Genomic DNA, 57,671 nt, shown 5'->3' on the forward strand with positions numbered 1-57,671 from the left:
AAATATGTTATTGTTTCTTAGATCTACCCATCCGTCTTTATTTGCATAAGTATCAAAGAACTTTTTAGTATCTGATCTATCTATCTTTTGGTATCTGGATTGGGCTGAAAAGGTTGTGTAGGGGTTTGCACTGTAATATAATATGCGATTATCAAGTCCCTCAAGTCTCTTTGAGTCCTCTACTGTTTTTTTATGATAATCCTCGATCCAATCTCCTTGGGTATAGCTGTTTATCTCTTTTTTAATAAACTGAGCTAAATCTATACCTTTAGTAACATCGCTTAAATTTGCTATCTTTTCATTTCCATCTTTATCATATCCTCTTACCTTAAGCTTACTAAACAGCTTATCGCTTGAATTTAGTATTCCGTCTCCGTTACTGTCAAAGTTAAAAAGTAAAGCATTGCTAGTAAGCTTTCCTATACCTAGCTTATCGTTATCTCCGTATAAATCTAAAAATACCTCTACGTCACCGTATTGGGTTTTTAATGTGTTTTCTCTAGCATAGTTAGTTAAATTTGCCCCTCCTTGAGTTAAGATAGTGTTTGATCTATCTCCTTTGAAGTATCCTTTGTTATCAGAGGGCATTAAAAGATTATAATGATCCAGCGAGAATGTTCCGGGTATTTCGCCATTATCTTTATGCATCATCATAGGTCTTCTTGCATCTTCTAAATTACGCTGATTATTTACTTGAGCCCAAAAGGGGTTTGTATCAGATGAGCCTGCTAAACCCCAGTGACCTACTATTAAATTACCCTCGACCCCTATTCCGCCTTTATATAAATACGCTTGAGAATTTTGCATTAATATATCGGTAGCAGATTTTAAAAGATCGTTTTGTCTGCTTATATATTCATCTTTGCTTAGTGTTTCGTTACTTACTTTTATAAGTTCATTATTAGTAAGTTTAGAAGTTGAAATTTGTTTTTGACTGCTTTGTAGTGACCATAAGTTGTTATAGTAGATGTTTTCTGATTGAATATCCATTTAAATCCTTTTAAAAGACATTCAGGATATATCGACAAAATTTAAGATTTGTTTATGATGATTTCATGCTTAATAGATATTTTAAATCAATACTAATGGTTATTACATCTTAAAAGACTTAAGAAAATTTAACATTAACCGATATAAATACAGATGTTTTATAAATTTCAAAGGATTTTTTAAATAAACCTTTTATTCTTTGAAGCAATTTTTAATGTTTAAAGGTCACATGATGCAAATATCTAACCAAATGTCTACAATACCAATTGATATTAAAAAATATAGCAGAGAAAACATAGCAAAAGAGTTAGGATTTAAAGGCGAACTAAAAGATGTCTTTATAAAAGAAGTAAACGGTATGAGTTCGGGTGACTTCTTAAGGCTAAGCGATAAGGATAGGGCAAAGCTACATGATAGACTTGTATATCCGCTTACCGGATATACAAGAGTAGAGGAAGCTAAAGTTAGCATCTTTGGCAAGCTTATGGGATACGATCCTAATTTTAGTAGTGAAGAGATTAGGGATTTAAAAGATTTTATAGACGAGAGTAAATCTTTAGGTATAGAAAAAATACCTACGATGGCATTAAGAGATACTGTCTTTACTGTAGATGAGTTAATACAAACCTACGCCAGTCATCATCTTTTAGCTTTGGTTGATTTTAAAGGAACTAAGACTGCGGATTTGCTTGATTCTGATCTTAGCATAGATGAGTTTAAAACTCAGTGGGCTAAACACACCTTGCAAGAGAGATTTAACGTAATGTTATCCGATGAAGATGCTAAAAATTCGATAGAAATACTAAAAAAGCTTCAAAGCGAACAAGATAATGAGCCTAAAGTAAAAGAAAAAGAGAAGAAATTTAAACCTATGCAAGTAGTTAGTAAGATGGAAACCTACAAAGATGAAGCTACAAGCGAACTAAGAGAGCTATATGAATTTATAAAGCATGAATTCGATAACGGAAAAAGCATATTTGGCATACTAGAAGCCGTTGCTAAAAGCAGAAAGGATATGCTGGTATAAACACTTACCTCAAAGGAATATTTTTGCTTAAATCTTTTTAAGCTAATTAGAAAGGTTTAAGCTATGATATCTTCAAATTTAAATCACTCCTATCAAAATTTAACTACTCAAAAGACAGATAAACGATATTAAAGAAAAAGTTAAAGCAGAAGTTTTTATAAATAAAATCTTAAATTTAAAGAATTATAGCGTTTGATACTGTTTTGTGCATTTGCTACATAATAGCGCTTTATGCTTTTTACTAAAAGTTTTATTAGGTTTATCCTGCCTTTTAAACACCATCAAACTCACCATCATAAGCATCGCTTCTGTTTCTAACACCAAGTACAAGTACTATAAGCTCATGATCTTTTATCTTGCATATTATTCTATATCCTCCGACTCTATATCTCCAAAGACCGGATAGATTTCCTATAAGTGGTTTACCTTCATCGCGAGGATTATCTAAGCCTTCTATCTCTTTTAGCTTTTTAAGTATTTTAATGCTAATACTATTATCTAACTTCTTAAGCTCTTTTAACGCATTCTTACTAAAATTTACCTTCATATTTTTACGCCAAGCTCTTTAGCTACTTCATCAAGAGTATAAAACTGAGGATTAGGATTACTCTCTATCTTTTTTAACTCTTCCATGGCATCTATATAATCATTCATATCTTCTAAGAATCTTTTTATGGCTTCTTGAACGTAAAAGCTTTTTGTTCTTTTAGTATCCTTTGCTAATCTCTCAAGCTTAGTTCCTATGTCTTTATCTAGTCTCACTGAAATTTGCATATTTAATCCTTTGTATTATTTGCATTACAAGTATTATATCATATTTTATAAAGCAATTAAAGTCGATGTGTTAAGATATGAAGTATAGATTAATTATATTGCCTAATAACCATAAGCCTTAAATTCACTCTTTTATTTTTTATTTAGTATCACCAATTCATACCCTTACATCCACTCTCTTATAGAATCTATCCTTTTCTTGTATCTGTTTATCATTGCTATTTAGAGTATGGTTAAGATATGAGATATTGTATAGCTCATTTGAGCTTATTATGTTGTTATCAGCTAGATGTATTAAAAATCTTAATTCATTGTTTTTAATTATTTTACTTATCGCTGTTGCTCCAAGCTCTTTTAGACTTACGAATTTATCATCTTGTTTAATAGCCGTAAGAAAGCTTAAAACTTTATCAAAACATACAAAAACTAAAATTAAAACAAACAAAAGCCCATGCTAAAAGCAGTAGTATATCGACATAAGCTCTTATTAAAAAACTAAGCCACTAAATTTACTGCATACTTTTTGCTTTGATATTTAAGTGAAAATAAATTATACTTTTTATATATCAATATAAGGAAAATAGTGGATATAAAGAGTTTGCAAGGACAAGTAGACAAAGCCTACAAATCTTCTATAGCTCAAGCTTTTAAAGAGTTCGAAGAGAATAAAGACAGTATTTTATCGACAACAACAAGACTTCAAGAAAAACAAATAAAAGAACTTGAACGGGCATTAGGCAATAACTATTTTGAAAATATGTTTAAGACAAAACAAGACTATGATAAATTTGTAAAACCTATACTTGGAGCAATTGGAGAATATGATTTAGAAAAGATTAAGCAGTCGATATCGAAAAGCTATAAAGATTTATTAAAACCATCAATATCAGAATCTTTAGAGTATATATCTAAACTACAAAATGATATCAGTTCAAAAATGGGTATTGTTGATCTTAAAAATTTAACCCCAAACAAGATAGAAGAGCTTAAATCATTAAATTCAAAAATAGGACAAGTACATACAGATTTATATAATAACGCTATCAATGCCTTAGATAAAAACAGAAAGCTAATAACAACAGATCCGATAATTCCACAAATAAAAAACAAAGATTCGACTTTTAAAATAGATACAATAATAAAGCATTTTGAAAATCAAGGTGAGTTCCTAAAACAGATAGCAGAAAAATTATCATTTCAAAGCGATAAACTGGAAATACAAAATAACTTAACAGATGAGCAAATAAAACAGGTTAAGATATCTTCAAAGCAAGCAGTTAAGATTGCTTTTATGAGCATATTAATTGCAATAATATCATTGATTGTTAACTCCTGTACAAGCTACAAAAGTTTTAAATAAACAGAAAAGTCAAGCAATATACAGCATCAAAATCTAATAGATAAACTAGATAAAACAAACGAAATTCTTAATGAAAGTCTAGATCAAAAACAAATTTTAATAGAGCTTTTGCAAGAGATTAAGATACAAAATAAATTATTATCAGAACAAATGAACTATCAAAAATCAAAAAAAGAAATTCAGCCCTAATAACTCAATTTGTAAATGACATCTAAACTTCTTTTGTTGTGTATTATGAAAGAAATTGGTTTATACAATATACAACTTGAAATTAATGCTTATCAAATTTAAGAAAAGTAGATTATCATGCCTTTTCTTTGTAATAAATTATTTTCTGCTTCCTGTAGGATCCTTTTCGATTTGTAAATGGCAATAGATTTGACATTAATATCATGTGTTTTGATTATATATCTTATCTAGTTAGTTATTTATTTTTGTAAAATTTTGTAATAAAGTAATAATACATTCTATCAAAAACACCAAACCTTAATAGACAACTATGACTTTACTAAAACATTTAAAAGAAAAGCTAAAGTAGAGTTTCCTATAGGCAGAAGCTTAAATTTAAAAGCTTAAAGCTTTTGATGTTGGTTTGTGCATTTGCTATATAATAGCGGAAATTTTTAAGCAAGATGCACTTCTTTTATTTTTGATTTAGAATTTTTTAAGACGAGCTATAGTGCTATATTTTACTATTGCTTTTTTAGAAAAAAATAGAAAATTAATTAAGTCTCAAATAAAGTCTCAAATAACTATGTGTTCCATTCAAAATAGCGTATTTATCGGTGTTTGAAAGGCATAGTTCGGATACCCTCGCTTCCACCAAATTTTATTCCCCAATTTATTTCTTATATTTAATAAATTTTAAAGATAATTGCTAGATTTTATTATACAAATGTTACAAATTTACACTGATTATAAATATTTTCATTTTTAACATTTTAGTTTTTGTTTCTACTTTTGTTTTAAAAAGTTAGTATAAAGTTTTATATCTTAATGATTTTAAGATGTCTTTTTAAACTATAAATAATAATATAAATCACTATCTAAGTTAATTAAACAAAACTAAATAATAAATTAATTGATTTTAATCAATTTAAACTCAGCTTTTGTAAGCTAATATCTAAAATATAAAATAAAATTTTAAGAAAAAACTTAAAAAATTTAAGGAGAAAAGATGGATCGACGAGATTTTATTAAGAGTGCCGCTGCAAGTGCCGCTTGTGCTAGTGCCGGTATAGCGATGCCTGCTAATCTAATGGCAAATTCAAATGCCGAAAAAGGTTGGCGCTGGGATAAGGCTGCATGTCGTTTTTGCGGAACAGGATGCGGTATTATGGTTGCAACCAAGGACGGCAAAATAGTAGCCGTTAAAGGAGATCCGGCTGCTCCTGTAAACAGAGGTTTAAACTGTATCAAGGGATACTTTAACGCCAAGATCATGTATGGAGAGGATCGTATCACACATCCGCTTCTTCGCGTAAATGAAAAGGGCGAATTTGATAAAAAGGGCAAATTTAAGCAAGTAAGCTGGCAAAAAGCGTTTGACGTAATGACCGAGCAGTTTAAAAAAGCTTACAACGAGCTTGGACCTCACGGCATAGGCGTATTTGGTTCGGGTCAATATACCGTAATGGAAGGCGTTGCTGCAGTTAAGCTTATAAAAGCCGGTTTTAGAAGTAACGCTATCGATCCAAACGCTCGCCACTGTATGGCATCTGCGGTTGTTGCGTTTATGCAGACATTTGGTATAGATGAGCCTTCTGGCTGTTTTGACGATATCGAGCTAACCGACACGGTAGTGTGCTGGGGCGCAAATATGGCGGAGATGCACCCTGTGCTTTGGGCGAGAGTTAGCGATAGAAAGCTAGCCGATCCTGAAAGAGTAAAAGTAGTAAATTTAAGTACGTATTCTACTAGAACTTCGCACTTAGCCGATATCGAGATCATATTTACTCCATCAACCGACCTTGCGATATTTAACTACATCGCTCGCGAGATAGTTTATAACCACCCTGAGATGATAGATGAAGAATTTGTTAAAAAACACTGCATATTCACGACAGGTCCTGCCGACATCGGATATGGCTTAAGAAATAACCCTAACCACCCGAAATACGCAAATGAAAAAGATATATTAGAAACTGAGCTTAAGAAAAAACTAAGTGATAATGAGGGCGTAACTCTTGCTTATCTTGGACTAAAAGCCGGCGATGTTATGGAAAATAAAAACAACGCCAAAGCCGGAAATCACTGGGAGATAAGCTTTGAGGAGTTTAAAAAGGCTCTTGCTCCTTATACTCTTGACTTCGTTGCTAAACTTGCAAAAGGCGATCCGAACGAGGATTTAGAGGAATTTAAAGCGAAGTTAAAAACTCTAGCCGAGCTATATATAGAAAAACAAAGAAAGGTCGTAAGCTTCTGGACTATGGGTATGAACCAACACCAAAGAGGCACATGGGTAAACGAGCAAGCTTACATGATCCACTTCTTGCTTGGCAAGCAAGCGCTTCCAGGTTCTGGAGCATTCTCGCTAACAGGACAGCCTTCAGCTTGCGGAACGGCAAGAGAGGTTGGAACTTTTGCTCACCGCTTGCCTGCGGATATGGTTGTAGCAAATCCTAAACACCGCGAAATTTCAGAAAAAATTTGGAAGCTTCCAAAAGGCACGATAAATCCTAAGCCGGGTCCTCACTACATGCAAATCATGCGTGATCTGGAAGACGGCAAGATCAAGTGGGCTTGGGTTCACGTAAATAACCCTTGGCACAACACTGCAAACGCAAACCACTGGATAAAAGCGGCTCGCGAGATGGATAACTTTATCGTCGTTTCAGACCCGTATCCGGGAATTTCGGCTAAAGTAGCCGATCTTATCCTTCCAACTGCGATGATATATGAAAAATGGGGCGCATACGGTAACGCAGAGCGTAGAACTCAGCACTGGAGACAGCAAGTTCTTCCTGTGGGCGAAGCTATGACTGACACATGGCAGATGCTAGAATTCTCAAAACGCTTTAAGCTAAAAGAGGTCTGGAAAGAGCAAAAAGTAGATGATAAATTAACTCTTCCAAACGTGCTTGAAGAGGCTAAGGCTATGGGATATAGCGAAGAAGATACGCTATTTGACGTGCTATTTGCCAACAAAGAGGCAAGAAGCTATAGCGCAAAAGATCCTATCATGGAAGATTATGATAACACCGAAGTATTTGGAGATAGCAGAAAAGTAGTAGGAAGCGACGGCAAGGTGTTTGAAGGATACGGATTCTTTATACAAAAATACCTCTGGGAAGACTACCGTAAATTTGGACTAGGGCATGGACATGACTTGGCTGATTTTGATACATATCACAGAGTTCGCGGACTAAGATGGCCTGTAGTTGACGGCAAAGAGACGCAATGGAGATTTAATACGAAATTTGACCCTTATGCTAAAAAAGCCGATCCGACGGCTAAATTTGCATTCTACGGCAATAAAGACGCAAAACTTCCAAGAGGAGACCTGATTAAAGCGACAAGCGGAGATGAGAAATTCTCGCTTCATAATAAGGCTAAAATTTTCTTCCGCCCTTACATGGATCCGTGCGAAATGCCTGATAACACATATCCGCTTTGGCTATGTACGGGCCGTGTTCTTGAGCACTGGCATACGGGAACTATGACAATGCGCGTTCCTGAGCTATATCGCGCGGTGCCTGAGGCGCTTTGCTATATGCACGAACAAGACGCCGAGAAATTTGGAGTGATGCAAAACGAGATCGTTTGGATCGAGTCTCGACGCGGTAAAATCAAAGCGAGAGTGGATCTAAGAGGGCGCAACAAACCACCTGTAGGACTTGTATATGTGCCGTTTTTTGACGAAAACGTATTTATAAATAAAGTCTGCTTGGATGCAACTTGCCCGATATCAAAAGAGACCGATTTCAAAAAATGCGCGGTTAAAATTTACAAGGCATAGATATGAAAGATAGGCGCGAAGTACTCAAATTTGGCTTAAAAGCGATTAGCTTAGTGATCGCCGGAGGCTTTACTTGGAGTACGCAGACTAATCTTAAGGCTCAAACCCTCATCCTTCGCCCGCCTGGAGCAAGGGATGAGAAGGGCTTTATGGCTAGTTGTATAAGATGCGGGCTTTGCGTGGAGGCGTGTCCTTTTGATACGCTAAGCTTAGCTAAGCTTGGCGATAATATAAGCTTTGGAACGCCTTATTTCACGCCAAGAGAGGTGCCTTGCTACATGTGTACCGATATTCCTTGTACGGTCGCCTGTCCGACGGACGCTCTTGACGTGAAGCTCGTTAGCAGTGATGATAAGCTTGATATTAATAAATCTCGCATGGGTATAGCCGTGCTTGATCCTTACAGCTGTATAGCCTTTGCGGGAATTCAGTGCGACGCCTGTTATAGGGCTTGTCCGCTTATAGATAAGGCTCTAGTGCTTGAATATAAAAGAAACGAACGAACCGAAAAGCACGCATTCTTACTTCCCGTGGTGGATGCAAACTACTGCACGGGCTGCGGAAAATGCGAAAACGCCTGCGTAACGAAAAAAGCGGCTATTTTTGTACTTCCAAGAGAGATCGGACTTGGCGAAGTGAATGACAACTACGTTAAAGGCTGGATAGAAGGCGATGATACGAGACTAAAAGATATAGACACCAAGATCAAGCTTGATCAAAACAAAGTCAAAGACTACCTTAATAGCGGAGAGATATGATGAAATACTTACTGCTTAGAAGAATAACTCAAATTTCCATTTTGACTCTGTTTTTGATTAGTAATCTTTACGGACTTAAAATTCTGCAAGGAAATTTAAGCTCGTCTATGATCTTTGGCACTATCCCGCTTAGCGATCCGTTTGCGGTGTTGCAGCTGTTTTTAGCAAGCTTTACACTTGCAAGCTCTGCTGCGCTCGGGGCTTTGATAGTTGTGTTGATATACGCTCTTATTGCGCCTCGTGCATTTTGCGCTTGGGTATGTCCGGTAAATATGATAACCGATTTTGCAAGATTTGTTAGAGTAAAATTTGGCTACGACAAAGATAAAAAGGTAGTCGTGTTTTCTAAAAGCTTTCGCTACTACATGCTTGCCTTTGTGCTTTTTATGTCCGTTGTTATGCAAACGCCTGCATTTGAGGGAGTAAGCTTTATCGGCATAATTCAGCGCGGTATCATATACGGCGGCACGCTTTGGATATTTGTGGCTTTTGGCGTATTTGCGATAGACGCTTTTGTAGGCGATAGACTGATATGTTCAAAGCTTTGTCCTCTTGGCGCTTTTTATGCGACGATTGGCAAATTTGCGTTTATCCGCGTAGAGCATGATAGCCAAAACTGCACAAAATGCATGAAGTGCAAAGTGATATGTCCTGAAAGCCAAGTACTAGGAATAATCGGAAAGCAAAGCGGTTTGATAACCTCTAGCGAGTGCATTAGCTGCGGACGCTGTATAGATGTTTGCGGCGATGACGCGTTAAAATTTAGTATAAGAAATTTAAGGAGAAAATGAATGAAAACTTTTAGGTTTGCACTTGGTGCAATGGCTGCGGCAATCATCCTTGCAGGGTGCAATGCGCCGTCGGTCGCGGACAACAAGCCAAAGGATTTGGGCGGATTAAGAAGTTCTGATGTGATGGATGAAAATTCAGTCAAGCTACTGGAGTATCAATACTCAACCGATCCTGCAGGAACTGCTAAAAACATAGAGCGCGCATTTGAAAACGCTCCTCCGATGATCCCTCACGATCTAGAAGGGCTTATCCCTATCACCAAAGATATGAATATGTGCGTAACCTGCCATATGCCTGATGTAGCCAAAGACGCCGGAGCTACGCCTCTGCCTAAATCGCACTTTTACAGTATCAGAAACAACAAAGACTTAGCAGATAAGTTAAGCGATGATAGGTTTAACTGTACTCAGTGCCACGCTCCTCAAGCAAACGTGACCGTGCCGTTTAAAAATAACTTTAAACCTGAGTTTAGAACTAAAGACGGCGCAGAGAGGTCAAACCTGCTTGATATACTAAATGACGGTGTGAGGTAAGATTGCAAGAGGCAAACAATCTTTCAAGAAGAAGACTTTTTACAAAAATTTTAGGCGCCAAAGAGCAGGCGCCTAATTTTATCGCTCCGCCGTATTTTTGCGGAGAATTTGATTGTGTGAATTGTCACGCTCCTTGTGTAAAGGCTTGCGGGCGCGAGCTTTTGAGATTTGAAAATCAAAGAGTTATTTTTGAGTTTAAAAATTTAGGTTGCAACTTCTGCAAGGATTGCGCCATAGCTTGCGAAGAGATCGGCAAAGAGGTTTTAAGTCTAAAATTCCCAGCCAAAATAGAGGCAAAGGTTAGCATAGATGTGGCTTCTTGCTTAGCGTGGAATAATACGATTTGCTATAATTGCCAAGATGTATGCAAATTTAGAGCGATTGACTTTTTTGGCGTTTTTCGCCCTGTTATAAACGAACGCTGCACGGGATGTGCGCAGTGTCTTGAGGTGTGTTTTAAAAATTCTATCAAAATGGAGGCTTTATGAAAATTCTACTCGCTTTTTTAGCGCTTTTAAATTTGGCTTTTTCTCTTGATATCAAAGAGCCTTACAAGATCATAGAGGCGCATTCTAACGTTATAAGTTCCTCGCTTTTAAACGACAAACTTTATCTTGGTACCGACAGCGGTCAGGTAAATATCTATGATATGAAGAGCGAGGAGTTTTTAGAGCCTATAGTTTTACCAAAGATAAAGACGCATTTTACCGATGATGAGTTTGCAAAGGTATTTAGCATAGATGAGCTTAACGGCGCGCTGATGGTGCTAAGCGAAACTAGTTACGGAAAAAGACTTTTGCACGTTTATGAGATGGTTGACGGTAAAAGAGTAGAGACTAAAACTATAAATTTAGATAACGAATCAATCAAAAAGGCTCTATTTTTAAATCCTAAAACAGCTATTATCGGCTCACTTAGTAATGAAATTTACTTTTTAAATTTAGAAACGGGCAATATCGACTTTAGCAAAAAATTTTCTATAGCGTCGCTATCTGACTTTGAGCTTAGCGAAGATAGAAGCAAGATAGCGGTGGGGTGTGAAAGCGGGATAGTTTATATATTTGACGCTAAAGAGCGCAAAGTGCTAAACGAGCTTGGCTTTCATAAAGATAATATGTATGATATAGAGTATAAAAACGGCGCTATCGTTACAGGCGGAGTGGATAGACACGCAGGAGTTTATAGCGGTGGCAGTATCGGCATGATGAGGTCAAATTTTTTAGTCTATGCGGTAGGTCTTAGCGATGACGGCAAACTTGGAGCATTTATGAGTGATGATCTAAGCTATATAGACGTATTTGAAGTAAACAGCAAGAGAATTTTAGCAAGACTAAAAACTATGCAAAGCACCATAAACGGTATACATTTTTTAGATGATAGTTCTCTCATAAGTGTTGCTTACGAGAAAAAAGTAAAATTTTGGAGATTTAGATGAATATTTCAAGTGTTATAGTGCATGTAAAAGATGAAAATTTGATAGACGATATCTTAAATTCGCTTCGTAAAATGAGCCAGTGTGAAGTTATTGCTTATGAAAACGCAAAGATAGTAGCGCTTATAAGCGTAGATAATTTTGAAGACGAGCTTGAGACTTTTAAGACTATGGAGCGTATAAACGGAGTTGCAGGCGTTGCGATGGTGTATAGCTATCAAGAGGACTTGGAGGGCGATTTACAGAGGCTAAAAGAGAGCGGCAAACTCAGCGAAGTGCTTACAAACGATGATATGCAAGCTCGTGATATAGTTTATAGCGGTAGCGTTCACCATAAGGTTAAATAGCTTAAATTTAACCTTCTTTTTATTAAAATCTCTACTAAAATCAAAAAATCTAACCTCAAATTCAACGCAAACTATATAAAATATTAGAAAATAAAATTTTAGGAGCTTATAATGGGCGTGAATTTGAGTAGATTAAAAGATCTTTTTATAGAGATTAATTCTATAAACGATTATAGTTTCGGCGACGGAATGAACCGACTTGCTTACACTTCTCAGGATAAAACCGCGCGCGAACTGTTTATAAAGCGCTGTCAGGAAGCAGGTCTTAGCGTAAGAGTGGATGCGATAGGCAATATCTTTGCAAGGCGCGAAGGAAGCGAGCCGAATTTACCTGCAATCGCCTTTGGATCTCATCTTGATACGGTTATAAACGGCGGACAGTTTGATGGAATTTTAGGCGTGCTTGGTGGACTTGAAGTAATTCGCTCGCTAAATGATGAAAATATCAAAACAAAACACCCTCTTGAGCTAATCGTGTTTGAGTGCGAGGAGTCAAGCAGGTTTAATATCGCGACTCTTGGCAGCAAGGTAATGTGCGGTAAGCTAGGATATGAGAAGCTAAAGGATGTTAAAGACTTTACGGGACGTGAAATAGGCGAAATTTTTAGCGAATTTGGAATAGATATAAAAAGGATCGAAGAGGCTAAAAATTTAGAACCTCACTACAAAAGCTTTTTTGAAATTCATATTGAGCAAGGACCGCTTCTTGATAATGAAAAAATTCAAATCGGCGTAGTAAGTGCAATCGCTGCGCCTCATAGATTTAGCGTGCGAGTTATCGGGCAGCCTCAGCACTCTGGAACTACTGCTATGAAATACCGAAATGACGCACTTTGTGCGGCGGCTGAGATAATACTGGCAGTTGAAAAGATAGCAAAAGATAATTCTCAAAATAGCGTAGTGGCAACTACTGGTAATTGCTCCGTCAAACCGGGCGTGATGAACGTAGTGCCGGGAGAGACGATGTTGCTTATTGATCTAAGGGGTATAAATTTGCAAACCCGTGAAGATGCCTACGCTCAGATAATCTCACATATAAACAAAATAGAAGAGAAACGAGGCGTAAAATGCGAGATAAAGCAACTTGGCTTTGATACTCCATGCAAACTTGACGAGAGGCTTATAAATTTGATAGCTTCAGAGGCTAAGGGGCTAAATTTAAGCTATGAGATAATGCCAAGCGGAGCGGGACATGACGCTATGCATATGGCTGAAATTTGTCCTACTGCGATGATATTTATCCCTTCAAAAGACGGAATCAGCCATAATCCTGCAGAATTTTCAAAATGGGACGATATAGAAAACGGGCTTAATTTATTAAAAAATGTAATTTTAAATGAGTCTCTTTAAACTTAATTTAAAAAAGCATAGTAAAATTGATGAAAATAAAGGAGAATAAATGCAGATAAGTTCGAATTTTAATAACTCAAATCCTTATAATTTAAGCAGTAAAGAAAACATTGAAAAATTTAGAGAAAATTTTACAAATTTAAATGCCAAAGAGCTTACAAACGGCTATTTCTTAGAGTTTCAAAATAAAGCCTTTAATCAGACCAGTATAAATTTCGATACCCAATCAGCGCTTAGCTTGTTTGATCCTCAGGATATAAATTCTAAAAATTTGATTCAGATATTAAACAGGATTGATTATAGATCGGTTGGTTATGACGGCAAAGACATAACATCTCTAAATCAAGACGAAGCAAAGGCTCTTATAAGTGAAGATGGATTTTTTGGTATCACAAACACGGCAAATAGGATTGCTGATTTTGTCCTTAACGGCGCAGGAGATGATCTTGAGATGTTAAAAGCGGGCAGAGAAGGTGTCGTTAATGGCTTTAAAGAAGCCGAGCGCCTTTGGGGAGGAAATTTGCCTGAAATTTCGCAACAAACTATCCAAAAAACTTTAGAAAAGATAGATGAGCGCATAGTAAAACTAGGTGGAAATATCATAAATGTTGAAGCTTAAGCTTGTTTGTATTTTGAGTTTTGCGACTTTATTTACGGGATGTTTTGACCTTTTTAACCAAACTCCAAATTTGCCAAGTCGCAGCATGATAAATCAGCCTGTTATCAAAAAAGAACAAAGCATACGCGGAGTTATAGAGGATATTAGCTATACCGAAAACGGCTGGTGCTATGATATAAGAAGCGTTGATACGAGTAACGATAAGCTATCAAGCGGTAAATTTTGTGCCGATAAGCATTATTTTAATGCTGGCGATTTGATCTATGCAACTATTTTTGATACTAAAATAAAAAATATGTATCTTATACAGCAAGGCTACGTAAGCCCTAAAAAATCGTATAAAAATTTAAATACAAGCACAAAAATTCAACAAACCAAACGTGCAACAAATAAAAAACAAGTTGTAGAACTGCCTAAAGACGAGAAGATCAACTTTGATTAGCCGTTGATTTACCGATGTGATTTATAATTTCATCAAGCAATCAAAGTTAGAACTCCTTTTAAGGGGGCGAGGCAAAGCTCCCTTTTTATTCTTTTAATAAATTATCTAAAATTTACTTTTAAGATTTTTGTTCAAAATTTATTAAAATTTTGATTTTTTAAGTGAAATTCGCTGATTTTAAAGGTTAAGCTTTTAAGCAAAACTTCTCAAAAATATAAAATTATAAAAACCGTTATCATAACTTTTTTGGAATGTATTTGACTTTGTGTATTTAAAATCTTGATATTCTAATATTTTGTGAAAAAAATTAACACCAGATAACACAATATAAGCCATTAAAAAATGATTTAAGTTATTTTCCTTTTTAGTTATGGTAATATTTGCTTTATACGGTTTAACCAAACTCAATAAGGAGACAATATGAAACTAGCTAAGATTAGTTTGGCGACTTTGGTTGCTTTAGGTGCTTTCTCAAGCGTTGCAAGTGCAACTCCACTTGAAGAAGCGATTAAAAATGTAGATCTTTCAGGATATGCAAGATATAGATACACAAACGACCTTACTGATGTAAAAGGTGTAAAAAACGAGAACGGAAGACACCAGTTTAAGTCTATATTCTCTTTTAAAGCCGCACTTGACGATAACTTCTTCGGTGTTTTGAGTCTTAGATATAGCTCTAACGATAGTAGCTCAGGATATGCTAATACTGCAGACATAACTGATACAACAAGTACATTCGGTGTTCAAGAGTTCTATCTTGGATACAAAAGAGGTGCTACAACTGTAACCGCAGGTAAGCAAGTTATGGGGACATACTTCACTGACGATTTGGCTGGCACAGGTATTAAAATCGTAAATTCTGACATACAAGGTCTAACTCTTGCTGCAGTTGCATTTGATGCGATTGAGACAGGTGGTGATTTTGACGGTGAATTACAAAATACTCTTCCTCAAATTCCAAATGTATATGGGTTAGCTGCTATGGGTAGTTATAATCCGGTTGACTTTAAACTATGGTGGACAAATTTAGAAAATATAGCTAATTTATATGCTGCGGATGCCGCTTTAAAATTTGATTTGGAAGCTGTAAAATTAGGTCTACAAGGACAGTATGTTCATAACCAAGCAAAGCATGACTTGTATAGCAATGCTAACTTTTTTGCCGCTAAAGCAGACTTGGGTGTAGCAGGGTTTGGAATTAATGCTGGATATATAAGCTTTAAGGCAAAAGATAATAAATTGTCGTTTGTAACTATAGAAGATAACGGCAAGTTGATTAATCCTGGCAAACTAGTTAATAGTGTAATGAACGGTGGCAAACAATACTACAATAATATTATGGACGATAATAAATATTGGTTTGTAGGAGCTAGCTATAAAGCTGATAAATTTGGAGCTTATGCTAACTATATAGATGGCGAAGGTTATAGTCATGCTGCCGGATTTGGTAAGGATACCGATCGAAAAGAATGGAATGTTGGTGGTAACTATAGATACAGCAAAAAGCTTAATTTCTCAACATTCTATGCCGCAGCAAAAGATAAAAAAGACGGTCAGTCTAATAAAAGAGATAGAATTAGATTTGAAACTAGATGGAACTTCTAATCTAATTTAGAATAAAATAAATATGCTATAATCCCAAGTGAGATTTTCTTGCTTGGGATTTTTAAATTTATAAGATAAGGGTTTTTATGCACTTTATAAAATTTGTATTTTTAGTATCTTTTGTATTTTGTTTTACTTTAAATAGTGATGAGCCAAGCTATGTGTTTGAGGCTAGGGGAGAATTTGCTAAAGAATTAAAGTCTTTAGTCGAAAAATATTCAAAAGATGAAAATATTAGTATAAATGTGTATGAAAAAAAAGCCCAAGATAATGATGGTAAATTTTTAAATATAGGTGTTGATAATAGTAGGAAATACAGTGTTGAAAAAGGACGTGAATTGTATATCAAAAATTGTGCGTCTTGTCATGGCAGTGATGGCAACAAAAGAGTTCATGGTTCAGAAAAATTAACAAAACTAAGTGCGGAAGATATAGAAATAGCATTTTCAGGATATCTAAACGATCCTTCTTATGGAGGAAGCGCTAGAGAGCTTATGAAAATGGTTGCAGCAAGAATTACATATAAAGATTTAGGCTCTATTATTATCTTTTTGAAAGGTAAAGATGCACTTGACTATAAATATAATTCACAAGAAAACTCAGATGTTTCTACGAAACCTACGCAAGGAAGTTATTTAAAGTAGTTTGACTACTTGAAGTATAAAGCATTAATAATTGGTCAATATTTCTTGAAAATTTTATTTTAAATACCACTTTTTAGTAAACGATCAGTAACAATTATGATAAATTTAATATAATTTAGTTAATTTTAAGCCAATTAAATATCTTTTTATGTTACTATTTCAAGGTATTTCTGATTGAAGGAGTTTAAATGAAACTAGCAAAGATTAGTTTGGCGACTTTAGTTGCTTTAGGTGCTTTCTCAAGCGTTGCAAGCGCAACCCCGCTTGAAGAAGCCATTAAAAATGTAGATCTTTCAGGATTTGCAAGATATAGATATACGACTACGAAAACAACAGATCCATTAAGTGTTAAAAATACTGAAGCTGGACATCAGTTTAAGTCTATCTTCTCGTTTAAAGCTGCACTGGATGATAACTTCTTTGGTGTTTTAAGCTTAAGATACAATGCTACAGATGGCTCTGCAGGCTATGCTGATACAGCTGATACTACAAATACAACAAGCACATTCGGTGTTCAAGAATTCTATCTTGGTTACATGGTTGGAAATACTACAATTACAGCTGGTAAACAAGTTATCGGAACATATTTTACAGATGATGAGGCTGGAACAGGTATAAAAGTAGTAAATACAGATATAGCTGGATTGACTCTTGCCGCTCTTGCTTTCGATGCTCTTGAATATGGTAGCGAAACAGATTCGGCTATAGTTAAAGCTGCTTTTGAAAAAAATCTTTACGGCGTAGCTGCTGTTGGTTCATATGATCCTGTAAGCTTCCAACTATGGTATGCCAGCCTTGTTGATGTTGCAAATCTTATAGCTGCCGATGTTGCATTTAATTTTGATGTTAATGACGACGTAGGATTTGGTTTGCAAGCTCAATATGGACATACTGATGTAGATGATCAAGTTGCTCCACTTTATAGAGATACTGATTTTTATGCTGCCGAATTGGGCGTGGGACTTTTTGGAGCTGATTTGTCTGCTGGATATATCGGCTGGAAAGTAAAAGACAGAGCCGACGGTTTTTCAACTCTTGAAGATCAAGGCGAATTCATAAGCCCTGCTGAGCAATATCTTGATTATACAGCTCTTAATGGAAAAGGAAATTTCTGGTTCTTAACTGCAGGATATATGTTTGATAAGTTTGGTATCGGAGCTGATTACTTAAAGGGTAATGTAAAAGATAATGTAGATCAAAAAACAAAAGTTGAAGAGTATGTAGGTAGACTATCTTATGATTACAGCTCAAAACTAACATTTGAGAGCTGGTATTCTCATTTAACAACAAAAGTTAACACTGATAAAGAAAAATCTGAGAAATTTAGATTTCAAGCTAAATACTCATTCTAATTTTTCTTATGATACCTTGAGCGAATTATTTCGCTCAAGGCTGTTTTAAAATCACATATTTATTACAATTTTTTGTATCTACAGTAGAAAATATATCAAGCAATTAAATTATTTTTGTAAAAATTCATCTGGCTTTATTTAAAAGCATAAGCTATTGAGTTGCTATGTAAATATTGCCAATTTAATTTTTATAGTTAATTCCATCTATTAACCTATATACTATATAATATATTAAACAAAAATACAAATAATAAAAATTATTATTTAAAAATAATTTTTATTTAAGAATATTATGCTATAATTCCTCATATAAAATTTAAAACAAGGAGACAATATGTCAAAAGTTATCGAACAACTAAACCAAATTCAGGCTGATGCTCATGCATTATTTATCAAATTTCACGACTATCATTGGAATGTAAAAGGTATTCAATTTTTTAGCATTCATGAGTATACAGAAAAAGCATATGATGAATTTGCTGAAATTTTTGACGAAATGGCAGAAAGAGCTATTCAATTAGGCGGCAAAGCTATAACATGCCCTGAAGAGTTAAATAAACGCTCACATATTAAGCCTGAAGGAAAAGATAGCTATACTCCGACAGAAGTACTAAAAGGAGTTTTGGCTGACTACAAACACCTGCTTGGCGAATTTAAAAAACTTGCAGAAGTTGCAGATGGTGATAGCACGACAGTTGCAATCGCAGAAGACAATATAGCAAAATACGAAAAAGCTATTTGGATGCTTGAAGCTACTTTAGCTTAATAAATCTTCAATTTAAGGGGCTCAACACCCCTTAAATTTTTATTATTTTTTCTTTAATCTTTTAGCTTTTATTATATAGGTAAAGCCTAAGTTAAGGCATCTAGTCAGTGTTTAATTCTAAAGAATCTTTTTTGGCTCCAAATAAAATAAAGGCTTGACTACAATTTATTTTTAAGAGTTCGGTATACTTAAAACCCTTGCATAATCTCTAAAATTTATTAAGCAAAACAAGGCTATATATGCAAATTTATCTTCCAAGCATGGTTTTTAAAATTCTTTTTCCTACTTCAACACCGGGCTGATCGTAAGTGTTTATTCCAAGCATTATTCCTGTTGCTGAAGTTAAAAGCTCGTAGTAGTATATCAGGTATCCTGCGTGCCACTCATCAAGCTTACTTACAGTGATCACATCTACACTTATACCCTCTTGTATGAGTGCGTGAGTTGTAGCATCGCATTGTGCATTTATGAGGGAATTTAAGCTGATGTTGTTTGCGAAGTCACACTCTTCAAGGTGTTTTAGGCTCAAATTTGGCGTTATCGCCATGCTATTTTGATCTTCAACTTTGATAAAAGTTACCGTCTTATCTTTAACTCCGTCCATTATGAGTTGCAAAAACGAGTGTTGATCGCGCGATCCGATAAGCCCCACGGGCGTTAGTCCGTATCTCTTAAATCCTTTTTTCTTACCTAAGCTTTCCGCCCAAAGTTGCACATACCAGTCGTTAAATGCGAGCAATCTATCCGAATAGCTAAATATCACGTTTATTTTAGCACTTTTATGAGTTGCGTAGTGATATGCCTTATGCATTAAAGTATCGTCTTTATCGCTTAAAAATTGCTTTTTGCATTCTCTTGCGCCTTCAAGCAGGGCTTTTATGTCATATCCGCATAGACTTAGAGGCACTAATCCTATCGCGCTTAGCACGCTAAAGCGACCGCCTACGTTTTTTGGGATATTAAAATAAGTTATTTGATTTTCTTTAGCATAGATTTCAAGCGGAGAGTTCGGATCTGTGATGATAAGAAAATTTTGGCTTAAATTTTCAGGCTTGAAGCGCTGTAAAATACACTTAAAAAGTGTGATGGTTTCTATGGTCGTACCTGATTTTGACGATATGATAAACAGACTTTTTTTAAATTCTATCCTCTTCATAAGTTTTTCAAAGCTAAATCCGTCTACATTATCAAGGAAATAAAGCTCTCTTGAGCCATCTTTTTTTTCGGCTTTTAGCATCTGCTTGAGTGCTTTTACCCCAAGAGAGCTGCCGCCTATGCCTACTAGCACGACATTGTTTATATCGGCGAATTTACTTTCGATATCTTTTATTAAAGCTATCATGTCGTTTCCAAGCTCCGGTAAGTGATAGTATCCTATATCCCCACTTTCCAGTTCGTCATTCATGCGCTTGGCGTATGAGGTTATCGTTTCTAGTGGTGTTTTTTTAAAGTAGAGGTTATTTTTTACCATCTTTTTGCAACTTTTCATAGAAGAAATTCGTAGCCTCGACAAACCCCGCCACGCTTCCGCAGTCAAAGCGTCTGCCTTTAAATTTATAAGCTAGTACCATGCCGTCTTTTGCTTGCTGCATAAGAGCATCAGTTATCTGCACTTCGCCATTTTTGCCCGGTTTTGTCTGCTCTAAGATAGCAAAAATATCAGGTGTCAGTATATATCTTCCGATGATGGCTAAATTTGTAGGCGCCTCTTCTACGCTTGGTTTTTCGATCATATCATCAACCATTATCAAGTCGTCTTCTATATATCTTCCGTTTATTATGCCATAACTGCTGACTTGCTCTTTTGGCACTTCCATGACGGCTACGATGGAGCAGCGATATTTTTCATAAATTCTTACCATCTGCGTAAGTACGCCAATGCCTTGTTCGTTGATACAAAGATCATCTGCGAGTATAACGCCAAAAGGCTCGTCTCTTACGAGGGTTTTGCCTGTGTGTATGGCGTTGCCAAGCCCTCGCATACTCTCTTGGCGTGTAAATGAAAATGTGCATTTTGCCATGAGATCGCGAATTTCGGTTAGTAGATACTCTTTATTTGTGCCTGAAATTTGATGCTCAAGCTCGTAGCTTATATCAAAATAATCCTCAAGCGCTCTTTTGCCGCGCCCCGTTATAAACGCCATATTTTTCATGCCGGCTTCCAAAGCTTCATCAACGCCGTAGTGAATAAGCGGCTTGGTAAGTATCGGTAGCATCTCTTTTGGAAGGGATTTTGTCGCAGGCAAAAATCTAGTACCGTAGCCCGCAGCGGGGAAAAGGCATGTTTGTATCATAAAATTTCCTTTTTTAGGGTATTTTAACCAAGCCTTACTAAATGCCAAATTAAGAGTATTAAATTTAATTGTCAAAATTTCGCCCCAAATTCTTGCTTGAGGCTAAATTTATCTTTCATCTTTTGCATTAATGATATAGGGCTTTAAATTTTACAAAACAGAGAGTAGGGCGGAGAGTTGATTTTGTTAGCCGTAAGCTAAAGTCGTTTGCTTGTAGGTTGGCAAATTTGGCTTTGTTTGGAATTTTTATTTACTTGCATAAATTAAGTGGTCAAATTTGTATAATTTGTTTTTAATTTTATGGCGATTTAGCCGCGCAAGATAATAAAAATGAGCTAGCTTGAGCTATTTATATAGAGCCTTTTACTTGCTCAAATTTAGGAGGCGCTAGTGATAAGAGATAAATTACACATCAAAAAGGAGAAGGGTCTTAAACCCCTCTAAAAGCCGCCTTTGCATTAGCGATATCTTTTTCATCAGGATGGCTTGCTGCAGCAGCCCATCTTGCTTCACGCTCCGGAGTGATAGGATGAAGCGCTTTGTCTCCCGCTTTGGCAGCCATTTCTCGCATCTGCTCTATCAGTTTTGGATCGATTGCACCTTGACAGATAAATTCTCGCATGATTTTATTGCCGTTTTGCTCTAAAATTTCTCTGCCTACCTCAAGCATTTTGATGCCGTGCTCGCCTTCAGGTTCGGCTCCAAGAGTTATGAAAAGCCCGACGTTTTTGTTTTTGATTTTTTCTTTTATGTAGCGTTTAAAATGCGCATCCGGACCGCCCTTATCGACGTAAAATCCAACTCCCACGAAGTCAAATTCGCTTAAGTCCTTAACTCTCTCATCTTCAAAGCTAACCGCTTCACAGCCGATCTCTTGCGCTATTGCTTCGCCTACTTTTCGTGTATTTCCGGTTAGCGAACTATAAACTACAATTTTTTTCATTCAAAATCCTTTCTTGCTATTGTCGATATCTCTTTTGAGATTGTATTTCCCCAAAATACGCCGTCTATGCTTAATTTTATACCCTCTTCATCTACACTCATATATCCGTGCTCTTCGCATTTTTTAAATAGCTCTTTAAGCTCGCCAAGAGTTTCGTCGCTGATATAACCGCTTATGTCGTTAAATTTTACGCTTGGATACTGAAACATACTCATAAATTTACCGAATTTTCTTTGATTTTCGGTTGTTTTTGATATCATTTTGCGCTCTTTATTCATCGCAAACATGCTAAATTCGCCGATCTTTCCGCCAGCTCCAAAACCGATAGGCAAGATATCCGTGCCTTTGTGCGAAAGACGGATGTATTTATACTCGTCTCTGTTTTTTCGGTTTATCTTAGTGTGTTCTAAAACTTCGTAATCTTCGCTTTCAAGAAGTGAATTTGCAAAAGCGTGATGAAGCTTTTTATCAGTTTCCAGATCGTAATAATCAGACGAAATTTCCTTAGACAGCACGGAGCCTTCATGAAACATCAGCGAATAAAAGCTTGAGCTATCTATCTTAAGCTCTTTTATGAGGCGTGCGTCTTCAAGCACTTCATCTACGGTTTGATTCGGGTAGTTATAAATGATGTCTATACAGACGAATTTATCGAAATTTTGGCGAATTTCGCTAAGTCTTTTTATAGCGTCATCTTTTCCGTAAACTCTATTTAGAAGCTTTCTTCCCTTGTCGCTAAAGGTTTGAATGCCTATACTAAAGCGATTTACTCCAAGGCCATCAAGCAGCTTGAGCTTTTTTGGATTTAAGTTGTGCAGGGTGCTTTCAAGGCTGAATTCGCAGGTGGAAGAAATTTTAAAATTTTTATGAATAGCGTTTATGATAGGCTCTAAATGGCGCTCTTTTAATGTCGTCGGAGTGCCTCCGCCAAAATAAACCGACTCTATGCTTTTTCCTTTCAGATATGGGAATTTTCCGTATTTTTCGATTTCGCTTAGCAAAAATTCCGTATAAGTATCAAGCTCGCCGTCAAGTTTGCTGCGATTCATCGAGCAAAACGAACAGATATTATCGCAAAACGGTATATGAAAGTATATCACGCCTTCTTTTTGCTTGGGAGATCCTTGTAAAAATGCAAAAAGCTCCTCCTCGCTTGCAGGTATCGGTCTGCCTCCGCCTCCTGTATGATGTCCTTTTACGCGCTCTTTAAACATTTTTAATCCTTTATTTTAAATTCGTAAGGTTTGGTTATGATGCAGTGATTGATATCTTTTAGTACCGATATCTGCATTTCTTTTGTGATTTTTGCCGCTTCGTCGTTAAAAATTTTATTTTTTCCTCTTACGGAGACTATCTGGATATTGCCGTTTGTAACCTTAAAATCAACTTCAACATAAAAAGTATCCTTAAGTCTAAGCATAATCGCCTTTTTAGGATAATCCGCTCTTGGCTCTTTTAAGACCTTAAAGCCGATATTTTCTTTGCAGTAGCTCTCTTTGTCTATGTTTGATTCTTTAGCTTGAGGCACATACAGGGGCTGTGGCTGCTCTACGGGTGGTGCAGGCTCTTGTATCGCAGGCGTGTCAGTAAGCTCTTTTATCTCTTCTACTATCTTTTTTTCAGGTTTTTTGATCTGCTTTTTAGGCTTTGGCTTTTTTATATCTTTTGGTTTTTCAGCCTTTTTGATTTCGGGATTTGGTTTAGGCGTGATCTCAGGCTCGGTAACGGGTTCGGGCAAAATTTCAGGCTCTATAATAGGCTCATGGTCTATATTTGGCTTTAAATCAGGCTCAAGAATTTCAGATTGCGACTGGGGTTGCTCTGGCAAAATTTCAGCCTGTTTGGGTTGCTCTTTTTGTAAATTTAGCACTACTTTTATCTCTTTGTTTTCCTCGGTTTTTTTTGAAAGAATTTCATCTGATTTTAGCGGGATAAACAAAATAGCGATATTAATCGCCAAAGAGATTATAAAGTAGCGCATAATCACTCTTCTTTTTTATTTTGTAAGCATATCATAAAGCTTTTCTATACCTTCTCCTATGCGAGGCGTTCCGCGAAGCAAGAGCGAAGAAGGAACGGTTATGACTTTATTGTTTTTAGCCGCATTTGTTTTAGCAAGCACGGGATTTGTTTTTAAGAAGTCGCTATCTCCGCCCATTCCGCCTATGATGACTATAAAATCAGGATTTGAAGATAGTATAAATTCAGGCGAAATTACAGGAGTTGCGCCTTCTAGTCCGTCAGCTACATTTACAAAACCAAGCTGTTTGAGCATATCTCCCGCTAGAGTTTTTGACGTAAATGCCATCATAGGAGTTGAAGAAAATAGCGAAACTACCTTTTTGTCTTTTAAATTCGGATCTTCAAAGCTTTTAAATTTAGCTTTTATGCCTTCGATTACCTCTTTTGCTTTTGCCTCTTTACCTGTTATTTTACCCATCTCCTCGATATTGCGATAGATGTCATTAACACTATCTGCTTTTAGAGTAATGGTTTGTAAATTTAGCTTTTTAAGGCTGTCTTGTATATCTACCGAGTGAAAACTAACGATAACAAGATCAGGCTTTAGCTCGACTATCTTTTCTAAATTTGGCTTTGTGTAAGTGCCTACTGTTTTTAGTTTGGAAGTCTTTTCTTCGGGCCAAATTTTTGACATGGATAAATTTGAGATAGCGGCTATCTGATCTTCCGCTTCAAGCATATAAATGATCTCAACAACGGCAGGGTCGAGTACGACCAACTTTTTGGCGTTTATGAAGCTTGCCAATATAGCTAAAACTACAAATATTTTTTTCATATTAATCCTTTAATGCAACCACAAACGGGTTATTTTTATATTCGATTACATCACAGTTAAGACCGTAAATTTCTTTTAAAATTTCTTTCGTATAAAGCTCTTTTGGAGCGCCTTTATATCTTACTTTTCCATCTTTTAGCATCAAAATTTCATCGCAAAACATCGAGGCTAAATTCAGATCGTGCAAAACCATTATAGATAGTAAATTTAGCTCTTTAGTAAGCTTGGTGCAAATTTTCATAATCTCAATTGCGTAGTTTAGATCAAGTGCCGAAGTAGGCTCGTCTAAAAGTAAAATTTTTGGTTCGCTTACAAGTGCACGCGCTAGCAAAACTCTTTGAAATTCTCCGCCGCTTAAAGAGTGCGCGATACGTTTTGCAAAGTGCGAGATATCAAGTAACTCCATTACTTCTTCGACTTTCTTTTTATCCTCTTTGCCGTATCCTGAAAATTGGCTTTTAAGATGACAAAAACGCCCCATAAGCAAGATATCTTCAACTAAAAGAGGCATTGAGAGAACGGACTTTTGAGGAACGAATCCAAGAGTCTTGGCAAGCTCTTTAAGCGAGTAGTCTTTAAGGGCTTTGTTGCTGATTTGCACTATGCCGCTTTTTGGTGCAAGTACTCTTAAGATGTTTTTTAAAAGAGTTGATTTGCCGCATCCGTTTGGACCTAAAATTCCTATAAATTCGCCATTTTTAGCACTTAAGCTTATATCTTTTAGTATCTCTTTGGTGCCGTAAGTAAAATTTAAATTCTCAACAACCACACTCATCAGACTATACCTTGCTTTGATTTAATCGCTAAAAATAGAAAAAACGGTGCGCCGAAAAACGCAGTTACAACTCCTATGGGAATTTCGATAGGATTTAGCACGCTTTTGCCTATCGTGTCGCATGCCAAAAGAAAAAACGCGCCCGTAAACGCTGAAGCCGGGATTAAGATAGCGTTACTTGACGTTCTTAAAATCATCCTTAAAGTGTGAGGTATGATAAGTCCTACAAAGCCTATCATGCCGGTAAAAGCAACGGAAAATGCAACGGCAAGAGAAGATACTATAAGTAGATGTTTTTTGGTCTTTTCTACATCTACTCCTAGGCTTTGAGCCTCTTCGTCTCCGCTTAAAATCACGTTTAATTCAAATCTCTTTATGTAAAAATACGCTATTGAAAACACAAGCGGAACTATTAGATAAGCTATCTTTTGCCAGGTAGCACCGCTTAGATGTCCCATCATCCACGCTACTATCCTAAAGCTATCTTCTCCGATCAAATAAGTAGCAAAGGATGTAAAAGCGCCTAAAAAAGAGGAGAAAGCTATGCCTATGATTAAAAGAGTGGCTATTGATTTGCCTTTTTTGGATAGTTTAAAAATTACTATCGACAACACTGCCGAGCTAAAAAAAGCAAAAATTCCGTAATATATGTCAGGTAGCTTAAAAAGATAGGCTATAACCGCTCCAAATACGGCACTAGCGGCTATTCCTATGATGTATGGATCTGCAAGCGGGTTTAAAAATACGCTTTGAACGACTACACCCGAGCTTGCAAGAAGCATGCCTATTAAAAGTGCCATAATCAAGCGAGGAAGCCTAAGTTCTACTAATATAGTCTGCTTAATCTCATCTATCTCTTTGCCAAGAAAGAAATTTATGATATCGCTTTGGCTGATATCGGCTCCGCCTATACTTAGCGATATGATGCAAAGAATAAGGGTGAGTATCGCAAGAACGATACTCATCTTGGTTTTAGTAAGCATATTTGAACTCTAAATAGTAGTTTCTCTCGGGAGCAGGCACATAAGCATCTGCCAATTTACTTTCAAAGTCATTATATTTTTCGTTAAATAGATTTTTTATTCCGCCTGCGATCGAAAAGCCGTTTTGCAGCTTATATCTTAATCCAAAATCAACTACCGTTTTAGCATCAATCTTGTCATAAGAGCTACTAAATTGACTTGAGTAGTATTTTAAGTCGGTTAAGATACTGAAATTTTTAATAGGCTCATAATTTACACCGAATACAAATTTATTTTTTGATACGTAAGGTACGCGTTTTCCTGAATTTTTACCTTTTTTGATTTTGGCATCTATGTATGAAAACGTTTGGCTTAATTTTAAGCTATCAAATAAATTTTGTTCCGAGTAAATTTCAAATCCGGAACGTCTAGTTTCATCTACGTTATAAAATCTCCAAGATGTTGAGTGACCTCCCGTCATTTCATTTACAATCTCGTCTTTTGTGTTTGTAATGAAAGCCGTTGCGCTAAAATATTGTCCAAAAACAAGATCTCTTAAACCAAGTTCGTAAGTGTGGAAAATTTCAGATTTCAGATTGTTTAGTTTGTATTCCGGTGCCCCGCCTACGCTTACTTTGTCTGTTAGCTGAGTAGGCGATGGTGAGATATATCCGCGTTCAAATTTAAAATAAACGTTACCTGTATCTGAGTATTTAAAGCTTGGAGTGATCTCAAATGCATGATTATTCATGTTTTTATCTGTGTCTATACTGTCAATTATATTCATAGGTCTTGTCATAGGAGGCCTAGGTGGCATTGTTAGCTTTGAATATCTGTTTATATCATATATGGCTTTTTCAAATCTATATCCTCCGGTTAATGAAAACGCTTGGGTAAAATTATGTTTTTCAAAGAAATAAAGCGTATGGGTTTGTTTTTTAAGATCTACAAGCGTGTAGCTATGCATTCCTCCAAATTTTCTATCTCGCTCTCTTATGCCTTTATTTTGTAAGTAATCATACCCTGATATAAATTCGCCGCTTCCATAGTCGTATCTGGTTTTTAAATTTGCACCTAGCTTTTTGTCCGTAAAATCGCTTGTAGCCCCTCGCATGCTTATCTCTTGATAATAAGGCATAAAGTTTAGTTTGAATTTATCGCTAAAGGCTATAGCGTATTCGGCACTTATGTCGGCTTTTTTATGCGTTAGCTGTTCCATAGGCTCGCCCGCTTGTTTTCTATTGGCTTCTAGTTGAGCTTTGGTTATAGAATCTGTCGTGTCAATTTTAGTTTTATAGTAGCTTGGATTGATTGCTAAGGTTTGATTGTCCGAAATTTGATAATTTATCCCAAGACTTGTATAAAATCCTCTTTGCTTATCTCCGTTTCTATAACCCTTTTCGTCAAAAGCCTTAAAATTTCCTTTTAGGAATAGTTTTTCGCTAGCCATTCCTCCTAAGCCCAAATTAAGATCCTTGTAAGAGTATGAAGCAAGCTTGGTTGATACGTTTGCATAAAAATCTCTAGGCTTTTGCTTTGTGATTATATTTACTACGCCTCCGCTTGTTCCGTTACCGTATAAAACAGCCCCGCCGCCCGGTATGATCTCTATCTGTTCTATATCCTCAATAGCTAAGAAATTTAGAGGCACAAACGCATGTGAGCTGTCAAGCATATTTAAAGCCATACCGTTTAATAGAACTTTAACCGATGTGTTTGCTTTTGTTCCTTGCCCTCTTAGATCAATTGTCTTGCCAAAACCCGAGTTTATGAAATTTACCCCGGGAGCTTTTTCTAAAATTTCCTCTACATCTTTATATCCGCGACTTTCAATCTCTTCTGACGTTATTATATAGACGTTTTTAACCTCGTCTTTAAGCGGGCTTTCAAAACCTGTCGCCGTGATAACGGTCTTGTCAAGCTTCGTTGAATTATCCGCCGCGTATAAACTAACGGCTACCGCAATGCTGATAATAGCAATATTTTTAAACATTTTTTCTCCTTTTTGATCAGTTTTTCTTTTTGATATTAAGCTCTACGTTTTGGACGTTTGCGTCTTTTAAATTTGATATCACATCAACTACTTTGCCGTAGTTTATAGCCTCGTCCGCATTCAAAGTTATGTTTTTCTTTTGAGAAGGGCTTAGATTTGAGATTTCCTCTTTTAAATTTTCGTGATTTAGTGTTTTTTCAACCTCATTTATCTTAAGTATCAAACTCTCATCAAGCAAGTAAAATAACTGAACCACATCATCTTTATTTTCTTCTAAATTTGAGTTTGTTTGAGGCAGAGCTATGTCTATATGAGCAAATTTGTTAAAAGTAGTCGTTACCATAAAAAACAAAAGCAAGACAAATATGACGTCAATCAAATTTAGCATCGAAATGCTTGCGCTTTTGTGTCTGTTACGACGGACAAACTTCACAGCATTTCCTTTCACAGCATCTACCAAATAAGCTTATGAGCCTGTTTAGATCATTTAGTATAAAATCAATCTTTTTATTTATCATTAGATGAAAGACTAGCGAAGGAATTCCCACTATAAGTCCCGCCGCAGTCGTATAAAGCGCTTCTGATATGCCTATGGCTACTAGCGGAGCATTTACGCTTGAGCTAAGTCCTTCAAAGGCCTTTATCATGCCCACAACCGTTCCTAGTAGTCCAAGCTGAGGGCTTGCGCTTGCACAAAGTCCTAATATCCAGCTTCTTTTTTCTAAATTTGAAAGCTCTACGGTTACGGCTTCTTCTATGATATATTCGACTTGAGTTTTGCTTGTGGAGTTTAAATTTTCGATATTATCAAGAACTAATATAGTTGTTTTTGCAAGTGAATTTTTGTAATTTTTGCAAAATTCCCTTATCTTTTTGGTATCGCCTTCCAGTATGAGGTTGCTAAGTTTCATCTTAAATGTGCTTGTTGCATCTATCTCTACAAAAGTGAAGTAAAAAGCCTTCTCAAGCAATACGGCAACAGCTAAAACGCATAGGAAAAATATAGGCCACATAAATATGCCGCCGGTTTGTAAATACTCAAGCATAGTTCCCCGTTCTTTGTTTTATGAAATTTACGAAAAAATTGTATCATCAAATTTATTAAGCGATAATTAAAATCAATATGTTATAGATATATAGTGAAATTTAGGCGAGCTTGTTTTACTCGCCTAAATTCGTTAGTAGTTGTATTTAAACTCTACGTAGTAATTTCGCTCCGGAGCAGGGTCGTAAGAGTTGTTTTGTTTGCTTTGAGTATAATTATATTTTTCATTAAATAAATTTTTTATACCCGCAGACATTAAAATTCCCTTTGTAAATTTATAGCTTAAACCCACATCAACAATTTTTCTACTGTCTATCTTGTCATAGTTCGCATCAAGAGAGCTTGATAGATATTTAAAGTCGGTTGAAAAATTTAAGTTTTTAATAGGTTCATACTCAGCCCCTATTACAAATTTACTACTTTCTACTAAAGGAACTTTGCGTCCTGAATTTTTGCCTGTTTTAATCTTTGCATTTACATACGAAAAGCTCTCTTTTAGCTTAAATTTTCCAAATTCTTGTTCTGAATAAATTTCGGTTCCATATCTTCTAGTTTTGTCTATATTTTTAAAATTCCATCCGTCGCTAACATTTCTTCCAAGAGAAACTGTTAAAATTTCATCTTTGGTATCCGTTAAAAAAAGAGTCGCACTAAAGAAATTTCCAAATACAAGATCTTTAAGTCCAAGCTCATATCCATGATATGTTTCTGATTTAAGGTTGTTTAAGACATAAGGTCCGTTTGGTCCAAGCTTATCTATAAGTTGATTTGGTCCCGGAGATATATATCCGCGCTCAAATTTAAAATAAACACTTCCGCTATCTGAATATTTAAAATTCGGCGCTATCTCATAGGCGTAGTTGTTTTTATCGTCTCCTACTTTTAAGTAGTCTTTTGTATTTATAGTTCTTCCGCCTCTACTCATAGTTACACTAACATCTCTTATTACATCATAATCTGCTCTTTCAAACCTCGCTCCTGCGCTTAGAGAAAAGATGTCGGTGAAGTTATGTTTCTCAAGCAGATATAAAGAGTGGGTTTGCTTTTGCATATCAAATACGGTAAGTTGATTTCTTGAAAACATAGGCGTTTTAACATTGACGTTTATCATCCTGTAGCCTTCGTTGTTTAAGTAATCATAACCTGTTATAAGTTCGCCGCTACCGTAGTTATATCTTGTTTTTACGTTTGCTCCGGTTTTTTTATCTTTCATATGAAAACCGTCTTGAAGAATTTTCACGTCTTGATAATAAGGCATGATGTGCATATCGAATTTATCATTAAATCTAATCGCATAGTCTGCGTCAAAATTTAGTCTTTTGCTTGTGGTTAGGGTTGATTCCCCGCCCGCTTGTCGTCTGTTTATAGCCATCTCTTCTGCGGATAAAGTCGGCACTCCGTAAGTTTTAGCCTTAAAATAGCTTGGGTTAAAAACTATGCTTTGATTATCTGAAATTTTGTAATTTAATCCAAAAGAGGCGTAGTGCCCTTTGTTTTTCTCGTCATATCTATAGCCCTTTTCATCAAACGCCTTGGCGGTAGCTTTTAAAAACAGATCTTGCGTTACGTTCCCGCCAACGCCTAAATTTAGATCTTTATATGAGTATGAGGCTATTTTGGTGGATATGTTTGCGTATGGTTTTACGGCTTTTTGTTTTGTTATGATATTGATAACTCCTCCGCTGGTTCCACTTCCGTACAGCACGGCTCCACCACCAGGTATGATTTCGATTTGTTCGATATCTTCTATAGGAACGAGATCTATAGGTATAGTCGTAGGGGTAGTATCTATCATATTCATCGCAACACCGTTTAAAAGCACCTTAACAGATGTGTTTGCTTTGCTTCCTTGACCTCTAAGATCTACCGTTTTGCCGTTAAAACTAACTCCGGGGGCTTTTTCTAAAATCTCTTTTAAGTTTTTATAGCCTCTGTTTTCTATCTCTTGGGAGGTTATTATCGATACGTTTCTTGCCTCGTCTTTTAAAGGACTCTCAAAGCCCGTAGCCGTGATAACCGTCTTATCAAGTCTTGTATTTGCATCAGAGCCGTAAAGAGCAGCTACCGCGACAATACTAATGGTTGTGATTTTTTTAAACACCTTTCTCTCCTTGTCTATTTTGAACTGTTTTTATCTGCTTTTGTTTTTATATTTAATACTGCGCAAGATATGCTAAATACACGCTTTGTAATTGCGGTTTTCTTGTCTTAAATTTTTTGTAAAATTTACGGAAAAAATTGTATCATCAAATTTATTAATCGATAATTAAAATCAATATTTTAATTATTTTATAAAGAGAGTTTAGGCGAGCCGTTTTACTCGCCTAAATTTGTTAGTAGTTGTATTTAAACTCTACGTAGTAATTTCGCTCCGGAGCAGGGTAGTAAATGCCTCTTCCTCTTTCTGCGGTAGTGTCATAGTATATGTAGTGTTTTTTATCAAATAGATTTTTAATACCGCCTACTAATGAAAAATTCTTTGTAAAATTATATCTTGCCGATACATCTACTAGCGTTTTTGAACTCATTTTTTCATTGCTATTATTTAAAATTTTTGAAAGATATTTTACGTCTGCATATAAATTTAGATTCTTAATAGGCGCATAATCAACTCCAAATATGAATTTTTGCTTGGCTATGTTTGGAAGCTCTTCTTTTACGGTTATCGTTTGGCCTGTTCTTGGGTTTTCTCTTTTAAATGTAGCTTTGGCGGTTACACGACTGTATGACTGAGTGAGCTTTAGCTTGTTTTCTATTAAAGATTGCTCCGAATAAAGCTCAAGCCCGTATCTTTTAGCCTTGTCTAAATTTATATATTTTCTTTCCCAGTTAATGTTTGGATTCATAGGATTGCCGTGCGGCTGAGTCCATTTGGCAAATATCATGTCTGTAGTATCCGTATAAAACAGTGCTGCACTAAAGAACTGATCAAAAACCATATCTTTTAATCCGACTTCATATGTATAGAAGGTTTCTGGCTTTAAGTTGTTAAATTGATACTCGTATCCGCCGGGAATTTTGATATTGTCCACAAGTTCTTGCGGAGAAGGCGATACAAAGCCTTTTTCAAATTTCACATAAGTATTTCCCGTATCTGAATATTTAAAATTTGGAGTTATCTCAAATGCGTAAGAATTTGTATTTTTGCTAGCATGAAACATAGGTCTTTTTATGGCGCCTTTGCTTTCAGGTCTTTTTACGTCATAGGAGGCTCTTTCGTATCTTCCACCCAAATTTAAAGATAGCATATCTGTAAAATTATGCTTTTCTAAAAAATAGATCGAGTGGATCTCTTTTCCTAATTCGTCTTTTTGAGATAGCTTGTCATATATATCTTCGTAGTTGTACCCGAAAATAAACTCGCCTCTGTCGTAAGTAAGTCTATTTTTTAAATTTGCACCTATTTTTTTATCGGAAAATTTGATTATATTTTTTCCGTTTTGCTCAAATTTGGTGTGCAAATAGTAAGGCATAAAGTTGATTTCGTAGTTATCGCTAAGTTTTAAAGAGTAATCAAGCGTGATATCAAATTTCTTGTAAGTTTGCGGAGCCTCAGGCCTACTTGACTGGCGGCGATCCTGCTCTACTTGCTGTTTTGTAAGAGCTCCGCTTTGATTTTCATATTTTTGAGAGTAAAAGCTAGGAGTTATAGATATACTTTGATTATCGTTTATCTGATAAGTGATACCGCCGTTTAGATAGTATCCGTTTGTCTCTTCACCTCTTTTATATCTTTTGGAATCAAAGCCTTTTGCACTAAATTTTAAAAACAGATCTTCGTTTACGAGTCCGCCTATACCGATAACTGCATCTTTATAATTGTATGAAGCGATTTTAGATGAGGCGTTAGCGTAAAAATCTCTAGGTTTTTTCTTTGTGATAATGTTTATAACGCCACCCGCAGTTCCTCCTCCGTATAGAACCGCTCCGCCTCCTGGTATTATCTCGATCTTTTCTATATCCTCAACCGCTATTAAATTTAACGGCGTAGCTATGCTTCCATGTCCCGCTTTTAGAGTATTTAGGTTTACTCCGTTAATTAGCGTTTTGACATTGGTTTTTGCATAAGGTCCTTGACCTCTCATATCTATCTCTTCTTCGCCAAATATTCCTGCATTTGATATATATACTCCGGGCGCTCTTTCAAGTACTTCGGATACGCTTGTATACCCTCTATCCTTGATCTCTTCGGCTGTGATGATGTATGCATTTTTTACCTCGTCTTTGAGTTGGGTTTCAAAGCCTGTTGAGGTTACGATAGTCTTGTTTAGCTTCGTAGTTTGTTCGCCCGAGCCATATAAGCTTATCGTAGCCACAAAAGACGTGATGATGACCGCTTTTACTAGGCTGACCTCTTTTTTGTCATACATTTTTGCTCCTTATTGTGTAATTAGTATTTTAAAATATAGTTATTTTATTTAGAACAAATATAAAATTTAGTAGTAATATTATAACTTTATTACTTAATCGATAATTAAAATCAATATTGTATTATGAAAAAAGTATAGTTTTTGAATAATTAATATTTTATAAATTTTATTGCATTTAAAAACTAGGCTAAAAGAGATATAGTCGCTAAATTTAGCGACTATGTTTTATAGAAAGTGATTTTTAGTGTTGTCTTTGGTGTGGGTTGTGTGCGCCGTGGGGATTGTGTCCGTGCGGATTTTTTTGGTGAGGATTGCTCTCTCCTGCAGCTTGGCTTAGTTTAAGACCGTTTGAATTATACGCTGCGCCAAATCCTTTTACGTATCTACCTTCTTTTAGATCAACTTTTATGATATAAAAATCTGCCATATTTCTAAGTTGTTTTATAGCTGATTCTTTTGGGTTTTTCTCGGCAAGTTTATCAAAAATTTCATTTCTAAGTGCTTCGTCTTCTACAAATTTAGCTTCACCTTTTATGCTTAAGCGGTTTCTTGCAAATATCGTTTTTGCAGAGCTTTCATCTTCTATGAAAAGCAAAGAAATTTTATCAGGGTTTGCCTTTATCGAGTGGTAATGCTCGGCAACCGAACTTAGGCAGATGTATATATCTTCATTAATTCTTACAAACGGTGTATATGAGCCGACACATTGCATGTTTCTATGTACGCTTGAAACGATAACCGTTTTTAGAGAGTCGATAAGTTCGATAACGCCTTTTTCGATCTTTTCAAGCCCGCTTCCTACATCAAGGCTTCTATAAAGAGCCATTATCTCGTCTTTATAATTTCCATTAACTACTTTTTGTAAAAACGGCGCAAAAACTTCACCTTGATCACATGTGATAATAAGTCCGTCTTCGTTCATATCAGTTAGTTTGACGTTACTTACCTCTTTAAAAGAACCAAATTTCTTGCAAAACGCAATAACGGTTTCCATGTGATCTGAGTTCATATGCTCGATCGCTCTTTCTTTCATTAACACTCCTTAAAATTTAAAAAATTACTCAATAGTAACAAAATAGAATTTAATTAATAATTAAAATCAAAAATTATTTTATTTGACTTAAAGTTCCGTTTTCTATGCTGTAAATTTTGTCCGCACATTCAAAATAAGCATCGTCATGACTGATGGCAAAAACAGTGTAGCCGTCTTGTTTTAGTTCGTTTAAAATTTCTTTGTAAAACATCTTCCTAAACTGTGGATCCTGATCAGCAGCCCACTCGTCAAGTATGATAAATTTGCGTTTTTCAAGTAGTGCCGCAACCATGGCAAGGCGTTTTCTTTGTCCTTGAGAGAGGTTTAGAGTGCTGAATTTATCATCTTTTACGCTTACTTTTTTATCTAAAAACATCTTTTTAAGAAGCTCGTCTATAAATTTATCATCATCGCTTAAAACCTCGTCAAATAGATAAAAGTCGCTAAATACGGCGCTTATCGTATTTGCATAGGCTTTTAAATTCTCTTTTGTGATAAGCAGATCATCCACATACATCTCTCCGCTATTTGGCTTTAAGAGTCCTGCTAATATCATAAAAAGAGTTGATTTGCCGCTTCCGTTTTTGCCCACCAGAAATACAACTTCGCCTTTGTTTATCTCTAAATTTATATCGTGCAAGCCAAATTCATCGTTTATGTCGTATTTGAAATTTATATTTTTTAAACTTAGCTTGCCCCAGCTTTGCGGGAAATTTTCACTCATGTTAAATTCCGCTTCGTATTTGGTTAGATCAAGCTTTTTTAGTTTTTCGTAGGCTATTTTTGATTTAAAAAGACTCGGAATGCTTGAGACAACCATCATAAGCGGCGCTCTTAAAAATAGTATGGTTAAGGCTATCGTTATGGCATCTTGCAAAGTCGTAACCTGATACGCAAGACAGATATAAATAACCGCTCCTATGGCGCCTAGCATCATAGCGCTGATCCAGTTGCTGGCAAACGATGAGTAAATTTCAGCTTTTATGATATTTGAGCGAAGATCCTTGGCATTTGGCACGAATCTGTCATTATAAAGCTTTTTTGCTCTTTTTAAATTTAGGCTTAGCTCCCTGTGCCCTTCTATGCTGGTTTGGTAGTCTTTGTATAACGTATCCTCGTTTTGTCTGTGAAGTCCGTAGTATTTATAGATATTTTTCATAGAAGCGTTGCTAATAAATATCGTAACGCTCATCCAAATAAGCAGAAAAAGAAAAATTTCATGCGACAAGTAGGCTATATAAAAGCTTGCAAAGGATATGATCAAGCTTCCTTGTATGATGTCCGGAATCCTCGTAAATCCGTTTGTAAGGCTTATGATGTCGCTTGAAAGCGAGGCTAATAAATTCGACTTTCCTATGGCGGCTATTTTTTGATTGGGAGTGTCTAAAATTCGCTTTATTATCTGCATTCTCATATCAAAGACGAAGTTATGCCCGATAGCAGAAAGCGCTATGCGAGAAAGTATCGAAGAGATCAAAAATGCAGCCAAAAGCCCAAAGAAGCTAGCCAAAACAAGAGCGTTTTTTTGAGTTAAGGTTAGTAGGTATTTGTTGATAAAAAATAGTATCAGTATGCTTGAGCCGCTATAAATAGCCCCCAAAACTATCATCGCAAGGATTTTCATAGCCAAATTTCTTGAAATTTTTGAGTCCATTTTCGATTTTTAACCTTATTAATTTAAAAATCATTATCATATCAAGAAATTTATAAATTTTTAATTTATTCTATATCCAAAAATGCCTCATCGCTAAAGCCAAAATATACATTTTCGCCTGTTGTTAGTTTATTTCCTATAAAATTTTCGCTACTAACGACCGCTTTTATAAGGAAATCTCCGATTTTAACCTTAACCAAAAGAGATGTGCCGTAGATAATGGAAACGGAGTGCAAAAGTCCGCTAAAACTACCGATAAAAGGCTCTTTGCTTAATATTATCTTGTTTGGATTGATTGCGATTTTGTTTGCGTTTTTTAGAGCTTGCGGCAATGCAAATTTAACTTCGGAGCCAAAATTTAAAAAGCCGTTTTGATTTTCAAATATGTTTTTTATCTCAAATTCGCTTACCTTGCCTCTGTGTAAAAACACGCTATCTTGCGCGATTGCGCTTAGCCATTTTTCATCGTGGCTCGCGATTATAAAGCCTCTTTTATACTGTTCGTGCTGATATTTTACGGCTTTGCCAAACAGCTTTGAAGTGGCTAAATCTACGCTATTTGTCGGCTCGTCAAGCAAATTTAGCTTTGAGCGCAAAGCAAGCACGAGAGCAAATGCTATGCGCTGAGTTTGACCCGAGCTTAACTCATAATTTTTCTTATCTAAAAAGCTCTCGTCAAGCCCTACAAGCTCGAGCGCTTCGCCAACTCTTGAGCTAAATTCGCTCTGCAAATTTCTACTTTTTAACGCAAACTCGAAATTTTGCCTCACACCTCTTTTAAGAAGCATGGGCTCGGGAAAAAGCACTGAAATTTGACGCAGGGTTTTTAGACTAGGCTTGCTCTCTTTCCAAATTTCGACATAACCCGAATTTGGCTTTTGAAGAAAGGACACAACTCTTATAAGCGTGCTTTTACCGCTTCCGTTGTTGCCCATAAGTGCGGTTATACCTCTTGTTTGAAGCTCTAAATTTTTTATATCAAGCACGATGTTGTTTTCGTATTTTACGAGCACGTCTTTAAGCTTTATCATTTGTCAAGTCTTTTTAGCTGGTGAGTGGTTAAATTTACGGCAAATGCGATAAAAATCAGCACTAAAGCAAGCGCGATACCCATAGAAAATTCGCCCTTGTTTGTTTCAAGCGATATCGCCGTGGTTATAGTGCGGGTAAACCACTTGATGTTTCCACCTATCATCATCGCAACGCCCACTTCGGCCACTATCCTGCCGTAAGCGGTTGCAAAAACCACAAGAAGTGAGTATCTAAGCTCGTAAAGAACGGCTAGAATGAGCTTAAATTTGCTCAAACGATAGCTCATTAGCGTAAGATAGTGTTTGCGCTCCATATTTTCTATAACGCTTGCCGTTAGCGAAACAACAATAGGCATGGCTAGCACAAACTGCCCCAGCATGACGGCTTTTAGCGTAAATAAAAGTCCAAATTCTCCAAATGGGCCGTGTCTTGAGATAAAAGCATAAAGTATAAGTCCGATAGCAACCGTCGGCACTGCTAGAGCCGTATCGCTTAGAAGTCTTAGAAATTTCTTTCCGAAGAAGTTGTAAAATCCCAAAACAAAGCCGATAGGAAATCCGCAGATGATAGCAAGCATGATCGATATGCTTGATGTGTAAAGTGTCGCCTTAATCGCCGAATAAGTCTCTGCATCGCCGTTTAAAAGCAGGCCGAAGGCGGATATTATCCCTTCTAAGATGTAATCCAAAATTAATTTCCCGAATTTGATTTAAATTTATTTAAAATCTGCTATGATAGCACATCTTTATTAAAATTTTAAAGGGAGAAAAATGAAAAAGTTAATCTTAAGCTCACTTGTTGTTGCATCTGCTGTTTTTGCCGCTGATAGAGATCTTGTGATGGCTACTACGACAAGTACCGATAATACTGGCTTGCTAGATGCTATCTATCCTGTTTATAAGGCTGAAACGGGAGTGGATCTAAAATGGACTGCCGTAGGTACGGGAGCGGCACTTAAACTTGGCGAGAACTGCGATGCCGACATACTTTTCGTGCATTCGCCAAAGGTTGAAAAAGAATTCGTTGAAAAAGGCTTTGGTGTTGAGCGCAAGGCTGTTATGTATAACGACTTCGTTTTAATCGCCGATAAATCAATCGCGCCTAAATTTCAGGGTAAAGACATAAAAGGCTCTTTTGAGATGATTAGGGCTGAGGGCATTAAATTTTTCTCACGCGGCGATAAATCAGGCACCGATAATAAAGAAAAAGGCATCTGGAAAAAAGTTGCAGGCGAAGTTCCTGAAAAAGACGCTTGGTACGCTCAAACAGGCCAAGGCATGCTAGCTACTATAAATGCGGCTGCCGAGCAAAAAGGCGTTACATTTACCGATCGCGGCACATATATCAAATACGAAGCGAACATGAAAAACGATCCGTCGCTTGTAATCGTAAATGAAGGCGATGACGATCTTAAAAATTTCTACTCCGTAATCGCCGTAAATCCTAAACACTGCGCAAAAACCGACGTAGAAAATGCAAATAAATTTATCGAGTGGATAACAGGCGAGAAAGGGCAAAAATTCATAGCCGACTTTAAGCTTATGAATAAGCCTTTATTTACTCCTGATGCGGCTACTCGCAAATAATTTTGCTAAATTTGAGCGGATTTTCCGCTCTCTTTACTCTTTTTAACTTCTTTAAATTTTACAAATTTGCTAAAATCAACTAAAATTTTTAGGAAATTCACCCGCTATGCAGACAATATCTGAAATTTACACCGCCAAAAGCGAGATCAAAAAATCTACATTTTTAAGCTATCTTGTGCCGCTTAGCGAGTTTAAATCAATCCATGAGCGACTTAAAACCGAGCATCCAAAGGCGGTGCATATAGTCTGGGCTTACCGCGAGCTAAATAAATACGGTCAAATCGTAGAAAATCAAAGCGATGACGGCGAGCCAAAAGGCACAAGCGGAGCTCCGAGCTTAAACGCATTGCGCGGCGCAAATTTGATAAATGCAGGCGTGTTTATAGTTCGCTATTTTGGCGGGATCAAGCTTGGCACAGGCGGGCTTGTAAGAGCTTATAGCTCGGCTGTAAATTTAGCGATAAATGAAGCGGAGCTTAAAAAATTTGAGTTTAAAGACGAGTGTAAATTTTATACTCCTTTTGCTTTGATGTCTCGCTTTGAGCATTTTTTTAACTCTCAAAATTTAAACGAATTCGAGCGTGAATTTAACAGTAGCGGTGCGATATGGACGGCTAAATTTAACGAAGAAGAGATGAGTAAATTTTATGAATTTGCAACTGTTTTTGAGATTGAGGAGTTTAAATTTCTAGCCTTGCCGCTCTTTGCAAATAAAATTGTTATATAAATTTAACACTAGCTTTACAAATTTAATATATCATTTCAAAATAAAATTAGAAATGAGGAGAGAAAATGATTAAAAAAATCGTTGCGGCTTTGCTTGTCGCAGCCGTATCAACATGGGCAAAAGGAGCCGAAATGGGAAATAAAACTATAGTTTTAGCGGGAGGGTGCTTCTGGGGGACGGAGGCTTATCTTAAGCAGCTTCCAGGAGTGAAAGATACGTATGTCGCTTACGCGAATTCAAAAGTGCCAAATCCAAGCTATCAGCAAGTAAGCTACGGCAACACAAATGCAGCCGAAGCCGTATATGTCGAGTATGATGAGTATGTTATCGATTTGCCGCATTTGCTTAAGTATTTTTTCTATACGATTGATCCGACTAGCTTAAATAAGCAGGGAAATGATCGCGGAACTCAGTACAGAACGGGAATTTACTTTACCGATCCAAAGGACGAAGCTGAAATTTTAGCTTTTATAAAAGAAAAGCAAAAAGAGTATAACAAACCTATAGTTGTCGAGGTTATGCCGCTACAAAACATCAGCAAAGCAGAGGAGTATCATCAAGACTACCTAACTAAAAATCCAAACGGATACTGCCACGTGACATTTGAGAGCTTACCTCCAAAAGACGCGGTGCTAAGCAGTAAAAAGAAAGAAGCGAAAATGGATATGGATAAGCTAAAAAGTTATCAAAATAAGAACGATGCACAGCTTAAAAGCGAGCTTAGCGATCTGTCTTACGACGTAGTTAAAAACTCGGCTACTGAAAGACCTTTTACGAGCGAACTAAATGATGAAAAAAGGGAAGGGATATTTGTAGATATAACTAACGGACAGCCGCTTTTTTCATCTTATGATAAATTCAATTCAGGCTCGGGTTGGCCAAGCTTTACTAAACCGATAGATGGCTCCTTGCTTGGCGAAGTGGCTGATAATAGCTACGGCATGCGAAGGGTTGAAGTGCGCACCAGTCTTTCTGATTCGCACCTTGGGCATGTTTTTGACGACGGTCCAAGAGATAAGGGTGGTCTAAGATACTGCATCAACGGCGCTGCACTTAAATTTATCCCAAAAGAGGATATGGAAAAAGAGGGCTATGGCTACTTGATACCGTATCTTAACGAGCAAGCCAAGGCTGCAAAATAGGGCGAGTGAAATTTGAGCGCATTTAGATCTGTTTATTGTGGATTTAAAATTTTTGCATTACAATTGCGAAACAATTTAATTTAAAGGATAAACAATGGAAGCTTGCACAACCTCTTGCACAAGACTTGATCCAATAGATAAAGCAGGTCTTGAAGCCTTAAAAAAGGCTGGTATAGAAAATCCGGATGTAATAAAAACCATAAAATGTAAAACTGTGGCGAAGGGCAAATTTCGCCACGAAAACTATATCCGCAATCTACCGCCTTATATCGTAGATGAGCCGCCTACGCTTCTTGGTGAGGATACCGCACCAAATCCGAGCGAAGCGGTTCTTGCCGCGCTTGGAAGCTGCGTAGCTGTAGGAATTCATGCAAATGCTGTAGATCAAGATATAGTGATAACAAATCTTGAGGTTTTGGTCGAGGGCGATCTAAGCATCACTGCCGTTTGGGGCACGGGCGATCTTAGCGATAAACCGCTTGGAATGACCGACGTAAGGCTAAAAATAAATCTTAGCACAAACAAAGATGAAGCTACAAACAAAGCTTTAATAGATAAAGCGATTAAATACTCGCCTGTCGTAAATACGCTTTTGCGTAATGTAAATGTTAAGGTTGATTAAAAAATAGCAGACCCCCAAAGCCTTTGTGCTTAAATTTCTTCTTTGCTAGACAAAATTTAGCCTAAAATTTTAAAGTAGATAAAAATCCCTCAAGTCCCATCTTAATATCTTTAAATGTGGTTTCAAAATCTCCTGTGTACCAAGGATCGGCGACATCATCGCTAGAGCCTGCAAATGAAAGCATCTTTGCAACTTTTTCGCTTTTATACCCTGCGATACGCTCGATATTTCTTATGTTTGCCGTGTCCATTGCGATTATGTGGTCGTAGTAGTCTATATCGCTCTTTTTCATCTGAACGGCTCTGTGTGATACTACCGCTACGCCTTTTTCTTTTAATTTAGATTGCGTGCCGTGATGAACGGGATTGCCTATCTCTTCGCTGCTTGTGCCTGCAGAAGCTATTTCAAATTTGCTCGCTAAACCGAGCTTCGTAACTATGTGCGTAAATAAAGACTCAGCCATAGTGCTTCTGCAGATATTGCCGTGACATACGAACAAAATCTTTATCATGTGCTTAAACTCCAGCTTCAAGCTGCTGCATATACTCTTCAAATGTGCCTTTAAAATCCACTATCTCGCCATCTCCTTTAAGGTGGATAATGCGGTTTGCAAACGCATCAATGAGCTCCCTATCGTGGCTTATGCAGATTACGTTGCCGTTAAATTTATAAAGCGCCTCGCCAAGAGCGATGATAGCCTCAAGGTCAAGGTGGTTGTTTGGCTCATCTAAGATCAGCAAATTTCCGCGGTCAAGCATGATCTTACTAAGCATTAGGCGGTGTTTTTCGCCTCCGCTTAACGAGCTTACCGATTTTTCCTGCTCGGCACCACTAAAGAGCATTCTACCAAGGCACTTTCTGATCTCATCTAGGTCTTTGTTTTTCTCATCTTGTAGCCACTCGTATAGCTTAAGTTCGCCTGAAATTTTATTTGTCGTATCTTGCGCGAAGTAGCTTGGCTCGATGGTTGCGCCTATGTGGATATCGCCGCTATCGGGCTTAACCTCTCCTATGATGATTTTAGCTAGAGTGCTTTTTCCTACGCCGTTTGCGCCGATGATGGCTACTTTGTCGTTCTTTTCGAGCTTAAAGCTAAAATTTTCAAAAAGCGTTTTGTCAAATTTTTTGCTTATGTTGCGAACTTCTAAAATCTCGTTTCCGATATCGCGCTTGATACGAAAGAGTATGCTCGGATCGCGCCTGCTTGAGACTTTTATCTCTTCGATATCAAGCTTGCTTAGTTGTTTTTGACGGCTTGTAGCTTGGCGCGCTTTGCTTGCGTTTGCGCTAAATCTAGCGATAAATTTCTCAAGTTCCTCTTTTTCTTTAAGTTTCTTATCGCGCTCCATCTCATGCTGCTTTGCAACGAGGGTTGAGGCGATATACCAGTCGTCGTAGTTGCCTGTAAATTCGCGAATTTTCTTAAAATCCACATCCAAGATATGCGTGCAGACCGCGTTGATAAAGTGGCGGTCGTGGCTTATAACAACCATCGTACCCTCATGGCGGTTTAGCTCGTTTTCAAGCCACTTGATACTTTCGATATCAAGGTTGTTGGTCGGCTCGTCTAAAAATAAAATATCAGGCTTTGGAAAGAGTACTTGAGCTAAAAGCACCTTAAATTTGTCAGAATTTTCAACTTCGCTCATAAGCTTATCGAAGTCGCTAAACCCAAGCGAGCTTAGGATTTTTTCTATCCTTGTTTCATACTCGTAGCTTGGATCTTCTTCGGCCGTTATCATCTCTAAAACGCCTAAGCGCTCGTTTATCTCGTCGGTAAATTCCTCGCTCATGTAAAGCTTTTCTTTCTCTTTAACCGCATCATAAAGGCGTTTGTTGCCGTATAAAACGGCGTCTTTAATGGTGAAATTTTCAAATGCGAACTGATCTTGCCCGAGTGTGCCTACTCTAAGTCCGTTTTCTATGACGATATCGCCTGAATTTGCTTCAAGCTCTCCTGATAAAATTTTTAAAAACGTTGATTTGCCCGCACCGTTCGCGCCGATAAGTCCGTATCTATTTTGGCGATTTAGCTTTAAATTTACATCTTCAAATAGAAGTTGTGCATTAAATCTCATAACTAAATTTTTAATCTCAACCATAAATTTACCTCTGAATTTCGTTATTTTTAATAATCTAATTATCTTGCCAAAAAGTTGTTTAAAATTCGTATAAACTAAATTTATATAGCGATAAAATAGAGTTCGATAATATTTATTATTACTTCTTTTGTTTTTGTGTTGTATTAATTTTAATTTAATATTGTGATATAATTGTGTTTTGATATAGTCGCTTAAAGTAAATAAGGGTAGTTTAGGTTGATTTAAAATATGACGACAAAGTACAATATACTAAATATCCAGCATAGAGCCAATAAAAGCGGTCAGGGTCAAGTATATAACTTTTTGCTATTGCTTTTTGTGTTTATAAATGTTGTAGTTTCCATATTTTTAGCAACTCAAAACATAGACTTCAAAATCATCACCGTATATCTCATCACCGCTTTAGTTACATTTGGATTTTACTACCAAAGAAGATCTTCAAAAGAAGTTGTCGTGTATTGGGTTCATGCGGCGGCGGTTTTTCACGCTGTTTTTGGAGTTTTAGTATTTGGCTGGGGATACGGCATAGAAAATATTCTTATTTGGGCTATAGGCGCTAATTATTTTATGATATTAAAGAGGAATTTTTTCTCTTTTGTTATCATAGTTATAGAGGCTACTCTTTATCTGGTGCTTTATATTTATAGAGATAGCTTGGGTATGCAGCTACTTGATGAGAAATTTAAAGAGGGCTGTTATGTATTTATATTTGTTTGCATATTTACTTCGTTTTTAAAAAGAACCATGGCTCTTGGCTCTATGCATGTTCAAAATTTTAAAGATATTCAGATGAGAAGCGATAGGGTTAAGGAGATATCCGAGCATGACTATTTAACCGGACTTAAAAATCGCTCAATCGTCGAAGAGAGAATTTCTCAGATGATAAAAACTCATCTAAAGCAAAGCAAGACCGGCGAAGGCAAAAAAGAGATATTAATAGCGCTTGCAGATATAGATAACTTCAAAAGCATAAACGATACTTTCGGACATACTCAAGGTGATGAGGTTATAGTAGCCACTGCAGGAGTGCTTAGTGAAAATTTTAGAGCCGATGAAGATATAGTCTCCAGATGGGGCGGAGAGGAATTCTTAATAGCCGCTTTCATCTCAAATAAAGGCGATGCGGAGAAAATTTTAAATAGAATTTTACGTAAAGTAAACATGATAAAGACTCCTGACGATAAGGGTGTCGGAGTAACTTTTGGCGCTATTATTTTAAGTGACGATGTTGGATCTGATGTGGACATTAAGCAGATTATAAAGAGTGCCGATGAGCTTTTATATGAAGGCAAAAAAGAGGGTAAAAACCGAGTTAAGATTAAAAAATGGGCGCAGGAATGACAAGATCGTTTATCGGTTCTGATATCAGCAAAAAATTACAGATCATAATGATAGCTTTTATGCTCGTTCACGTGGTCTATTTTGTTATATTTTTGTATATCAATAAGCCTTATTTATCCATGATGAATATCGCTAGCGTTTTGATATATGTGCATTTGGCTTATATATTAAAAGATAGCAATATGATTCAAAGAGTCCTTGCGGTAACGAGATTTGAGATATTTATCCACGCTTTTGTTTGCGCCTGTGTGCTTGGATGGGGATATGGATTTCAAAATATCATTTTAGCCCTTATATCGGTGGCTTTTTTTACTAATTCCATAGGCAAGATACTTGGATATATAGTCGCGTTTATCCAGGGTGCGGCTTATTTGTTGCTATATGTTTTGTTTCATGATACTGCCGAGGTTGCAAGTAGCCAAGCTCAGCTCATATACGTATTTAACTTTTTTTTAGTAGTTTGCGCTCTTGTGGCGTTTTCCTCTCTGCTTGGAATTTTAAACACCATGATATATCTAGGTATGCTTGACAAACAACAAGAGTTTGAGATGGCGGCAAATAAAGACCCGCTTACTCAGTTGCCAAATCGCAGGGCTTTTATAAATTTAGTTCAAGGAAGCGCTTTTAACTCTAAAAGCAGCATAAGCGTAGCGGTAGGCGATCTGGATGATTTTAAACGCATTAACGACAAATTCGGACACAATGCAGGTGATGAGGTGCTAAGAAAGGTTGCAGATATTATAAAAACAAGCCTTAGAAAGCAAGATTATGCATTTAGATTTGGCGGCGAAGAGTTTTTGCTACTTATAATAAATACGAATTTGAAAAATTCAAACATCATATTAAATCGCATTAGGGAAAAAATCCATAAACACACCTTTAAATTTGAGCAAGAAAAGCTTAACGTATCGATAACTTTTGGCTTTGTTCATGCCGATATAGACGATAAATTTGACATTGATAACGCTATTAAAGAGGCTGATAGCTTGTTAGGTCAAGGCAAAAAATCAGGCAAAAACTGTATCACGGGCAAAGTTTTAAGAGATATTAAATTTAAAGAAGCCTAATCCTGAAACTCTCTTTCGTAAAATCCAAAAACATCATCTCTTCTTCTAAAATTTCAGGCTTTAGCTTCGCTATCAATCCTTATGTGGGTTGCCCGCACGCTTGCATTTATTGTTATGCCGAATTTATGCAAAAGATGAGCGGACACTCTGAAAAGTGGGGAGAATTTGTTGATATTAAGGAGTTTGATGAAAGCTCGCTTGAGAAATTTATGCAAAATTACAAAGGCGAGCGGATTTTTATGAGTTCGGTTACGGATTGCTATAATCCGTTTGAAGCTAAATTTAAAAACACTCGCAAAGTGCTTGAAGCGTTAGCAAATTCGGATGTGAATTTGCGAATTCTAACTAAATCAAGCTTGCTAATGCGTGATATCGATCTTTTTAAAACTATGCCAAATTTAAGAGTAGGGCTTAGTTTCTCTACTCTTGATGAGAATTTGCGAGCCGTTTTTGAGCCCAGAGCAAGCAGGATTAGTGAACGTTTAGATGCGTTAAGGAGCTTAAAAGAGCAGGGGATTAAGACATTTTTATTTGTTGCTCCTATTTTTCCGGTTATTACTCCTGCGATTAAATTCGCACAAGATTACGGCGGTATGACAGATGAGATTATGTTTGACAGGCTAAATTTGTATCCTGCCTTTAAAGATAAAATTTTAGCCTTTATAGGGCGAAATTTCCCGCATCTTTTAGGACTTTATAAGCAAATTTATATTTTTGGCGATGATAGTTACTACGCAGGTCTTAAATCAAATTTGCAAGATGTTTTAAACGCTAATAAGCTACAATACAAGATATTTTTTTAAGGATTTTTATGGGTAAGACCGTTTTATATCTTTCTAGTGTATTTTTTCTGTTTTATCTGGTTGTTTTAGCTCTGCTTTATGTATTTCAAGAAAAACTCCTGTTTGTTCCCACAAAGCTTGCAAGCGACTATAAATTCGAGTTTGGCGGTAAGTTTGAAGAGATAAATTTAAATGTAGAGGGAGCAACATTAAACGGGCTTCATTTTTATGCACACGATCCAAAGGGAGCGGTTTTGTTTTTGCACGGCAATGCAGGCTCGCTAAAAGGCTGGGGCGGTTTTGGTAAATTTTATACAGATTTAGGCTATGATTTTTATGTTTTTGACTATAGAGGCTATGGTAAAAGTAGCGGCGAAATTTCAAATCAAAACGAGCTTTATAATGATAGCTACGAGATGATTAAGCGAGTGCTTGAGGATTTTGATATAAGCAAGATAAAACTGGTCGGATACTCCCTTGGAAGCGGACTTGCGGCAAATATCGCGAGCAAATTTGACGTACGCGAGCTTGTTTTGGTTGCGCCTTATTTTAAATTTGACGAGCTGGCAAGCTCAAAAGTGTTTTTTGTGCCAAAATTTATAGTTAAATACAAAATTCCGACAGTTTCGTTCTTAAAAGAGGCAAAAAATACGAACATATCGATAATCCACGGCAAATTTGACGATCTTATAGAAGTTTTAAATTCTCATAAATTAGCTAAAATTTTAAAGCCAACGGATAAATTTTATGAGATTGATGCGGGGCATAACGATATACTTTATAATGCGGAATTTGAGCGAATTTTGGAAGGAATTTTAAGCAAGTAATCTTAAGCCCGCCTTGTTTTAAGCAGGCTTAAAAGCAAATTTTAATGAAGCGCTTCGTTTAGTTTTATCGCGCGCTTGCTTGCGCTTGCCGTGATCTGACCTGTTTGGCTGTTTTGGCGGAAGTGAAGTCCGTCAAGGTTTGCAAGTTCAAGACCCTTGTAAATTTCGCGATCAAATTTGAAATTTGGATTTATCTTGTTTAGTTTTGCTCGCTCGACTTCGTTTATAAAGACCTTTGTGCCTTCTAGTATCGCGATTCCTGCATCGACTATGCATTTATCGCCAAGCGGTATTCCCGTAACGGAATTTGCGCCAAGCAAGCAGTTTTTGCCGATGCTTACAGGGTTGCCGTTTGTGCCGCTTAGCACGCCAAGGATGCTTGCTCCTCCTCCCACATCGCTTCCTTCGCCGACTACGACTGAGCTACTTACTCGCCCTTCTATCATAACAGAACCTGTCGTGCCTGCGTTAAAATTCACATACGCAGCGCCCGGCATTACCGTAGTGCCCGGATGTATGGACGCACCTAGGCGAACCTTTGCGCTATCAAGGATTCTTGTATTGTCGCTTGGGATGATGTGGCTTAAGAAACGCGGGAACTTATCTACGCTTACTATCGCAGGATATCCGCCGCTCATCTTTAGCCAAATTTCGTTTTTGCGAAGCCACTCAAGCTCGATCGGGATATTGCGGCTCGTCCATGCTACGTTTGGTAGCACGCCAAATGCTCCGTCAAGCACCAGGCTTCTAAGGGGAGCTTTGTTTAAAGAGAGTAGATAAAGCTTCAGATATACGATTTCAACGCTCTTTGGCTTAGCATCTTCAAACATAAATACGATTTTGAATTTATCTTCGTTATTTTCCAAATCTTCTTCAAAAGCGTGCTTTATCATGTGTAAAACTTGCACGTTTTTGTGTTTTTCCATCTCGTTTTCAAAGACGCTAAAGAGTTTGCTTGCTTTTTTGGCTACTTTTGGAGTAAATTCGGCTACAAATTCGCTATCTGTAAAATCAACCTCCACTCCGCACTTTTCAAGCGCCCATATAAACGCGGCGGCTGATAAAAAGCTTTCTTGATAATTTACTACCGCGTAGCTTGCTTGTAGGATTTTATCTTTGTTAAGTTGTCCCCTATCTACTCTAGCGATGGCAAATGCAATCGGGTCTTTATAGCCCTTTTTAGCTCTAAATTTCTCGCAAAATTCTTTGAATTCATCGGCTGTTTTAAACTCTTTTGACATTTTTACTCCTTGTAAATTTATTTTGTGAAGTTTAACTAAATATTGTTTAAGATGAAATTTTGACACACATTTAAGAATATATAGTGTGCATTTTTAAATTAGATTAATATTTTATCTTTTAAATATTTTTCCAGTTCTTTCTGGTCTAAGACTTTATCAAATTCGTTGTTAAATCTATCCGCTTTAGTTACATCAAAATCGTTAATAGTTTGTAAAAAGTCTTTAAAATTAGGGTTTTTATTACAAAGTTCATTTATGATATTAAAATCTAGAAGTTGTCTAGTTTGTGCAGGGGCAATAATATTACTCTGTGCCAAATCTTCACTGTTAAGACTTAAAACACCTATGCCAAAGCTAAGATTTAACTTTGTTATTAACTCTATTAACTCGTTATTGCTTTCATCAACATCAAGTGCCACTAGATATCCTTCGTTTGCCCAGCTTGAATTTGAAACTGCTTGAAAGTAATACTCTCTAAAATTTGCAACACTAAGCTCTGTCTTAATTTCAAAGGAGTAAATTTTAAGTGGTATTTTTGCAAATTTATTAGCGAATTTTAGAACATTATCTTTGTAGTACTCATACTCAAAGTTAACTCCTACTATATCAGGGTATAGCCATTTATCGTGACCTTTTTGTGATTTTTTACTATTTTCATGATAAATTGTTTTAGCTCTTGCATTAAAGTCTTCATTTGAGTATAGAAAATTAACTAAAAGAGGATGTATATCTCTTTCGTGAAATTTATTTTTTAGTTTTTGCCTGTGGCTCGTCTTTTAAATTTAAACTTTGATTTTTTAATTTAATTAGTATAGGTCTATTTTGAGTTTTTTCAAAAATTGAATTTTCGTTATTTTTTAAATCTATATATAAACGTGCTGAAAATGTATCCCATGGTGTTTTGCCTTTTAAATTCAGCTCCTTTGATCAACCCATTTGTTCTGCAATTTTATAAATTCTATTTGGACTTAATGCTACTTTTTTATCTCCCAGAACCTTTTTGGCTGCTTCTATTACTGTCATTATTACGCTCTTTTGTTTAAAATTATTTGATTTTAACAAAATGTTGTTGAAAGATTGTTTTATTTATGATTTATAAAATATAAGTGAAATTTACAAAATTTAATTTTGTAAATTTCACTTTTTATTATTTATGTTTTACTTCGAGCAAGCGCTCTTGCCGTCCATTACGGGCTGGATCGATGAGTTATCGGCTCCGCCGCCGTTATTGATATTTTCTATTATCTCCCAAAGGCGAGAAGCGGCTTTTTCGTAGCGTTTTGCGGTTACGGAATTTGGCTCATAAAAGCTTATCGGTTTCCCGCTATCGCCACCTACGCGCACGGCAGGTTCGATCGGCACTTCGGCTAAAACCTCGGTTTTATAGGCTTTTGCCATCTCTTCGGTCGTGCCTTTGCCAAATATATCATACTCCTTGCCGCTTTCAGGACAGATAAATCCGCTCATGTTTTCTATCACGCCTGCGATTGGGATATGCAGTTTTTCAAACATATCAAGCGCTCTTTTGCTATCATCAAGTGCTACCACTTGAGGCGTTGTTACGCAAATTCCCGCTGTTACCGGTACGCTTTGAGCAAGCGTCAGCTGCGCATCTCCCGTTCCCGGAGGCATATCCAAAAATAGTACATCAAGCTCGCTCCATATAACGTCTTTTAAAAGCTGCTCGATAGCTTTCATTATCATAGATCCTCGCCATATAAGGCTCGTTCCTTCCTCCATAAGCACGCCCATGCTCATCATCTCAACGCCGTGGCTAAGTATCGGACGAAGCTTGTTGCCTATAACTTGAGGCTGAGTATTTACTTCTCCAAGCATTCTTGGGATGTTTGGTCCGTATATATCGGCATCTAAAATTCCCACTTTTTTGCCAAGTTTTGCCATGGATATAGCTAAATTTAAAGTCGTTGTCGATTTGCCTACGCCGCCTTTTCCCGAGCTTACCATGACGAAATTTTTAACTTGCGGAGCTATGTTTTTACCGCTTTGAGAGTTGCTTTTTTCCTCGGGAATTTTTGGCTGGATTATATTGATAACAGCCTCGTTTGAGCCAAGAACTCTTTGGATATCCAAGCGAAGCTCTTTTGCTATGTCGGGATTTGAGCTTACGATCTCAACCTCTACTAAAATTTTATCGCCAATCTCTATGTTTTTTACAAATCCAAAGCTTACTATGTCTTTTTCAAAGCCCGGATATATAACGCCTTTTAATCTTTCGATAACCTGTTCTTTACTTAACATCATTCTCCTTTATAATATTTCTTGAAATTTTATAAGCGCAAAATTTCGGCCCGCACATCGAGCAAAATTCAGCCTCTTTAAAAACATCCTGAGGCAGGCTTTCATCGTGAAGTTCACGCGCCTTATCAGGATCAAGAGCCAGTTCAAACTGCTTGTTCCAGTCAAAGTTATACCTAGCATCGCTCATTGCGTGATCGCGCTCTATGGCGCCGGACCGCTTTCGCCCTACGTCTGCTGCGTGAGCGGCTATCTTGTGAGCTATGATACCGTCTCTTACGTCCGCGGCATTTGGCAAGCCTAAATGCTCTTTTGGCGTTACGTAACAAAGCATACTGGCTCCGTGATACGCCGCTAAAGCGCCGCCTATGGCGGATGTTATATGATCATATCCCGCGCCGATATCGCTAACAAGCGGTCCAAGCACGTAAAACGGAGCATTGTGACAAAGCTCTTGTTCTATTTTCATATTATACTCAATTTCGTTTAAAGGTATATGACCCGGACCTTCAACCATTACCTGCACGTTCTTTTCCCACGCTCTAAGCGTTAGCTCTCCAAGTACTTTTAGCTCGCTTAGCTGCGCTTCGTCGGTTGCGTCATACAAACATCCCGGGCGCAAGCTATCTCCAAGCGATAGCGCTACGTCATATTTAGCGCAGATATCGCAAATTTCATCAAAGGCTTCGTAAAAAGGATTTTCTTTATGATAGTGCATCATCCAGCTTGCCATAAGGCTTCCGCCACGGCTTACGATGCCCATTTTTCGCTTTGAGATTAAAGGCATGAATTTTAGCAAAAATCCCGCATGTATCGTAAAGTAACTCACACCTTGCTTAGCCTGTCTTTCTATGACTTCTAGCATCTTATCTATGTTCAAATTTTCTATGTTTTTTACATCGTGCATTATTTGATACATAGGCACTGTTCCTACAGGAACGGTTGAATTTGCGATGATCGCCTCTCTTATTTTATCAAGATCTCCACCAGTCGATAGATCCATAACGGTATCGGCGCCGTATTTTAGGCATACGGATAGCTTTTCTAACTCGCCTTCTATATCGCTTGCAAGGCTTGAGTTGCCGATATTGGCATTTACTTTTGTCTTTGCTTGCATGCCTATTGCCATCGGAGTTAAATTTACGTGATTGATGTTAGCAGGTATTATCATGCTGCCTTTTGCTACTTCTTTACACACTAGCTGGGCATCTAAATTTTCTATTTTAGCTACGAATTTCATCTCTTCCGTGATGATGCCACGCTTAGCATAATACATCTGTGTCGGTGTTTTATCGTTTAATCTCTCTTTTATCCAGTCTTTTCTCATTAGATAATTCTCCTAAATAAAATAGAAATAATACTACTCAAAAAAAGATAAAAAAAAGCTTTTTGAGTGTATAATATCGTAACACTTTTGTAAAAAGGATGAAATTTGTTTGATATATCGCTTATCATGCTTGGAGCCGGCAACTCAACCAGATTTGAAATGCCCGTAAAAAAGCAGTGGTTACGCATAGGAGATGAGCCGCTTTGGTTGTTTGCCACTAAAAATTTAAGCTCTCATTATCCATTTAAAGATGTCATAGTGGTAAGCAATGAGGCTGATTACATGAGTAAATTTGCGCCACATTACAGCTTTGTGCGTGGTGGAGTTACACGACAAGAGAGTTTAAAAAACGCTCTTAATAAAGTTAGCAGCGAATTTGTTCTGGTTAGTGATATAGCTCGACCCTGTATCGGTGCGAATTTACTATCAAAGATAATAGAGGGGCTAAATAATGCCGACTGCGTAGTGCCGGTGCTCAAAGTCGCAGACACGGTCTATCTTGAAGATGATGTTATCGATAGAGATAGAGTAAAGCTAGTCCAAACTCCGCAGCTTTCAAGAACCGATCTGCTTAAAAAAGCCTTGCAAAGCGATAAAATTTACACTGACGATAGCTCGGCGATGAGAGCGATAGGGGCTAAAATTTGGTATGTTTTAGGCGATGAAAACGCCAGAAAGATTACCTTTAAAGAGGATTTGGCCAAAATTTCTTGCCTAAAAGCTCCAAAAAATGAAATTTATCTTGGCAACGGCTTTGACGTACATGCCTTTGAAGAGGGAAATTTAGTAACAATTTGCGGTGAGAAAATTCCGCATAAATTTAAATTTAAGGCTCACTCAGACGGCGATGTGGCAACTCATGCCTTAATAGACGCTATTTTAGGAGCGGCATCGTTAGGCGATATAGGCGAGCTTTTCCCTGACACTGATGATAAATATAAAGGAGCCGACTCGATAGAGCTTTTAAAGCAGGCGTATAGGCTTGTTCAAAGCGTTGGATTTGAGCTAGTAAATGCCGACATAACCGTTATGGCGCAAGCTCCGAAACTAAGCGCCTTTAAGCTTAAGATGGCTCAAAATATAGCCCAAGCGCTAAATATAAGCGCAAGCAGGATAAATGTAAAGGCAACAACTACGGAAAAATTAGGATTTGTCGGGCGTGGCGAAGGTATAGCCGCAAGTGCGACGGCAAGCCTTAGATATTATGATTGGACGCAAGCATGAAAGTTTTAATAGTAGAAAATGAAATTTATCTAGCTCAGAGTATGGCGACTAAGCTAGGGGATTTGGGCTATGAGTGCGAGATAGCAAGGACGGTAAAAGAAGGGCTTAAGAACGAGTATTTTGATGTTGTGTTACTTTCTGCAACACTGCCGGGTGAGGATTTTTATAAGATTATCAACAAATTTAAAAGCTCTATCATCATCTTACTCATAACCTATATAAGCAACGATACCGTCTCAAATCCGATAAAAGCGGGTGTGAGCGACTACATACAAAAGCCTTTTATGATAGAAGAGCTTGTGCGTAAGATCAAACATTTTGAGGAATTTAAAAGGCTGCAAAGCTTTATCAGGACTTATCAGGACTATTTGAATTATCATTTTAAGGCGGTTTCTAATCTGAATTTTGATTTTAAGAAACTCAAACTTCCTATGCTTATAAAATGCAATAAAATAATAAATGCCGATAATTTCGTATTTGAATACGCAAAGGCTATGAATCTATCCTTTAAATTTATTCCGCTTGATCAAAATCCCGATTTTGAAACCATAGCAAAAGACAATCCTAGGGATTTGCTGTATTTTTCAAATTTTCAAATTTTAAGAAGCGACGATAAGAATAAAATTTACAACCTCGCGATGAAAAGAAAGCTTATAATAAGCTCTACCAATCAGAACGAAAGCGCAAATTTTGAAATTTTAAATATCACTACCGATGAGAAAAATTTCCAGATAGATGAAATTTTGACTATTGATGATTATATCAAGCATATTATAGTGAATTATCAAGAGAACTATCCTGACACCGAGCTTAGCAAGAAGCTTGGCATTTCGCGTAAATCGCTTTGGGAAAAGAGGAAAAAATACGATGTCGTCAAGAAAAAATAACACTATCTTAATAAACGAGGAAGCTTACGGTGCACTTGAGCTGATTCACAATCAAATTTTTAGCAAATTTAATCGCTTGATGAATGAAAAAGAGGCGCAAGAGGTGTATGAAACAGGCTTTTTAAACGGAGAGCCGATGCCTTATAGCTTTATTTTAGCCCCTTTTGGCAAGCGCAACCAAGAGTGCTTAAAAAACGCAAAGAGCGGAGACAAGATCGAGCTTTTAAAAGATGATAAGATAGTCGGACACATCGTCGTTGATAGTGTTTTTAAATTTAATCAATCTAAAAAATATCAAAACATCTTTCACGCCAATGAGACTATCCAAACCGAGCTGATTCAAAGCGGAGAGCTTGCGGTAAGCGGTAAATTTGAAATTTATAGCGATATATTTAAAAGAGTAAAAGAGGAGATAGCCACCGTAAAAAATGAGCTAAACGCGCAAAAAATAACCGCCGTAATGCTAACTGCCGAGCCTTTTAACAGAGCTCATGAGAGGCTTATCAGGATGACGATAGATAAGGCGGATATTGTTCTTTTATTTTTGCTTAAGAGCTACAAAAGTGACTGGGAGATAGAATTTGGGCTTAAAAAGCGCGTGATGGAGTATTTTTCGCAAAATTACCTGCCTAAAAACCGCCTTATAATAGTGCCTTTTGAAAACTCAAATTTGTTTAGTGCGCATATGAATCCGACTCTTGAGTGTATAGCTGCAAACAGTCTTGGCGCAGATAAGCTTGTTGTCGGGCAAAATCACGCAGGCATCGGGATGTTTTATGATCAAAATGTCGCGCATACCATACTTGAAAAATACAAAGAGGCTTTAAAGCTTGAGATAATCGTGCTTCCAGAGCTTGTGTATTGTAACGAATGCAGGACGATAGTAAGTACCAAAACTTGCCCGCACGGACAGCATCATCATATAAAATATCACACAAGCACTCTTAAAGCACTTCTTCAGCAGGGAATTTTGCCTCCTGCGATTTTAATGAGGCGGGATATCTCGGCAATGATTTTAAGTGAAGTTTTTCAGAATAGATTTAAGAATCTACAAAAGCTTTATGATGATCTATTTCCAAATTCGGGACTTCTTGAGAATCATACCGAGAGAGAATTTTATGAGGAACTTATGCAGCTTTATCAGACGACTTCGCTTACTTGATTTTGTCTTTGGCTGCGACTTGTCAAATTTGAGGCTAAATTTATGCTGCTTAAGATATCTTTATGTAAAGCGGTTTGGTTAGGTTTTACCTTGGATATAAAGCCGGAAATTTAATAATTTTAAGGAAATTTATGCAAAAACTATTTTTAACCTTTTTTTATACGGGACTTAGTCCAAAAGCGCCCGGCACCGTAGGGAGTATCGCAGGAGCCTTGGCGGCTTATCTTATACTGGTTGTATTGCCTCCTGAGACGCTATTTTTGTCGTCTATTTTGCTGTTTGCCGCAAGTATCGGTGTTATAAATAAATATGAAGAGCAAACGGGCGCGCATGATGATAAAAGTATCGTTATAGACGAGGTTGCAGGAGTTTGGCTTGCGCTTTCGATGAGTTCTATTACGGTGGTTCAGTTTGTTTTATCGGTAGTGTTTTTTAGAATTTTAGATATCACGAAGCCTTCCATTATCGGGCGGGTTGATAGGGGAGTTAAGGGCGGACTTGGTGTAATGGGCGATGATATGCTAGCGGGCTTTTTTGCCGCTTTGATGAGCGCGATTACTTATGCGCTACTTGTGAAATCTGGACTTGATTACGAATGGATCAACCTTCAAATGCCGTTTTACGAAGTGCCAAATATGATAGAGGGAATTTTAAAATAGACTAAGTAGGCATAAATTTGAAGAAATTTATGCCTGTATTGCAAATTTGACAACTGAATTTAATTTTTGCATTTTTCTTTTTGCTATCTTTTTATAAATTAATCGTATTTTAAAGGTTAGAGTTGTTAAGATGTAAGATGCGTAGGCTTAATTTAAGCATCTAATAGGCTGTAATGAACTATCGGAATTTACTTCCTGCGCCTTGCTTTGCCTTGCTCTTCGTATAGTTCTATCTCGTTTGCATAGGTTGGATTTTTCTTTTTTAGTTCGTTGTTCATGAACGCTATTAGCTTCGCATCGGCATTTGAGTGGCTTGCAAGAAGGAGGATAAGGCTTAGATAAGCTTTTGCTTCATTTGGAATTTTGCCGTTTTGTTTAGAGGGTATGCTAAATTTATCAGTAAAAATTTTAAGCGCGCCAAACAGCTCGTCTTTGGTTGAGGATTTGTTTGCTACTATATCAAGCAAGGAATTTAAGTTGATATTTTCATCCGTTTTTAAAGTAGGCTCGCTTGATACTTTAGGCTTTGGTTGAGGAGTTCTTCTTAACTTAAATACGATCAATAGCAGTATGGCGATGACCGCCGCTACTGCTATTATCAGTGATATTATAACTATGGATTTGGTATCCAAATTATTCCTTATAGTCTTACGTTTGGCGACTTTCTAAAGTATGCCGCGATAGCTATTATTGCCATTATAAGCATAGTTATCCATACGAAATCAGGCACCGGCACCGGATCGCCCGCCGCATACGAGTGCATACCGCTTAGATAGAAATTTACGCCAAAATAAGTCATTATGATAGCCCAATAAGCAAACATCGAGCTAACCGCAAAAGCGTATTGGTTGTTGAGTTTTGGAACAAATCTTATGTGTAAAACTACTGCATAAACCAAGATGGAAACGAGTGCCCAAGTCTCTTTAGAGTCCCAACCCCAGTATCTTCCCCAGCTTTCGTTTGCCCAAACGCCCCCAAGGAAGTTTCCAAGCGTAAGAAGGCTAAGACCTAATATCATCGCCATTTCGTTGATACGTGTTGCTTCAAGGATGTTTCTTGATATCTCTTTATT

General features: G+C 36.9%; 56 protein-coding genes and 1 pseudogene (1 of these 57 running past the window's edge). 28 read left to right on the forward strand and 29 right to left on the reverse strand.

Annotated features, from left to right (window positions below; genetic code table 11):
- Positions 1-990, reverse strand: a pseudogene (locus tag CDOM16188_RS11210) (hypothetical protein); the annotation flags it as partial.
- Between the two features lie 232 nt (positions 991-1,222).
- On the opposite strand from CDOM16188_RS11210, the gene CDOM16188_RS11335 reads away from it, so the two are divergent.
- The gene (locus tag CDOM16188_RS11335; protein ID WP_253908161.1) at positions 1,223-2,017 is read left to right on the forward strand and encodes a hypothetical protein; all 795 of its coding nucleotides are present in this window, start codon (positions 1,223-1,225) and stop codon (positions 2,015-2,017) included.
- Between the two features lie 271 nt (positions 2,018-2,288).
- Here CDOM16188_RS11335 and CDOM16188_RS08080 read toward each other — a convergent pair whose 3' ends face one another.
- The 3 genes from CDOM16188_RS08080 to CDOM16188_RS08090 all read right to left on the reverse strand — a co-directional run bounded on the left by CDOM16188_RS08080 (position 2,289) and on the right by CDOM16188_RS08090 (position 3,236).
- Positions 2,289-2,564 (reverse strand): type II toxin-antitoxin system RelE/ParE family toxin, encoded by a 276-nt coding sequence (locus tag CDOM16188_RS08080; protein ID WP_172201215.1) that lies wholly within the window; start codon positions 2,562-2,564, stop codon positions 2,289-2,291.
- On the reverse strand, positions 2,561-2,791 hold the full coding sequence (locus CDOM16188_RS08085) for a DUF6290 family protein (RefSeq protein ID WP_172201217.1): 231 nt from the start codon (positions 2,789-2,791) through the stop codon (positions 2,561-2,563). Before CDOM16188_RS08085 ends, CDOM16188_RS08080 begins: the two co-directional genes overlap by 4 nt.
- Before the next feature lie 157 nt (positions 2,792-2,948).
- Positions 2,949-3,236, reverse strand: coding sequence for a hypothetical protein (locus tag CDOM16188_RS08090; protein ID WP_172201219.1), 288 nt, complete (start codon positions 3,234-3,236; stop codon positions 2,949-2,951).
- Between the two features lie 138 nt (positions 3,237-3,374).
- Between CDOM16188_RS08090 and CDOM16188_RS08095 the strand changes: the two genes are divergently transcribed.
- From CDOM16188_RS08095 to CDOM16188_RS08165, 15 genes are all read left to right on the forward strand, one after another.
- Positions 3,375-4,151, forward strand: coding sequence for a hypothetical protein (locus tag CDOM16188_RS08095; protein WP_172201221.1), 777 nt, complete (start codon positions 3,375-3,377; stop codon positions 4,149-4,151).
- Positions 4,152-5,328: 1,177 nt separating this feature from the next.
- Entirely contained in the window at positions 5,329-8,109 is a 2,781-nt protein-coding gene (gene napA / locus CDOM16188_RS08100; RefSeq protein ID WP_172201223.1) for a nitrate reductase catalytic subunit NapA, read from the forward strand.
- 2 nt (positions 8,110-8,111) lie between these two features.
- Positions 8,112-8,867 (forward strand): ferredoxin-type protein NapG, encoded by a 756-nt coding sequence (napG, locus tag CDOM16188_RS08105; RefSeq protein WP_172201225.1) that lies wholly within the window; start codon positions 8,112-8,114, stop codon positions 8,865-8,867.
- Complete coding sequence (gene napH, locus CDOM16188_RS08110; protein ID WP_172201336.1) at positions 8,867-9,658, forward strand: quinol dehydrogenase ferredoxin subunit NapH; 792 nt, start codon at positions 8,867-8,869, stop codon at positions 9,656-9,658. Before napG ends, napH begins: the two co-directional genes overlap by 1 nt.
- Positions 9,659-10,192: a nitrate reductase cytochrome c-type subunit gene (locus tag CDOM16188_RS08115; protein ID WP_170019438.1), complete on the forward strand. Its 534-nt coding sequence runs from the start codon at positions 9,659-9,661 to the stop codon at positions 10,190-10,192.
- A gap of 2 nt (positions 10,193-10,194) precedes the next feature.
- A complete protein-coding gene (locus CDOM16188_RS08120) occupies positions 10,195-10,680 on the forward strand; it encodes a 4Fe-4S ferredoxin (RefSeq protein WP_172201227.1) in 486 nt (161 codons plus the stop codon).
- Positions 10,677-11,627: a WD40 repeat domain-containing protein gene (locus tag CDOM16188_RS08125; RefSeq protein WP_172201229.1), complete on the forward strand. Its 951-nt coding sequence runs from the start codon at positions 10,677-10,679 to the stop codon at positions 11,625-11,627. The genes CDOM16188_RS08120 and CDOM16188_RS08125 overlap by 4 nt, the downstream gene beginning before the upstream one ends.
- On the forward strand, positions 11,624-11,971 hold the full coding sequence (locus CDOM16188_RS08130) for a chaperone NapD (protein WP_172201231.1): 348 nt from the start codon (positions 11,624-11,626) through the stop codon (positions 11,969-11,971). The genes CDOM16188_RS08125 and CDOM16188_RS08130 overlap by 4 nt, the downstream gene beginning before the upstream one ends.
- Positions 11,972-12,082: 111 nt before the next feature.
- Entirely contained in the window at positions 12,083-13,321 is a 1,239-nt protein-coding gene (locus CDOM16188_RS08135; protein WP_172201233.1) for a Zn-dependent hydrolase, read from the forward strand.
- Between the two features lie 49 nt (positions 13,322-13,370).
- Complete coding sequence (locus tag CDOM16188_RS08140) at positions 13,371-13,940, forward strand: hydrogenase-4 component G (protein WP_172201235.1); 570 nt, start codon at positions 13,371-13,373, stop codon at positions 13,938-13,940.
- Entirely contained in the window at positions 13,927-14,382 is a 456-nt protein-coding gene (locus CDOM16188_RS08145; RefSeq protein ID WP_172201237.1) for a hypothetical protein, read from the forward strand. The genes CDOM16188_RS08140 and CDOM16188_RS08145 overlap by 14 nt, the downstream gene beginning before the upstream one ends.
- A 420-nt stretch (positions 14,383-14,802) precedes the next feature.
- On the forward strand, positions 14,803-15,987 hold the full coding sequence (locus CDOM16188_RS08150) for a major outer membrane protein (protein WP_169940194.1): 1,185 nt from the start codon (positions 14,803-14,805) through the stop codon (positions 15,985-15,987).
- Between the two features lie 86 nt (positions 15,988-16,073).
- Entirely contained in the window at positions 16,074-16,631 is a 558-nt protein-coding gene (locus CDOM16188_RS08155; RefSeq protein WP_172201239.1) for a cytochrome c, read from the forward strand.
- A 188-nt stretch (positions 16,632-16,819) separates the two neighbouring features.
- The gene (locus tag CDOM16188_RS08160) at positions 16,820-17,983 is read left to right on the forward strand and encodes a major outer membrane protein (protein WP_172201241.1); all 1,164 of its coding nucleotides are present in this window, start codon (positions 16,820-16,822) and stop codon (positions 17,981-17,983) included.
- 334 nt (positions 17,984-18,317) lie between these two features.
- Entirely contained in the window at positions 18,318-18,749 is a 432-nt protein-coding gene (locus tag CDOM16188_RS08165) for a DNA starvation/stationary phase protection protein (protein ID WP_169940200.1), read from the forward strand.
- A 247-nt stretch (positions 18,750-18,996) separates the two neighbouring features.
- Here the strand turns inward: CDOM16188_RS08165 and CDOM16188_RS08170 are convergent, their stop codons facing one another.
- The 17 genes from CDOM16188_RS08170 to tupB form a co-directional block, all read right to left on the reverse strand.
- Positions 18,997-20,220 carry a glucose-6-phosphate isomerase gene (locus tag CDOM16188_RS08170; protein ID WP_172201338.1) on the reverse strand — a complete coding sequence of 408 codons (1,224 nt, stop codon included), beginning with the start codon at positions 20,218-20,220 and terminating at the stop codon, positions 18,997-18,999.
- The gene (gene galU, locus CDOM16188_RS08175; RefSeq protein ID WP_169940202.1) at positions 20,207-21,043 is read right to left on the reverse strand and encodes a UTP--glucose-1-phosphate uridylyltransferase GalU; all 837 of its coding nucleotides are present in this window, start codon (positions 21,041-21,043) and stop codon (positions 20,207-20,209) included. The genes CDOM16188_RS08170 and galU overlap by 14 nt, the downstream gene beginning before the upstream one ends.
- A 430-nt stretch (positions 21,044-21,473) precedes the next feature.
- Positions 21,474-21,986: a flavodoxin family protein gene (locus tag CDOM16188_RS08180; protein WP_169940204.1), complete on the reverse strand. Its 513-nt coding sequence runs from the start codon at positions 21,984-21,986 to the stop codon at positions 21,474-21,476.
- The gene (locus tag CDOM16188_RS08185) at positions 21,983-23,200 is read right to left on the reverse strand and encodes a radical SAM protein (RefSeq protein WP_172201243.1); all 1,218 of its coding nucleotides are present in this window, start codon (positions 23,198-23,200) and stop codon (positions 21,983-21,985) included. The genes CDOM16188_RS08180 and CDOM16188_RS08185 overlap by 4 nt, the downstream gene beginning before the upstream one ends.
- 2 nt (positions 23,201-23,202) lie before the next feature.
- Positions 23,203-23,967, reverse strand: a complete 765-nt coding sequence (locus CDOM16188_RS08190) for an energy transducer TonB (RefSeq protein ID WP_172201245.1) — start codon at positions 23,965-23,967, stop codon at positions 23,203-23,205.
- A 15-nt stretch (positions 23,968-23,982) separates the two neighbouring features.
- Positions 23,983-24,783: an ABC transporter substrate-binding protein gene (locus tag CDOM16188_RS08195; protein ID WP_169940210.1), complete on the reverse strand. Its 801-nt coding sequence runs from the start codon at positions 24,781-24,783 to the stop codon at positions 23,983-23,985.
- A 1-nt stretch (position 24,784) separates the two neighbouring features.
- Entirely contained in the window at positions 24,785-25,558 is a 774-nt protein-coding gene (locus CDOM16188_RS08200) for an ABC transporter ATP-binding protein (RefSeq protein ID WP_172201247.1), read from the reverse strand.
- Entirely contained in the window at positions 25,558-26,541 is a 984-nt protein-coding gene (locus CDOM16188_RS08205) for an iron ABC transporter permease (protein ID WP_172201248.1), read from the reverse strand. Before CDOM16188_RS08205 ends, CDOM16188_RS08200 begins: the two co-directional genes overlap by 1 nt.
- Positions 26,531-28,513, reverse strand: a complete 1,983-nt coding sequence (locus tag CDOM16188_RS08210; protein WP_172201249.1) for a TonB-dependent receptor — start codon at positions 28,511-28,513, stop codon at positions 26,531-26,533. The genes CDOM16188_RS08205 and CDOM16188_RS08210 overlap by 11 nt, the downstream gene beginning before the upstream one ends.
- 16 nt (positions 28,514-28,529) lie before the next feature.
- A complete protein-coding gene (locus CDOM16188_RS08215) occupies positions 28,530-28,946 on the reverse strand; it encodes a biopolymer transporter ExbD (RefSeq protein ID WP_169940218.1) in 417 nt (138 codons plus the stop codon).
- The gene (locus tag CDOM16188_RS08220; protein ID WP_172201250.1) at positions 28,927-29,559 is read right to left on the reverse strand and encodes a MotA/TolQ/ExbB proton channel family protein; all 633 of its coding nucleotides are present in this window, start codon (positions 29,557-29,559) and stop codon (positions 28,927-28,929) included. Before CDOM16188_RS08220 ends, CDOM16188_RS08215 begins: the two co-directional genes overlap by 20 nt.
- A 132-nt stretch (positions 29,560-29,691) precedes the next feature.
- Positions 29,692-31,659 carry a TonB-dependent receptor gene (locus CDOM16188_RS08225; RefSeq protein ID WP_367649345.1) on the reverse strand — a complete coding sequence of 656 codons (1,968 nt, stop codon included), beginning with the start codon at positions 31,657-31,659 and terminating at the stop codon, positions 29,692-29,694.
- 232 nt (positions 31,660-31,891) lie between these two features.
- Positions 31,892-33,928, reverse strand: coding sequence for a TonB-dependent receptor (locus CDOM16188_RS08230; protein WP_172201251.1), 2,037 nt, complete (start codon positions 33,926-33,928; stop codon positions 31,892-31,894).
- 241 nt (positions 33,929-34,169) lie between these two features.
- Complete coding sequence (locus CDOM16188_RS08235; protein ID WP_172201252.1) at positions 34,170-34,961, reverse strand: HugZ family heme oxygenase; 792 nt, start codon at positions 34,959-34,961, stop codon at positions 34,170-34,172.
- Positions 34,962-35,034: 73 nt separating this feature from the next.
- The gene (locus tag CDOM16188_RS08240) at positions 35,035-36,615 is read right to left on the reverse strand and encodes a cyclic peptide export ABC transporter (protein ID WP_172201253.1); all 1,581 of its coding nucleotides are present in this window, start codon (positions 36,613-36,615) and stop codon (positions 35,035-35,037) included.
- A gap of 65 nt (positions 36,616-36,680) precedes the next feature.
- Complete coding sequence (gene tupC, locus CDOM16188_RS08245) at positions 36,681-37,646, reverse strand: tungstate ABC transporter ATP-binding protein TupC (RefSeq protein ID WP_172201254.1); 966 nt, start codon at positions 37,644-37,646, stop codon at positions 36,681-36,683.
- The gene (gene tupB / locus CDOM16188_RS08250) at positions 37,643-38,335 is read right to left on the reverse strand and encodes a tungstate ABC transporter permease TupB (protein ID WP_170020235.1); all 693 of its coding nucleotides are present in this window, start codon (positions 38,333-38,335) and stop codon (positions 37,643-37,645) included. Before tupB ends, tupC begins: the two co-directional genes overlap by 4 nt.
- An 82-nt stretch (positions 38,336-38,417) precedes the next feature.
- Between tupB and tupA the strand changes: the two genes are divergently transcribed.
- The 4 genes from tupA to CDOM16188_RS08270 all read left to right on the forward strand — a co-directional run bounded on the left by tupA (position 38,418) and on the right by CDOM16188_RS08270 (position 41,724).
- The gene (gene tupA / locus CDOM16188_RS08255; RefSeq protein ID WP_172201256.1) at positions 38,418-39,233 is read left to right on the forward strand and encodes a tungstate ABC transporter substrate-binding protein TupA; all 816 of its coding nucleotides are present in this window, start codon (positions 38,418-38,420) and stop codon (positions 39,231-39,233) included.
- A 106-nt stretch (positions 39,234-39,339) separates the two neighbouring features.
- On the forward strand, positions 39,340-39,960 hold the full coding sequence (locus CDOM16188_RS08260) for a YigZ family protein (protein WP_172201258.1): 621 nt from the start codon (positions 39,340-39,342) through the stop codon (positions 39,958-39,960).
- 131 nt (positions 39,961-40,091) lie between these two features.
- The gene (gene msrB / locus CDOM16188_RS08265) at positions 40,092-41,102 is read left to right on the forward strand and encodes a peptide-methionine (R)-S-oxide reductase MsrB (RefSeq protein ID WP_249934158.1); all 1,011 of its coding nucleotides are present in this window, start codon (positions 40,092-40,094) and stop codon (positions 41,100-41,102) included.
- Positions 41,103-41,196: 94 nt separating this feature from the next.
- Entirely contained in the window at positions 41,197-41,724 is a 528-nt protein-coding gene (locus tag CDOM16188_RS08270; RefSeq protein ID WP_172201260.1) for an OsmC family protein, read from the forward strand.
- Positions 41,725-41,785: 61 nt separating this feature from the next.
- Here CDOM16188_RS08270 and CDOM16188_RS08275 read toward each other — a convergent pair whose 3' ends face one another.
- Both CDOM16188_RS08275 and CDOM16188_RS08280 read right to left on the reverse strand, forming a co-directional pair.
- Entirely contained in the window at positions 41,786-42,235 is a 450-nt protein-coding gene (locus CDOM16188_RS08275; protein WP_172201262.1) for a low molecular weight protein-tyrosine-phosphatase, read from the reverse strand.
- Positions 42,236-42,239: 4 nt separating this feature from the next.
- Positions 42,240-43,826, reverse strand: a complete 1,587-nt coding sequence (locus CDOM16188_RS08280; RefSeq protein WP_172201264.1) for an ABC-F family ATP-binding cassette domain-containing protein — start codon at positions 43,824-43,826, stop codon at positions 42,240-42,242.
- 228 nt (positions 43,827-44,054) lie between these two features.
- On the opposite strand from CDOM16188_RS08280, the gene CDOM16188_RS08285 reads away from it, so the two are divergent.
- The 4 genes from CDOM16188_RS08285 to CDOM16188_RS08300 all read left to right on the forward strand — a co-directional run bounded on the left by CDOM16188_RS08285 (position 44,055) and on the right by CDOM16188_RS08300 (position 47,843).
- Positions 44,055-45,167, forward strand: coding sequence for a diguanylate cyclase (locus tag CDOM16188_RS08285; RefSeq protein ID WP_172201266.1), 1,113 nt, complete (start codon positions 44,055-44,057; stop codon positions 45,165-45,167).
- On the forward strand, positions 45,164-46,234 hold the full coding sequence (locus tag CDOM16188_RS08290; RefSeq protein WP_172201268.1) for a GGDEF domain-containing protein: 1,071 nt from the start codon (positions 45,164-45,166) through the stop codon (positions 46,232-46,234). Before CDOM16188_RS08285 ends, CDOM16188_RS08290 begins: the two co-directional genes overlap by 4 nt.
- Before the next feature lie 83 nt (positions 46,235-46,317).
- Complete coding sequence (locus CDOM16188_RS08295) at positions 46,318-47,037, forward strand: radical SAM protein (protein WP_172201270.1); 720 nt, start codon at positions 46,318-46,320, stop codon at positions 47,035-47,037.
- An 8-nt stretch (positions 47,038-47,045) separates the two neighbouring features.
- Positions 47,046-47,843: an alpha/beta hydrolase gene (locus CDOM16188_RS08300; RefSeq protein WP_172201272.1), complete on the forward strand. Its 798-nt coding sequence runs from the start codon at positions 47,046-47,048 to the stop codon at positions 47,841-47,843.
- A 41-nt stretch (positions 47,844-47,884) separates the two neighbouring features.
- Here CDOM16188_RS08300 and CDOM16188_RS08305 read toward each other — a convergent pair whose 3' ends face one another.
- From CDOM16188_RS08305 to thiC, 4 genes are all read right to left on the reverse strand, one after another.
- Entirely contained in the window at positions 47,885-49,084 is a 1,200-nt protein-coding gene (locus CDOM16188_RS08305; protein WP_172201274.1) for a 2,3,4,5-tetrahydropyridine-2,6-carboxylate N-succinyltransferase, read from the reverse strand.
- Positions 49,085-49,182: 98 nt separating this feature from the next.
- The gene (locus CDOM16188_RS11345) at positions 49,183-49,503 is read right to left on the reverse strand and encodes a hypothetical protein (RefSeq protein WP_253908163.1); all 321 of its coding nucleotides are present in this window, start codon (positions 49,501-49,503) and stop codon (positions 49,183-49,185) included.
- Between the two features lie 739 nt (positions 49,504-50,242).
- Complete coding sequence (locus CDOM16188_RS08315) at positions 50,243-51,343, reverse strand: Mrp/NBP35 family ATP-binding protein (RefSeq protein ID WP_172201276.1); 1,101 nt, start codon at positions 51,341-51,343, stop codon at positions 50,243-50,245.
- Entirely contained in the window at positions 51,333-52,667 is a 1,335-nt protein-coding gene (thiC, locus tag CDOM16188_RS08320) for a phosphomethylpyrimidine synthase ThiC (RefSeq protein ID WP_172201278.1), read from the reverse strand. The genes CDOM16188_RS08315 and thiC overlap by 11 nt, the downstream gene beginning before the upstream one ends.
- 105 nt (positions 52,668-52,772) lie before the next feature.
- Here thiC and CDOM16188_RS08325 point away from each other — a divergent pair, with 105 nt between their 5' ends.
- From CDOM16188_RS08325 to CDOM16188_RS08340, 4 genes are all read left to right on the forward strand, one after another.
- Positions 52,773-53,891, forward strand: a complete 1,119-nt coding sequence (locus tag CDOM16188_RS08325) for a bifunctional 2-C-methyl-D-erythritol 4-phosphate cytidylyltransferase/2-C-methyl-D-erythritol 2,4-cyclodiphosphate synthase (protein WP_253908164.1) — start codon at positions 52,773-52,775, stop codon at positions 53,889-53,891.
- Positions 53,888-54,778 carry a response regulator gene (locus CDOM16188_RS08330; protein ID WP_172201280.1) on the forward strand — a complete coding sequence of 297 codons (891 nt, stop codon included), beginning with the start codon at positions 53,888-53,890 and terminating at the stop codon, positions 54,776-54,778. The genes CDOM16188_RS08325 and CDOM16188_RS08330 overlap by 4 nt, the downstream gene beginning before the upstream one ends.
- Positions 54,759-55,940: a sulfate adenylyltransferase gene (locus CDOM16188_RS08335; protein ID WP_172201282.1), complete on the forward strand. Its 1,182-nt coding sequence runs from the start codon at positions 54,759-54,761 to the stop codon at positions 55,938-55,940. Before CDOM16188_RS08330 ends, CDOM16188_RS08335 begins: the two co-directional genes overlap by 20 nt.
- A gap of 131 nt (positions 55,941-56,071) precedes the next feature.
- A complete protein-coding gene (locus CDOM16188_RS08340) occupies positions 56,072-56,599 on the forward strand; it encodes a phosphatidylglycerophosphatase A (RefSeq protein ID WP_172201284.1) in 528 nt (175 codons plus the stop codon).
- A 188-nt stretch (positions 56,600-56,787) separates the two neighbouring features.
- On the opposite strand, the gene CDOM16188_RS08345 is transcribed toward CDOM16188_RS08340, so the two are convergent.
- Both CDOM16188_RS08345 and ccsA read right to left on the reverse strand, forming a co-directional pair.
- A complete protein-coding gene (locus CDOM16188_RS08345; protein ID WP_172201286.1) occupies positions 56,788-57,231 on the reverse strand; it encodes a fatty-acid--CoA ligase in 444 nt (147 codons plus the stop codon).
- Positions 57,232-57,239: 8 nt separating this feature from the next.
- Positions 57,240-57,671: the 3' end of a cytochrome c biogenesis protein gene (gene ccsA / locus CDOM16188_RS08350; protein WP_172201297.1), read on the reverse strand. Its footprint extends 2,640 nt past the window's final position; the window shows 432 of its 3,072 coding nt (coding positions 2,641-3,072); its start codon lies off the right edge, out of view; it ends in the stop codon at positions 57,240-57,242.

Source organism: Campylobacter sp. RM16188 (genome assembly GCF_012978795.1).
Classification (GTDB): Bacteria; Campylobacterota; Campylobacteria; order Campylobacterales; family Campylobacteraceae; genus Campylobacter_A; species Campylobacter_A canis.

Bases quoted from the DNA above. Each gene is read 5' to 3' on its own strand.
- CDOM16188_RS11335 (WP_253908161.1), top strand. From the start codon at position 1,223: ATGCAAATATCTAACCAAATGTCTACAATACCAATTGATATTAAAAAA.
- CDOM16188_RS08080 (WP_172201215.1), bottom strand. From the start codon at position 2,564: ATGAAGGTAAATTTTAGTAAGAATGCGTTAAAAGAGCTTAAGAAGTTA.
- CDOM16188_RS08085 (WP_172201217.1), bottom strand. From the start codon at position 2,791: ATGCAAATTTCAGTGAGACTAGATAAAGACATAGGAACTAAGCTTGAG.
- napA (WP_172201223.1), top strand. From the start codon at position 5,329: ATGGATCGACGAGATTTTATTAAGAGTGCCGCTGCAAGTGCCGCTTGT.
- napG (WP_172201225.1), top strand. From the start codon at position 8,112: ATGAAAGATAGGCGCGAAGTACTCAAATTTGGCTTAAAAGCGATTAGC.
- napH (WP_172201336.1), top strand. From the start codon at position 8,867: ATGAAATACTTACTGCTTAGAAGAATAACTCAAATTTCCATTTTGACT.
- CDOM16188_RS08115 (WP_170019438.1), top strand. From the start codon at position 9,659: ATGAAAACTTTTAGGTTTGCACTTGGTGCAATGGCTGCGGCAATCATC.
- CDOM16188_RS08125 (WP_172201229.1), top strand. From the start codon at position 10,677: ATGAAAATTCTACTCGCTTTTTTAGCGCTTTTAAATTTGGCTTTTTCT.
- CDOM16188_RS08130 (WP_172201231.1), top strand. From the start codon at position 11,624: ATGAATATTTCAAGTGTTATAGTGCATGTAAAAGATGAAAATTTGATA.
- CDOM16188_RS08135 (WP_172201233.1), top strand. From the start codon at position 12,083: ATGGGCGTGAATTTGAGTAGATTAAAAGATCTTTTTATAGAGATTAAT.
- CDOM16188_RS08140 (WP_172201235.1), top strand. From the start codon at position 13,371: ATGCAGATAAGTTCGAATTTTAATAACTCAAATCCTTATAATTTAAGC.
- CDOM16188_RS08145 (WP_172201237.1), top strand. From the start codon at position 13,927: ATGTTGAAGCTTAAGCTTGTTTGTATTTTGAGTTTTGCGACTTTATTT.
- CDOM16188_RS08150 (WP_169940194.1), top strand. From the start codon at position 14,803: ATGAAACTAGCTAAGATTAGTTTGGCGACTTTGGTTGCTTTAGGTGCT.
- CDOM16188_RS08155 (WP_172201239.1), top strand. From the start codon at position 16,074: ATGCACTTTATAAAATTTGTATTTTTAGTATCTTTTGTATTTTGTTTT.
- CDOM16188_RS08160 (WP_172201241.1), top strand. From the start codon at position 16,820: ATGAAACTAGCAAAGATTAGTTTGGCGACTTTAGTTGCTTTAGGTGCT.
- CDOM16188_RS08165 (WP_169940200.1), top strand. From the start codon at position 18,318: ATGTCAAAAGTTATCGAACAACTAAACCAAATTCAGGCTGATGCTCAT.
- CDOM16188_RS08170 (WP_172201338.1), bottom strand. From the start codon at position 20,220: ATGGTAAAAAATAACCTCTACTTTAAAAAAACACCACTAGAAACGATA.
- galU (WP_169940202.1), bottom strand. From the start codon at position 21,043: ATGATACAAACATGCCTTTTCCCCGCTGCGGGCTACGGTACTAGATTT.
- CDOM16188_RS08180 (WP_169940204.1), bottom strand. From the start codon at position 21,986: ATGAAAAAAATTGTAGTTTATAGTTCGCTAACCGGAAATACACGAAAA.
- CDOM16188_RS08185 (WP_172201243.1), bottom strand. From the start codon at position 23,200: ATGTTTAAAGAGCGCGTAAAAGGACATCATACAGGAGGCGGAGGCAGA.
- CDOM16188_RS08190 (WP_172201245.1), bottom strand. From the start codon at position 23,967: ATGCGCTACTTTATAATCTCTTTGGCGATTAATATCGCTATTTTGTTT.
- CDOM16188_RS08195 (WP_169940210.1), bottom strand. From the start codon at position 24,783: ATGAAAAAAATATTTGTAGTTTTAGCTATATTGGCAAGCTTCATAAAC.
- CDOM16188_RS08200 (WP_172201247.1), bottom strand. From the start codon at position 25,558: ATGAGTGTGGTTGTTGAGAATTTAAATTTTACTTACGGCACCAAAGAG.
- CDOM16188_RS08205 (WP_172201248.1), bottom strand. From the start codon at position 26,541: ATGCTTACTAAAACCAAGATGAGTATCGTTCTTGCGATACTCACCCTT.
- CDOM16188_RS08210 (WP_172201249.1), bottom strand. From the start codon at position 28,513: ATGTTTAAAAATATTGCTATTATCAGCATTGCGGTAGCCGTTAGTTTA.
- CDOM16188_RS08220 (WP_172201250.1), bottom strand. From the start codon at position 29,559: ATGCTTGAGTATTTACAAACCGGCGGCATATTTATGTGGCCTATATTT.
- CDOM16188_RS08230 (WP_172201251.1), bottom strand. From the start codon at position 33,928: ATGTATGACAAAAAAGAGGTCAGCCTAGTAAAAGCGGTCATCATCACG.
- CDOM16188_RS08235 (WP_172201252.1), bottom strand. From the start codon at position 34,961: ATGAAAGAAAGAGCGATCGAGCATATGAACTCAGATCACATGGAAACC.
- CDOM16188_RS08240 (WP_172201253.1), bottom strand. From the start codon at position 36,615: ATGGACTCAAAAATTTCAAGAAATTTGGCTATGAAAATCCTTGCGATG.
- tupC (WP_172201254.1), bottom strand. From the start codon at position 37,646: ATGATAAAGCTTAAAGACGTGCTCGTAAAATACGAAAACAACATCGTG.
- tupA (WP_172201256.1), top strand. From the start codon at position 38,418: ATGAAAAAGTTAATCTTAAGCTCACTTGTTGTTGCATCTGCTGTTTTT.
- CDOM16188_RS08260 (WP_172201258.1), top strand. From the start codon at position 39,340: ATGCAGACAATATCTGAAATTTACACCGCCAAAAGCGAGATCAAAAAA.
- msrB (WP_249934158.1), top strand. From the start codon at position 40,092: ATGGGAAATAAAACTATAGTTTTAGCGGGAGGGTGCTTCTGGGGGACG.
- CDOM16188_RS08270 (WP_172201260.1), top strand. From the start codon at position 41,197: ATGGAAGCTTGCACAACCTCTTGCACAAGACTTGATCCAATAGATAAA.
- CDOM16188_RS08275 (WP_172201262.1), bottom strand. From the start codon at position 42,235: ATGATAAAGATTTTGTTCGTATGTCACGGCAATATCTGCAGAAGCACT.
- CDOM16188_RS08280 (WP_172201264.1), bottom strand. From the start codon at position 43,826: ATGGTTGAGATTAAAAATTTAGTTATGAGATTTAATGCACAACTTCTA.
- CDOM16188_RS08285 (WP_172201266.1), top strand. From the start codon at position 44,055: ATGACGACAAAGTACAATATACTAAATATCCAGCATAGAGCCAATAAA.
- CDOM16188_RS08290 (WP_172201268.1), top strand. From the start codon at position 45,164: ATGACAAGATCGTTTATCGGTTCTGATATCAGCAAAAAATTACAGATC.
- CDOM16188_RS08300 (WP_172201272.1), top strand. From the start codon at position 47,046: ATGGGTAAGACCGTTTTATATCTTTCTAGTGTATTTTTTCTGTTTTAT.
- CDOM16188_RS08305 (WP_172201274.1), bottom strand. From the start codon at position 49,084: ATGTCAAAAGAGTTTAAAACAGCCGATGAATTCAAAGAATTTTGCGAG.
- CDOM16188_RS08315 (WP_172201276.1), bottom strand. From the start codon at position 51,343: ATGTTAAGTAAAGAACAGGTTATCGAAAGATTAAAAGGCGTTATATAT.
- thiC (WP_172201278.1), bottom strand. From the start codon at position 52,667: ATGAGAAAAGACTGGATAAAAGAGAGATTAAACGATAAAACACCGACA.
- CDOM16188_RS08330 (WP_172201280.1), top strand. From the start codon at position 53,888: ATGAAAGTTTTAATAGTAGAAAATGAAATTTATCTAGCTCAGAGTATG.
- CDOM16188_RS08335 (WP_172201282.1), top strand. From the start codon at position 54,759: ATGTCGTCAAGAAAAAATAACACTATCTTAATAAACGAGGAAGCTTAC.
- CDOM16188_RS08340 (WP_172201284.1), top strand. From the start codon at position 56,072: ATGCAAAAACTATTTTTAACCTTTTTTTATACGGGACTTAGTCCAAAA.